The organism is Mycolicibacterium peregrinum, from assembly GCF_001665625.1.
GTDB lineage: Bacteria > Actinomycetota > Actinomycetes > Mycobacteriales > Mycobacteriaceae > Mycobacterium > Mycobacterium peregrinum_B.
Window position 1 is genome coordinate 1 of sequence record NZ_LZSY01000205.1, and the last position, 55,667, is coordinate 55,667.

General features: G+C 65.6%; 61 protein-coding genes and 3 pseudogenes (1 of these 64 running past the window's edge). 27 read left to right on the plus strand and 37 right to left on the minus strand.

The window, feature by feature from the left end; all coding sequences use genetic code 11:
• Together A5779_RS32265 and A5779_RS32270 are read left to right on the plus strand one after the other, a co-directional pair.
• Positions 1 to 460 (plus strand): annotated as a pseudogene (locus A5779_RS32265) (acyl-CoA thioesterase domain-containing protein); the annotation flags it as partial.
• 40 nt (positions 461 to 500) lie between these two features.
• Complete coding sequence (locus A5779_RS32270) at positions 501 to 1,163, plus strand: hypothetical protein (protein ID WP_064888122.1); 663 nt, start codon at positions 501 to 503, stop codon at positions 1,161 to 1,163.
• 3 nt (positions 1,164 to 1,166) lie between these two features.
• Here A5779_RS32270 and A5779_RS34205 read toward each other — a convergent pair whose 3' ends face one another.
• Genes A5779_RS34205 through A5779_RS32280 form a run of 3 tightly spaced genes read right to left on the minus strand, consistent with a single transcriptional unit; the run spans position 1,167 to position 2,514 of the window.
• Entirely contained in the window at positions 1,167 to 1,313 is a 147-nt protein-coding gene (locus A5779_RS34205) for a hypothetical protein (RefSeq protein ID WP_165609857.1), read from the minus strand.
• A gap of 45 nt (positions 1,314 to 1,358) precedes the next feature.
• A complete protein-coding gene (locus A5779_RS32275) occupies positions 1,359 to 1,823 on the minus strand; it encodes a GatB/YqeY domain-containing protein (protein WP_064888124.1) in 465 nt (154 codons plus the stop codon).
• Positions 1,824 to 1,842: 19 nt separating this feature from the next.
• Positions 1,843 to 2,514 carry an SIMPL domain-containing protein gene (locus tag A5779_RS32280; RefSeq protein WP_064888126.1) on the minus strand — a complete coding sequence of 224 codons (672 nt, stop codon included), beginning with the start codon at positions 2,512 to 2,514 and terminating at the stop codon, positions 1,843 to 1,845.
• Between the two features lie 39 nt (positions 2,515 to 2,553).
• Here A5779_RS32280 and A5779_RS32285 point away from each other — a divergent pair, with 39 nt between their 5' ends.
• Genes A5779_RS32285 through A5779_RS32305 form a run of 5 tightly spaced genes read left to right on the plus strand, consistent with a single transcriptional unit; the run spans position 2,554 to position 7,531 of the window.
• On the plus strand, positions 2,554 to 3,525 hold the full coding sequence (locus A5779_RS32285) for a DUF7847 domain-containing protein (protein WP_082941951.1): 972 nt from the start codon (positions 2,554 to 2,556) through the stop codon (positions 3,523 to 3,525).
• Position 3,526: 1 nt separating this feature from the next.
• Positions 3,527 to 4,114 (plus strand): DUF4129 domain-containing protein, encoded by a 588-nt coding sequence (locus A5779_RS32290; protein ID WP_064888130.1) that lies wholly within the window; start codon positions 3,527 to 3,529, stop codon positions 4,112 to 4,114.
• On the plus strand, positions 4,111 to 5,238 hold the full coding sequence (locus A5779_RS32295) for a DUF4350 domain-containing protein (RefSeq protein ID WP_064888132.1): 1,128 nt from the start codon (positions 4,111 to 4,113) through the stop codon (positions 5,236 to 5,238). Before A5779_RS32290 ends, A5779_RS32295 begins: the two co-directional genes overlap by 4 nt.
• Complete coding sequence (locus A5779_RS32300; RefSeq protein WP_064888134.1) at positions 5,235 to 6,209, plus strand: AAA family ATPase; 975 nt, start codon at positions 5,235 to 5,237, stop codon at positions 6,207 to 6,209. The genes A5779_RS32295 and A5779_RS32300 overlap by 4 nt, the downstream gene beginning before the upstream one ends.
• Entirely contained in the window at positions 6,209 to 7,531 is a 1,323-nt protein-coding gene (locus A5779_RS32305) for a DUF58 domain-containing protein (protein WP_064888136.1), read from the plus strand. Before A5779_RS32300 ends, A5779_RS32305 begins: the two co-directional genes overlap by 1 nt.
• A gap of 29 nt (positions 7,532 to 7,560) precedes the next feature.
• Here the strand turns inward: A5779_RS32305 and A5779_RS32310 are convergent, their stop codons facing one another.
• Entirely contained in the window at positions 7,561 to 8,553 is a 993-nt protein-coding gene (locus A5779_RS32310) for a stage II sporulation protein M (protein ID WP_064888138.1), read from the minus strand.
• A 32-nt stretch (positions 8,554 to 8,585) separates the two neighbouring features.
• On the opposite strand from A5779_RS32310, the gene A5779_RS32315 reads away from it, so the two are divergent.
• Genes A5779_RS32315 through lfrA form a run of 3 tightly spaced genes read left to right on the plus strand, consistent with a single transcriptional unit; the run spans position 8,586 to position 11,694 of the window.
• Complete coding sequence (locus A5779_RS32315) at positions 8,586 to 9,431, plus strand: RDD family protein (RefSeq protein WP_064888139.1); 846 nt, start codon at positions 8,586 to 8,588, stop codon at positions 9,429 to 9,431.
• Between the two features lie 52 nt (positions 9,432 to 9,483).
• A complete protein-coding gene (locus A5779_RS32320) occupies positions 9,484 to 10,059 on the plus strand; it encodes a TetR/AcrR family transcriptional regulator (RefSeq protein WP_064888141.1) in 576 nt (191 codons plus the stop codon).
• A gap of 33 nt (positions 10,060 to 10,092) precedes the next feature.
• Entirely contained in the window at positions 10,093 to 11,694 is a 1,602-nt protein-coding gene (gene lfrA, locus A5779_RS32325) for an efflux MFS transporter LfrA (RefSeq protein WP_269085860.1), read from the plus strand.
• A gap of 75 nt (positions 11,695 to 11,769) precedes the next feature.
• On the opposite strand, the gene A5779_RS32330 is transcribed toward lfrA, so the two are convergent.
• Positions 11,770 to 12,249, minus strand: a complete 480-nt coding sequence (locus tag A5779_RS32330) for an anthrone oxygenase family protein (RefSeq protein ID WP_064888231.1) — start codon at positions 12,247 to 12,249, stop codon at positions 11,770 to 11,772.
• Between the two features lie 98 nt (positions 12,250 to 12,347).
• On the opposite strand from A5779_RS32330, the gene A5779_RS32335 reads away from it, so the two are divergent.
• Both A5779_RS32335 and A5779_RS32340 read left to right on the plus strand, forming a co-directional pair.
• Complete coding sequence (locus A5779_RS32335; RefSeq protein ID WP_064888235.1) at positions 12,348 to 13,106, plus strand: class I SAM-dependent methyltransferase; 759 nt, start codon at positions 12,348 to 12,350, stop codon at positions 13,104 to 13,106.
• Between the two features lie 16 nt (positions 13,107 to 13,122).
• Positions 13,123 to 14,055, plus strand: coding sequence for an AraC family transcriptional regulator (locus A5779_RS32340; protein WP_064888145.1), 933 nt, complete (start codon positions 13,123 to 13,125; stop codon positions 14,053 to 14,055).
• On the opposite strand, the gene A5779_RS32345 is transcribed toward A5779_RS32340, so the two are convergent.
• The 14 genes from A5779_RS32345 to A5779_RS34725 all read right to left on the minus strand — a co-directional run bounded on the left by A5779_RS32345 (position 14,021) and on the right by A5779_RS34725 (position 26,046).
• The gene (locus A5779_RS32345; RefSeq protein ID WP_064888233.1) at positions 14,021 to 15,181 is read right to left on the minus strand and encodes a cation:proton antiporter; all 1,161 of its coding nucleotides are present in this window, start codon (positions 15,179 to 15,181) and stop codon (positions 14,021 to 14,023) included. The two genes, A5779_RS32340 and A5779_RS32345, sit on opposite strands and share 35 nt — an antisense overlap.
• A gap of 194 nt (positions 15,182 to 15,375) precedes the next feature.
• A complete protein-coding gene (locus A5779_RS32350; RefSeq protein WP_064888147.1) occupies positions 15,376 to 15,762 on the minus strand; it encodes a hypothetical protein in 387 nt (128 codons plus the stop codon).
• Between the two features lie 273 nt (positions 15,763 to 16,035).
• Positions 16,036 to 16,359, minus strand: a complete 324-nt coding sequence (locus A5779_RS32355) for a hypothetical protein (RefSeq protein WP_131811735.1) — start codon at positions 16,357 to 16,359, stop codon at positions 16,036 to 16,038.
• A gap of 149 nt (positions 16,360 to 16,508) precedes the next feature.
• Positions 16,509 to 16,937, minus strand: coding sequence for an HNH endonuclease (locus A5779_RS32360; protein WP_064888152.1), 429 nt, complete (start codon positions 16,935 to 16,937; stop codon positions 16,509 to 16,511).
• On the minus strand, positions 16,934 to 17,215 hold the full coding sequence (locus A5779_RS32365) for a hypothetical protein (protein WP_131811736.1): 282 nt from the start codon (positions 17,213 to 17,215) through the stop codon (positions 16,934 to 16,936). Before A5779_RS32365 ends, A5779_RS32360 begins: the two co-directional genes overlap by 4 nt.
• Positions 17,216 to 17,226: 11 nt before the next feature.
• On the minus strand, positions 17,227 to 20,139 hold the full coding sequence (locus A5779_RS34335; protein WP_064888156.1) for a tape measure protein: 2,913 nt from the start codon (positions 20,137 to 20,139) through the stop codon (positions 17,227 to 17,229).
• A gap of 123 nt (positions 20,140 to 20,262) precedes the next feature.
• Complete coding sequence (locus tag A5779_RS32375) at positions 20,263 to 21,117, minus strand: hypothetical protein (protein ID WP_064888159.1); 855 nt, start codon at positions 21,115 to 21,117, stop codon at positions 20,263 to 20,265.
• Between the two features lie 26 nt (positions 21,118 to 21,143).
• Positions 21,144 to 21,317 (minus strand): hypothetical protein, encoded by a 174-nt coding sequence (locus A5779_RS34210; RefSeq protein WP_165609858.1) that lies wholly within the window; start codon positions 21,315 to 21,317, stop codon positions 21,144 to 21,146.
• 318 nt (positions 21,318 to 21,635) lie between these two features.
• On the minus strand, positions 21,636 to 22,331 hold the full coding sequence (locus A5779_RS32380) for a DUF2637 domain-containing protein (protein ID WP_064888161.1): 696 nt from the start codon (positions 22,329 to 22,331) through the stop codon (positions 21,636 to 21,638).
• Entirely contained in the window at positions 22,328 to 24,103 is a 1,776-nt protein-coding gene (locus A5779_RS32385; RefSeq protein ID WP_064888163.1) for a hypothetical protein, read from the minus strand. Before A5779_RS32385 ends, A5779_RS32380 begins: the two co-directional genes overlap by 4 nt.
• Entirely contained in the window at positions 24,100 to 24,588 is a 489-nt protein-coding gene (locus A5779_RS34340; RefSeq protein WP_207549153.1) for a DUF2742 domain-containing protein, read from the minus strand. Before A5779_RS34340 ends, A5779_RS32385 begins: the two co-directional genes overlap by 4 nt.
• Entirely contained in the window at positions 24,585 to 25,349 is a 765-nt protein-coding gene (locus A5779_RS32395) for a hypothetical protein (protein WP_064888165.1), read from the minus strand. Before A5779_RS32395 ends, A5779_RS34340 begins: the two co-directional genes overlap by 4 nt.
• Positions 25,346 to 25,678 carry a hypothetical protein gene (locus A5779_RS32400; RefSeq protein WP_236734957.1) on the minus strand — a complete coding sequence of 111 codons (333 nt, stop codon included), beginning with the start codon at positions 25,676 to 25,678 and terminating at the stop codon, positions 25,346 to 25,348. Before A5779_RS32400 ends, A5779_RS32395 begins: the two co-directional genes overlap by 4 nt.
• 158 nt (positions 25,679 to 25,836) lie before the next feature.
• Positions 25,837 to 26,046 carry a helix-turn-helix transcriptional regulator gene (locus A5779_RS34725; protein WP_236734958.1) on the minus strand — a complete coding sequence of 70 codons (210 nt, stop codon included), beginning with the start codon at positions 26,044 to 26,046 and terminating at the stop codon, positions 25,837 to 25,839.
• Between the two features lie 88 nt (positions 26,047 to 26,134).
• Between A5779_RS34725 and A5779_RS32410 the strand changes: the two genes are divergently transcribed.
• Positions 26,135 to 26,698: a helix-turn-helix domain-containing protein gene (locus tag A5779_RS32410; RefSeq protein WP_064888167.1), complete on the plus strand. Its 564-nt coding sequence runs from the start codon at positions 26,135 to 26,137 to the stop codon at positions 26,696 to 26,698.
• Positions 26,682 to 27,935, plus strand: coding sequence for a tyrosine-type recombinase/integrase (locus A5779_RS32415; RefSeq protein ID WP_207549154.1), 1,254 nt, complete (start codon positions 26,682 to 26,684; stop codon positions 27,933 to 27,935). The genes A5779_RS32410 and A5779_RS32415 overlap by 17 nt, the downstream gene beginning before the upstream one ends.
• Here A5779_RS32415 and A5779_RS32420 read toward each other — a convergent pair.
• Complete coding sequence (locus tag A5779_RS32420; protein ID WP_064888169.1) at positions 27,932 to 29,254, minus strand: carotenoid oxygenase family protein; 1,323 nt, start codon at positions 29,252 to 29,254, stop codon at positions 27,932 to 27,934. The genes A5779_RS32415 and A5779_RS32420 overlap by 4 nt on opposite strands.
• 58 nt (positions 29,255 to 29,312) lie before the next feature.
• Here A5779_RS32420 and A5779_RS32425 point away from each other — a divergent pair, with 58 nt between their 5' ends.
• The 3 genes from A5779_RS32425 to A5779_RS32435 all read left to right on the plus strand — a co-directional run bounded on the left by A5779_RS32425 (position 29,313) and on the right by A5779_RS32435 (position 31,328).
• Positions 29,313 to 29,831 carry a PadR family transcriptional regulator gene (locus A5779_RS32425; protein ID WP_064888171.1) on the plus strand — a complete coding sequence of 173 codons (519 nt, stop codon included), beginning with the start codon at positions 29,313 to 29,315 and terminating at the stop codon, positions 29,829 to 29,831.
• Between the two features lie 68 nt (positions 29,832 to 29,899).
• Positions 29,900 to 30,631, plus strand: a complete 732-nt coding sequence (locus tag A5779_RS32430) for a PadR family transcriptional regulator (RefSeq protein WP_064888173.1) — start codon at positions 29,900 to 29,902, stop codon at positions 30,629 to 30,631.
• 19 nt (positions 30,632 to 30,650) lie between these two features.
• A complete protein-coding gene (locus A5779_RS32435; RefSeq protein ID WP_064888175.1) occupies positions 30,651 to 31,328 on the plus strand; it encodes a hypothetical protein in 678 nt (225 codons plus the stop codon).
• Between the two features lie 4 nt (positions 31,329 to 31,332).
• Here A5779_RS32435 and glpK read toward each other — a convergent pair whose 3' ends face one another.
• Complete coding sequence (gene glpK / locus A5779_RS32440; RefSeq protein WP_064888177.1) at positions 31,333 to 32,853, minus strand: glycerol kinase GlpK; 1,521 nt, start codon at positions 32,851 to 32,853, stop codon at positions 31,333 to 31,335.
• 9 nt (positions 32,854 to 32,862) lie between these two features.
• Here glpK and A5779_RS32445 point away from each other — a divergent pair, with 9 nt between their 5' ends.
• Complete coding sequence (locus A5779_RS32445; RefSeq protein ID WP_064888244.1) at positions 32,863 to 33,627, plus strand: class I SAM-dependent methyltransferase; 765 nt, start codon at positions 32,863 to 32,865, stop codon at positions 33,625 to 33,627.
• Position 33,628: 1 nt separating this feature from the next.
• Here the strand turns inward: A5779_RS32445 and A5779_RS32450 are convergent, their stop codons facing one another.
• On the minus strand, positions 33,629 to 34,762 hold the full coding sequence (locus A5779_RS32450; RefSeq protein ID WP_064888179.1) for an acyltransferase family protein: 1,134 nt from the start codon (positions 34,760 to 34,762) through the stop codon (positions 33,629 to 33,631).
• Between the two features lie 71 nt (positions 34,763 to 34,833).
• On the opposite strand from A5779_RS32450, the gene A5779_RS32455 reads away from it, so the two are divergent.
• From A5779_RS32455 to A5779_RS32475, 5 genes are all read left to right on the plus strand, one after another.
• Entirely contained in the window at positions 34,834 to 36,303 is a 1,470-nt protein-coding gene (locus A5779_RS32455; protein WP_064888246.1) for a glutamate-cysteine ligase family protein, read from the plus strand.
• Between the two features lie 18 nt (positions 36,304 to 36,321).
• Entirely contained in the window at positions 36,322 to 37,005 is a 684-nt protein-coding gene (locus tag A5779_RS32460) for a class I SAM-dependent methyltransferase (RefSeq protein WP_064888181.1), read from the plus strand.
• Positions 37,006 to 37,312: 307 nt separating this feature from the next.
• On the plus strand, positions 37,313 to 37,483 hold the full coding sequence (locus A5779_RS34215) for a hypothetical protein (protein ID WP_165609860.1): 171 nt from the start codon (positions 37,313 to 37,315) through the stop codon (positions 37,481 to 37,483).
• A complete protein-coding gene (locus tag A5779_RS32470) occupies positions 37,471 to 37,686 on the plus strand; it encodes a hypothetical protein (RefSeq protein ID WP_064888183.1) in 216 nt (71 codons plus the stop codon). Before A5779_RS34215 ends, A5779_RS32470 begins: the two co-directional genes overlap by 13 nt.
• A 45-nt stretch (positions 37,687 to 37,731) precedes the next feature.
• Positions 37,732 to 38,046: a hypothetical protein gene (locus tag A5779_RS32475; RefSeq protein WP_064888185.1), complete on the plus strand. Its 315-nt coding sequence runs from the start codon at positions 37,732 to 37,734 to the stop codon at positions 38,044 to 38,046.
• A 362-nt stretch (positions 38,047 to 38,408) separates the two neighbouring features.
• Here A5779_RS32475 and A5779_RS32480 read toward each other — a convergent pair.
• From A5779_RS32480 to A5779_RS32515, 9 genes and pseudogenes are all read right to left on the minus strand, one after another.
• Positions 38,409 to 39,559: pseudogene (locus tag A5779_RS32480) on the minus strand (IS3 family transposase).
• A 65-nt stretch (positions 39,560 to 39,624) separates the two neighbouring features.
• Positions 39,625 to 39,843 (minus strand): hypothetical protein, encoded by a 219-nt coding sequence (locus A5779_RS32485; RefSeq protein ID WP_064888187.1) that lies wholly within the window; start codon positions 39,841 to 39,843, stop codon positions 39,625 to 39,627.
• A 171-nt stretch (positions 39,844 to 40,014) separates the two neighbouring features.
• On the minus strand, positions 40,015 to 40,740 hold the full coding sequence (locus tag A5779_RS32490; RefSeq protein WP_064888189.1) for a hypothetical protein: 726 nt from the start codon (positions 40,738 to 40,740) through the stop codon (positions 40,015 to 40,017).
• Positions 40,737 to 40,925 carry a hypothetical protein gene (locus tag A5779_RS33320; RefSeq protein ID WP_082941954.1) on the minus strand — a complete coding sequence of 63 codons (189 nt, stop codon included), beginning with the start codon at positions 40,923 to 40,925 and terminating at the stop codon, positions 40,737 to 40,739. The genes A5779_RS32490 and A5779_RS33320 overlap by 4 nt, the downstream gene beginning before the upstream one ends.
• Positions 40,926 to 41,052: 127 nt before the next feature.
• Entirely contained in the window at positions 41,053 to 41,748 is a 696-nt protein-coding gene (locus A5779_RS32495; RefSeq protein WP_131811737.1) for a hypothetical protein, read from the minus strand.
• A 152-nt stretch (positions 41,749 to 41,900) separates the two neighbouring features.
• Positions 41,901 to 42,782 carry a hypothetical protein gene (locus A5779_RS33925; protein ID WP_131811738.1) on the minus strand — a complete coding sequence of 294 codons (882 nt, stop codon included), beginning with the start codon at positions 42,780 to 42,782 and terminating at the stop codon, positions 41,901 to 41,903.
• Positions 42,783 to 43,010: 228 nt separating this feature from the next.
• On the minus strand, positions 43,011 to 43,385 hold the full coding sequence (locus A5779_RS32505; protein WP_064888195.1) for a DUF4189 domain-containing protein: 375 nt from the start codon (positions 43,383 to 43,385) through the stop codon (positions 43,011 to 43,013).
• A gap of 29 nt (positions 43,386 to 43,414) precedes the next feature.
• A complete protein-coding gene (locus A5779_RS32510) occupies positions 43,415 to 44,152 on the minus strand; it encodes an LppX_LprAFG lipoprotein (RefSeq protein WP_064888197.1) in 738 nt (245 codons plus the stop codon).
• A 138-nt stretch (positions 44,153 to 44,290) separates the two neighbouring features.
• A complete protein-coding gene (locus A5779_RS32515) occupies positions 44,291 to 46,966 on the minus strand; it encodes an ATP-binding cassette domain-containing protein (protein ID WP_236734961.1) in 2,676 nt (891 codons plus the stop codon).
• Between the two features lie 92 nt (positions 46,967 to 47,058).
• Here A5779_RS32515 and A5779_RS34730 point away from each other — a divergent pair, with 92 nt between their 5' ends.
• The gene (locus A5779_RS34730) at positions 47,059 to 47,289 is read left to right on the plus strand and encodes a hypothetical protein (protein WP_236734963.1); all 231 of its coding nucleotides are present in this window, start codon (positions 47,059 to 47,061) and stop codon (positions 47,287 to 47,289) included.
• A gap of 109 nt (positions 47,290 to 47,398) precedes the next feature.
• On the opposite strand, the pseudogene A5779_RS34735 reads toward A5779_RS34730, so the two are convergent.
• Both A5779_RS34735 and A5779_RS32525 read right to left on the minus strand, forming a co-directional pair.
• Positions 47,399 to 47,611: pseudogene (locus A5779_RS34735) on the minus strand (FHA domain-containing protein); the annotation flags it as partial.
• A 250-nt stretch (positions 47,612 to 47,861) separates the two neighbouring features.
• Entirely contained in the window at positions 47,862 to 48,743 is an 882-nt protein-coding gene (locus A5779_RS32525) for an FHA domain-containing protein (RefSeq protein ID WP_165609861.1), read from the minus strand.
• Positions 48,744 to 49,084: 341 nt separating this feature from the next.
• Between A5779_RS32525 and A5779_RS32530 the strand changes: the two genes are divergently transcribed.
• Together A5779_RS32530 and A5779_RS32535 are read left to right on the plus strand one after the other, a co-directional pair.
• On the plus strand, positions 49,085 to 49,870 hold the full coding sequence (locus tag A5779_RS32530) for a sensor domain-containing protein (protein WP_064888205.1): 786 nt from the start codon (positions 49,085 to 49,087) through the stop codon (positions 49,868 to 49,870).
• A gap of 477 nt (positions 49,871 to 50,347) precedes the next feature.
• Complete coding sequence (locus A5779_RS32535) at positions 50,348 to 51,106, plus strand: sensor domain-containing protein (protein ID WP_064888207.1); 759 nt, start codon at positions 50,348 to 50,350, stop codon at positions 51,104 to 51,106.
• 286 nt (positions 51,107 to 51,392) lie between these two features.
• Here A5779_RS32535 and A5779_RS34220 read toward each other — a convergent pair whose 3' ends face one another.
• Positions 51,393 to 51,731: a hypothetical protein gene (locus A5779_RS34220; RefSeq protein ID WP_165609862.1), complete on the minus strand. Its 339-nt coding sequence runs from the start codon at positions 51,729 to 51,731 to the stop codon at positions 51,393 to 51,395.
• Between A5779_RS34220 and A5779_RS34225 the strand changes: the two genes are divergently transcribed.
• Positions 51,724 to 52,281 (plus strand): sensor domain-containing protein, encoded by a 558-nt coding sequence (locus A5779_RS34225; protein WP_165609863.1) that lies wholly within the window; start codon positions 51,724 to 51,726, stop codon positions 52,279 to 52,281. The genes A5779_RS34220 and A5779_RS34225 overlap by 8 nt on opposite strands.
• 119 nt (positions 52,282 to 52,400) lie before the next feature.
• On the opposite strand, the gene A5779_RS32545 is transcribed toward A5779_RS34225, so the two are convergent.
• The 3 genes from A5779_RS32545 to A5779_RS34915 all read right to left on the minus strand — a co-directional run.
• A complete protein-coding gene (locus tag A5779_RS32545; RefSeq protein ID WP_064888210.1) occupies positions 52,401 to 54,203 on the minus strand; it encodes an HlyD family secretion protein in 1,803 nt (600 codons plus the stop codon).
• 193 nt (positions 54,204 to 54,396) lie between these two features.
• Complete coding sequence (locus A5779_RS32550) at positions 54,397 to 55,335, minus strand: hypothetical protein (protein WP_131811739.1); 939 nt, start codon at positions 55,333 to 55,335, stop codon at positions 54,397 to 54,399.
• A 226-nt stretch (positions 55,336 to 55,561) separates the two neighbouring features.
• Positions 55,562 to 55,667, minus strand: partial view of a serine/threonine-protein kinase gene (locus A5779_RS34915; RefSeq protein ID WP_064888214.1) — the 3' end only. 1,997 nt of this gene lie beyond the right edge of the window; only the last 106 of its 2,103 coding nucleotides appear in the window; the start codon falls outside the window, past its right edge — the gene reads right to left on this strand; the stop codon is at positions 55,562 to 55,564.

Sequence of the window (55,667 nt, forward strand, 5' to 3'; positions counted from 1 at the left end):
GACCCAGGCCGGACGCCCGACCGCCACGCCCACCCTCGAGTTCGACGCGGCCGCCCCAAAGCACGACGTCATGGACTTCGGCGACAAGTTCGACCTACGCACCATGCCCAGCGACACCTCAGAATTCGCGGTGTCGCCGTTCTGGATCCGCAGCCAGGTCGAGATCGAGGACGATCCGCTGATCCGGGCCTGCACACTGACCTTCATGTCCGATCTCGGTCCGGTCCCCTCGGCGCTCCCGCCGACGGTCCCGCTGCGGTCCGATCTCGGCTTCGCCGCCAGCCTGGACCACTCGATCTGGTTCCATCGCCCGTTCCTGCCCTGCGGCTGGCACCGATATGAATTGCAGTCGGCGAACCACAACGATTCGCGTGGCCTGGCCCGCGGCTCGCTGTACGACGCGGCCGGCGCACTGATCGCCAGCATCAGCCAGGAAGCGCTCTGGCGGATTCCGGTCTAGCTCGACGTTTGTCACCGCCGCATGGCGGGCAACCGGTGGCATGAAGATCTCCGATGTCGCGTCCTGGCCGGTCGAGATCGGTGCCGCGATGCGGCACCGGCGGCTGTTCCACCCGAACGGAGTGCTGGCGCGAGGCCATCTGGAGCGCACCGCGCCCGCAGGCCGGGGCCTGCCGCTCTACTCGTGCGATGTGGTGGGCAGGTTGTCGAAAGGGATCGGGACCCCGGATTCGGTGCCGGACATCGCCGGCCTGGCGTGGCGGATGCCACCGCAGCTGTCGGGCACACCGTGGGATGTGCTGTTGGCCTCCACACTGGCCGGCAATCGTTTTGTCTTGTGGCCGGCCAATTCCTGGGCAGGGATCACGTTCTCGAGTGTGATGCCGTTGAGATTCGAGGGCGCGCTGTGGTGGCTGCGAGCCCGCCTCACCACCGACTTCGATGGCGCCGGGCTTTCGCTCGGCAGCGTGGACCAGCAATTGGAACGCGGTGGGGTCGAGTTCGACATCGAGCAGTCCCCCGCCGCCGGCGAATTCGAGCCCGTCGCCCGACTGTCACTGTGCGAGAAGCTGCCCCACGGCCGTGACGTGTCGTTCGATCCTGCTTTGCACGAGGCCGACGGGGTTCGCCTGGTGCCCACGTGGCTGGCCGACATCCGCCGCAGCGCATATCACAGCAGTCGCGTCGGGCGCGATGCCGAGTAGCGTTCAGTCGGGCGGTTCGTGCGTCGTGCTCTCACTGGTGTCGACATCCGGAGTGTCCTCCGGAACGTCCTTTGCCCGAGCGTGCTTGTCGCCCGCAGCACCGTTCTTCTCGCGGTGCTCTTCGTCGTAGATCCCTTTACCGGTTGGCATGCGCTTGAGATACCCGCCACCGTGGGTTTCAACGCACGCCGAGCGCTACAGCCGCGCCTTGACCGCCGCCGACAACCGCGCACCGTCGGCCTTGCCCGCGGCAATTGCCGTCGCGGCCTTCATCACCTGACCCATCTGGCGCATGCCGGGCCGTTCCCCGGTCTGCTCGGCGACCTGTGCGATGGCGGTGTCGGCGACGTCGGCCAGTTCGGCGTCGGTCAACGGGGTGGGCAGGTACTCATCGATCACCCGGGCCTCGGCATGCTCGTTGGCTGCCAACTCGCCCCGGCCGTTCTGGGTGTAGATCTCGGCGGCCTCGCCGCGCTTCTTCGATTCGCGGGCCAGCACCGCGATCACCTCGGCGTCGGACAGTTCCCGGGCCTGCTTACCCGAGACCTCTTCGCTCTGGATCGCCGCCAGCATCATGCGCAGGGTGGCGGTGCGCAGCTTGTCCTGCGACTTCATCGCGCCGGTCAGATCCGCGCGCAGCTTGTCCTTGAGCTCGGCCATAGCGTCAACCTAGCCGCGATCAGTCGTCGCCCGCCACGAATTTCGCGTCGACCGCGACCGAGACCTCGATATCGGCGGGTGCGAACTCGATTTCAGGCGCCGCGCCGCTGCGCACTGCCATGGCACGCATCATCGGCGGGGACGACGAATCGTCGGGCGGCCGGCACACCATCCCGGCGTCGCCGATCGCCACCGGCCGGACCGGACCGAGGGCCAGCGCATCGGAGTAGCGCTGGGCCTTGGTGATGGCGTCCTGCACGGCCCGGGTGTGGACCTGGGTGACGAGCTCCTCGCGATGTTCGGCTGTCAGTGCCCATTCGATCCGCGACAACGAAAAGCCGCCGGTGTCGGTGACATGACCGCCGACCCATCGCGACAGCGCGGTGAAATCGCTGAACTTGACCTGGATGTCGACACTTGCGTGGTGCACGAGGGGCAGTTGCTTGCCCTCGTTGTTCCAGGGGCGGTTGGCCCAGGTGCGCACCTGGCCGGTGGACCACCAGGTGACCGGGCCGGTGTCGGGCTTGTACAGCGGGGTGATCGAGGATTTCACCGTGTCCAGGTCGCGCACCACGCGCTCGTACGCCGGTTCGATTGCCGGGCCCTCGTAACCGAGCGTGGCATGGACCGTCGCACGTTCCGGCTGCCGAAATGCGGAAAAAGACCCACGCACGATGATCTCGGTCGGCATGGGTCCACCGTAGTTGCTGACGGGAACTACGGTGAGAGGATGACGAGCGGTCGGCCATATGCGGGGAGTGTCATCCCGCTTCGCCCGTTGAGCCTGACCGACATTTTCAACGGCTCCCTCGCCTACGTCCGCACCAATCCGAAGGCGACGCTGGGTCTGGCCACCGTGGTCGTTCTCGCGTCGCAGATCGTCACGCTCGCGCTGCAGATCGGGCCGCTGTCCGCCCTCGGCGAATTCGACCCCACACTGCAGGGTGAGACCCCGTCGTCCGGGACCATCGCGGTGTTCGCGATCGGGGCGTTCGTCGGCATCGTCGTCACGACGCTGGCCTCGCTTCTGCTCAGCGGCATGCTCACGGTGGTGATCGGCCGCGCGGTGTTCGGCGGCCGTATCACCATCGGCGAGGCCTGGCGGCGGCTGCGCGGACGATTACCGGCGCTGATCGGGTTGACGGTGCTGCAGGCGGTGGCCCTGGTCGTGATCGTCGGGATCGTCGCGGTCGTGATCGTCGGAGCCGATGCGCTGGGCGGCGGACTGGCCGCGTTCGCCATCGGTATGCCGCTCGTCCTGCTCACGTTGCTCGGTGTGCTCTACGTATCGACGGTGCTGCTGTTCGCCCCCGCGGTGATCGTGCTGGAGCACCTTGGCATCGTCGATGCGGTCAAGCGGTCATTCACGTTGGTGAACAAGGACTTCTGGCGGGTGTTCGGCATCTGGGTGCTGGCCACCATCGTGGCCGCGGTGATGGCCTGGGGGGTGGGTGCGCCGTTCAACGTGGCGGGACAGATCATGACGATGGTCGCCGAGGGCCCGACGGTGCCTGCGCTGATCCTCACTGCGGTCGGTGGAGCGATCGGGCAGATCGTCACCGCACCGTTCAGCGCGGGCGTGGTGGTGCTGCTCTACGCCGACCGGCGGTTCCGGGCCGAGGCGTTCGACCTGATGCTGCAGACGGGCGCGGGTGCACCGGTGGAAACTACCGATCAACTATGGCTGCCGCGGTACGTCTGAGGTGACGAGCATCGACATCGACCGTGACGCCGCGCACGACGCCGCGCAGAACGAGCTGACCAAGCCGATCTATCCGAGGGCTTCACCGACCGAGCAGATCGGTGACTGGATCAACGATCTGCTGTACCGGATCACCGCGGCGGGCTCGACGATCCCCGGTGGCTGGTTCACCATCTCGGTGCTGGCCATCCTGCTCGTGGCGGCCGTCGTCGTGGCGGTGCGGATCGCACGGCGCACCATGCGTACTGCGCGCAACGGTGACAACGCCCTGTTCGGCAGTCAGGAGCTCAGTGCCGCACAGCACCGTTCCATCGCCGAACAATATGCCACACAGGGTGATTGGTCGGCCGCGATTCGTCACCGGGTCCGCGCGCTGGCCCGCCACCTTGAGGAATCCGGAGTGCTCGACGCGGTCCCAGGCCGTACCGCGACCGAACTCGCCCGCGACGCCGCAGCGGCACTGCCGGCCAAGTCGACCGGACTGTTCAGCGCGGCAAGCACATTCAACGACGTCACCTACGGCGAGCACCCGGGTACCGAGGCGGCCTACCGGGAGATCGCGGCGCTCGACGAGGCCGGGGTGCCGTGAGCGCCGATTCGATCAGACACCGTTTCCAGACGGCACGCTGGGTACTGCTGGCACTCGCCGTGATCGTCGCGGTTTCCGTCGTGACGGTGTACCTGACCGCACCGCGCCCGGGTGGCGCGCTGGATCCCGAGTCGACGTCGCCCGAGGGAACGCACGCGTTGGTCAGTCTGCTGCGGGACCACGGTGTCGAGGTGATCACCGCGACCGATGTCGGCCAGGTGCAGCAGGCCGCCCGGCCCGGCACCCTGCTGGTGGTGGCACAGACGATGTATCTGTCCGGCGACAAGACCGTCGACCGGCTCGCCGATACCCCCGGCGACCTTCTGTTGGTCGCGCCGTCCGGACTCGTTCGGGAGAAGCTGGCACCTCAGGTCCGGCTCGGCAAACCGACGGAGTTCGGCGGCCGCGAGCCGGATTGTGAACTGCCCGAGGCGAACCGAGCCGGTGCCGTCCAGCTGGGCACCACCGACACCTACGTCGCCGCCGACAGTTCGCCGCTGACGTCGTGCTACGACGGCGCGCTGGTCCGCTACCACGACGGGACGCGCACCGTCACGGTCGTCGGCGCCGGCTCCTTCATGACCAACGCGCGCCTGCTCAAGGAGGGCAACGCGGCACTGGCGATGAATCTGGCCGGTGCCGCACCGCGGGTGATCTGGTATGCACCACAGCATTTCGAGGCCGAGTCGACTGGTGACGGCACGCTGTCGGATCTGATGCCGCCGCAGATCCGGTGGATCGTCCTGCAGCTGTGCCTGGTGGTGGCCCTGCTCGCGGTGGCGCAGGGACGGCGCCTCGGTCCGCTGGTCGCCGAAATCCTGCCCGTGGTGGTCCGCGCGTCGGAGACCGTCGAGGGGCGTGGCCGGTTGTACCGCTCCCGCCGGGCTCGCGACCGGGCCGCCGACGCCTTGCGCGCGGCCGCACTGGGCCGGATGTTGCCCAGGCTCGGCCTGAACTCGTCGGCGGCACCACAGGCGGTGGCCGCCGCTGTCGCCGCGCGGTGCGGCACCGCCTCGAACTCGGTCGGACACATCCTGTTCGGCCCACCGCCTGCGACCGACGCCGAACTCGTCCACCTCGCACACCAACTCGACGACATCGAAAGGCAGGTCGCGCAGTCGTGACTCAGCCCCATCCAGAGAATGCCGGCTCCGATTCGGCCCGTGACGCCCTGCTGGCCCTGCGCAACGAGATCGCCAAGGTGGTGGTCGGGCAGGATGCGGTGATCAGCGGGCTGGTGGTAGCGCTGCTGTGTCGCGGGCACGTGCTGCTCGAAGGCGTGCCGGGGGTGGCCAAGACCCTGCTGGTGCGCACCCTGGCGGCGGCCCTGCAGTTGGAGTTCAAGCGCGTGCAGTTCACGCCGGACCTGATGCCCGGCGACGTCACCGGCTCGCTGGTGTACGACGCGCGCACCGCCGAGTTCGAGTTCCGCGCCGGTCCCGTGTTCACCAACCTGCTGCTGGCCGATGAGATCAACCGGACGCCACCGAAAACCCAGGCGGCCCTTCTGGAAGCCATGGAGGAGCGTCAGGTCAGCGTCGACGGCATGCCTCGACCGCTGCCCGACCCGTTCATCGTGGCAGCCACCCAGAACCCGATCGAGTACGAGGGCACGTATCAGCTGCCCGAGGCTCAGTTGGACCGCTTCCTGCTCAAACTCACCGTGCCGCTGCCGCCGCGGGATCAGGAGATCGCGATCCTGAGCCGGCATGCGCAGGGCTTCGACCCGCGTGACCTGTCAGCCGTGCAGCCGGTGGCCGGCGCGGCCGAGCTTGCCGCCGGGCGCGACGCGGTGCGTCGGGTCCTGGCCGGCGACGAGGTGCTCGGTTACATCGTCGACATCGTCGGGGCCACCCGGCATTCCCCGTCCCTGCAGCTCGGTGTGTCACCGCGCGGCGCGACCGCGCTGCTGGCCACGTCGCGATCCTGGGCCTGGCTGTCGGGCCGCAACTACGTGACTCCCGACGACGTCAAGGCGATGGCCCGTTCGACGCTTCGCCACCGGGTGGCGCTGCGTCCCGAGGCCGAGTTGGAAGGCGCCACCTCTGACGGAGTACTGGACGGCATCCTGGCCGCCGTCCCGGTGCCGCGCTGATGGTTCTCACCGGCCGCGCCGGTCTGGTGGCACTGGTATGCGTGCTGCCGATCGCGTTGGCCCCTTGGCCGGCAACGGCTTTCGCTACACTGGCGGCGTTGCTGGCGGCAGCGGTGGTCGCAGATGTCGCACTGGCCGGTCGCATCGGCAGCCTGCAGGTCACCCGCAGCGGCGAGTCCACCGCACGGCTGGGCCAGAGCGTCGAGGCCGGGCTCACCGTGCACAACACCGGACGGCGGACGGTCCGCGGCGCCGTCCGCGATGCCTGGCCGCCCAGCGCGTCGGCACAACCGCGCACCCACCAGGTGAATATCGGTGCGGGACAAGCGGTTTCCCTGACCACTCGATTGCACCCGGTGCGCCGCGGCGACCAGCGCTGCGAGCTGCTCACGGTGCGGTCGGTCGGGCCACTGGGACTCGCCGGACGCCAACGCTCGCAACGGCTACCCGGACAGGTACGGGTCCTGCCGCCGTTCCTGTCACGCAAGCATCTTCCGTCCCGGCTGGCCAGGCTGCGGCAGTTGGACGGTGCGATCCCCGTGCTGATCCGCGGTCAGGGCACCGAATTCGACTCGCTGCGTGAGTATGTGGTCGGCGACGACGTCCGCTCGATCGACTGGCGCGCCACTGCCCGGCGCGCCGACGTCGTGGTGCGTACATGGCGTCCGGAGCGCGACCGGCGCGTGGTGATCGTGCTCGACACCGGCCGTACCTCGGCGGGCCGGGTCGGGGTGGACCCGACCGCGCTGGATCCGGGCGGGTGGCCGCGACTGGACTGGTCGATGGACGCCGCACTGCTGCTGGCGGCGCTGGCTGCCCGCGCCGGAGATCACGTCGACTTCCTGGCCATCGACCGGGTGACACGTGCCGGGGTGTGGGGCGCCTCGCGCACCGAACTATTGGCCGCGCTGGTCGCGGCGATGGCGCCCCTGCAGCCCGCACTGGTGGAATCCGATGCGACGGCGATGGTTTCGGCGGTGTCGCGGCGGGTGCGGGGCCGGGCCCTGGTGGTGCTGCTGACCGATCTCAACGCCTCGGCGCTCGACGAGGGGTTGATGACGGTGCTGCCGCTACTGTCGTCGCGACATCAGGTCCTGCTGGCTGCGGTGTCCGATCCGCGGGTGGACCAGTTGGCGGCGGGTCGGTCCGACGCCGCGCAGGTCTATGACGCGGCGGCCGCCGAACGGGCCCGAAACGACCGCCGGGCCATCGCGTCGCGGCTGCGCGGCCACGGGGTCGACGTGGTCGATGCCCGGCCCGAGGACCTGGCGCCGGCCCTGGCCGACCACTATCTGGCGATGAAGGCTGCGGGCAAGCTCTAGCCCCCTGCGCGTCTGCTCGCCGGAAAAGTTCAGCCCGTGGGCAGCACGTCGGGCGCGTCCTCGAGGTCTCCACTCTCGCCCGCCCGGGCGGCCTTGCGGCCGAAATGGAACACGTAGCCGAGGAAGGCGAGTTCGGCGGCCACACCGATGCCGATCCGCATCCAGGTGGGCAACGGCGACGGTGTCACCAATGCCTCGATCAGACCGGATATCAACAGCACGACGGCCAGCCCGACCGCGGCCGCAACAACAGCCCGGCCCTGTTCGGCCAGCACCTGTGCGCGGGGTCGGTCGCCGGGAGCGATCACCGTCCAACCCAGCCGCATCCCCACCGCGGCGGCCAGGAATACCGCGGTCAACTCGAGCAGTCCGTGCGGGGTGATCAGGCCGAGGAAGAGATCTCCCTTGTCTGCGCTGAACATCAGTCCGGCGATCACACCGAGGTTCGCCGCGTTCTGGAACAGCACATACGGGATGGGCAGGCCGAGCAGGATCGCGAAGGCGATGCACTGCGCCGCCACCCAGGAGTTGTTCACCCACACCTGCAGGGCAAAGGACGCGGCGGGATGCTCGCTGTAATACGACGCGAAGTCGTGGTTCACCAATTCGTCGATCTCGCTGGGGGTTCCGATGGCTGCGTGCACATCCGGGTTGCCCGACACCCACAGCGCCAGGGCGACGGTCACGATGAAGAACGCCACTGCCGATCCCAGCCACCAGCGCCAGGCTCGGTAGGCCACCACGGGGAAGGACACGGTCCAGAACCGGACGAACTCGCGCCAGAGCGGAGCGTGCGCACCTGTCACCGCGGCGCGTGCCCGGGCCACCAGCCCAGACAACCGGCCGACCAGAACGGAATCCTGCGAGGCCGAACGCACCATCGACAGGTGCGTCGAGACCCGCTGATAGAGGTCGACGAGCTCGTCCACCTCCGCACCGGTCAACCGTCGGCGTCGTTTTACCAACTGCTCCAACCGGTCCCAGGTGGGGCGATGGGCCACGACGAACGCATCGACATCCACGTGGCAAAGCGTAGTCGGTAGCGTGTGTCGGTATGGTTTGGCAGCCCGCGCCGGTGGTGACCGGGGACGCCGTCGTCCTCGACGTGGCGATCGCCCAGTTGCCGGTGCGCACGCTGGCCGCGTTGATCGACATTCTGGTGATCGCCGTCGGCTATGTGGCCGGTCTGGTGTTGTGGTCGATCACGTTGAGCCAGCTCGACGATGCACTGACGGCGGCCATTCTGATCATCTTCACGGTGCTGACCCTGGTGGGTTATCCGGTGGTGATGGAGACCGCGACCCGCGGCCGGTCGCTGGGCAAGATGGCGTTGGGTCTCCGGGTGGTGGCCGAGGACGGCGGCCCGGAACGCTTCCGGCAGGCCTTGTTCCGCGGGCTCGCGGGCTTCATCGAGATCTGGATGCTCACCGGCGGGCCTGCGGTGATCTGCAGCCTGGTGTCGGCGAAGGGCAAGCGCCTCGGTGACATCTTCGCCGGGACCGTGGTGATCAGTGAGCGCGGGCCCAAGTTGAACCCGCCACCGGTCATGCCGCCGGCGTTGGCCTGGTGGGCCGGCTCGCTGGAACTGTCCGGGCTGGGCCCCGAGCAGGCCGAGCTCGCCAGGCAGTTCGTGTCGCGCTCGGCCCAACTCGACCCGCGGATACGCCAGGAGATGGGCGGGAGGATCTTCGGCGAGGTGACCTCCCGCATCTCACCCCCGCCGCCGCCGGGCGCGCCGGTCGAGTATGTGCTGGCCGCGGTGCTGGCCGAACGGCACCGTCGCGCGTTGGCCAGGCTCATGCCGCAGGCCCCGGCTCCGGCGTTCCCAGCGCGTTATCCCCCGCCGTATCCGAACTACCCTCCACCGCCTCCGACCAGCGGGTTCACGTTGCCCACCTGAAGTGTGGGACATCACTGTCCCATTTTGGCCCGGTCGTGCTACATTTTGATGCATGACCAGTTCGGCGTCGTCGCACAGCGGGCCGCGGGAGCGCACCCGCAAGGCGATTCTCGATGCCGCCATGACGGTCCTGGCCGACAATCCGTCGGCCTCACTGACCGATATCGCCGCTGCCGCCGACGTCGGCCGCAGCACCGTGCACCGGTACTACCCGGAACGCACCGATCTCCTGCGGGCCCTCGCCCGCCACGTCCACGAGCTCAGCAACGCCGAAATCGACCGCGCGGATCCCACCCACGGTCCGGCAGATGCGGCGCTGCGCCGCGTGGTGGAAAGTCAACTCGACCTGGGCCCCATCGTGATCTTCGTGTACAGCGAGCCGACGATCCTGGCCGATCCCGAGCTGGCCGCCTACCTCGACACCGGGGACGAGGCGATCGTCGAGGTGCTCAACCGCGCCGCTGTCGACAGGCCCGAATATCCCCCAGGATGGGCCCGGCGAGTGTTCTGGGCCCTGCTTGACGCCGGCTACGAAGCCGCCAAGCAGGACGGCACACCCCGCCACCAAATCGTCGACGCCATCATGACCAGCCTGACCGCGGGCACCATTGATCTCCCGCGCGGCTGAGCCCCTCTTCTTGAGTCCTTGGAGCCAAGCCCCATGTCCACCCGCCTCGACGGCTCGCCGTCAAACCCTCGCGACGGCTCGCCGTCAGACCCTCGCGACGGCTCGCCGTCAAACTCTCGCGACGGCTCGCCGTCGATGACACCGACGCCCAAACGCGCCTGGCTCGCACTCGCCGTGCTGGCCCTTCCGGTCATCCTGATCGCGGTCGACAACACCGTGCTGGCGTTCGCCCTCCCGGCGATCGCCGAGGATTTCCGGCCCGCCGCATCCACCCAGCTCTGGATCGTCGACGTCTACTCGCTGGTGCTGGCCGCACTTCTGGTCGCCATGGGCAGCCTCGGCGACCGGTTGGGCCGGCGTCGAATGCTGCTCATCGGCGCCACCGGTTTCGCGGTGGTGTCGGTCGCGGCCGCCTTCGCACCGAGCGCGCAGTACCTGGTGCTGGCCCGCGCCGTGCTGGGCGTGTTCGGTGCCATGCTGATGCCCTCGACGCTGTCGTTGATCCGCAACATCTTCACCGAGGCCTCCGCGCGCCGGCTGGCCATCGCGATCTGGGCCTCGTGCTTCACCGCGGGATCGACCCTCGGGCCGATCGTCGGCGGCGCGCTGTTGCAGCATTTCCATTGGGGGTCGGTCTTTTTGGTGGCCGTCCCGATCCTGCTGCCGCTGCTCGTTCTGGGTCCCAAGCTGATACCGGAATCCCGTGACCCGAATCCGGGCCCGCTGGATCTGACCAGCGTGGCGCTGTCCTTCACCGCCATGTTGCCCATCGTGTGGGCGATCAAAACCGCTGCCCACGACGGGCTGTCGTTGCTGGTCGGGCTGGCCTTCGTGGTGGGCATCGCCTCGGGCGTGCTGTTCGTCCTTCGACAGAAGCGCAGCGCCACCCCGATGCTCGACATCGGGCTGTTCTCCTACGCACCGTTCAGCTCGTCGATCCTGGCGAACTTCCTGTCCATCGTGGGCTTGATCGGCTTCATCTTCTTCATCTCGCAGCACCTGCAGCTGGTGCTCGGCCTGCCTCCGCTGGCGGCCGGCCTGGTGACCCTGCCGGGCGCGGTGGTGTCGATGGTCGCCGGGATCAGCGTGGTCAAGCTGGCGAAACGCTTTGCGCCGCAGACCCTGATGGTCGCCGGGCTGGTGCTGGTCGCGGCCGGGTTCATCATGATCCTGCTGTTCCGCCACGACCTGTCGGTGGTCGCGGTAATCGTGTCGTTCATCGTGCTCGAGCTCGGCGTCGGCGTCTCCCAGACGGTGTCGAACGACACCATCGTCGCCTCGGTACCGGCCGCCAAAGCCGGTGCGGCGTCGGCTGTCTCGGAGACCGCCTACGAGCTGGGCGCAGTGATCGGCACCGCCACACTCGGCACGATCTTCACGGCGTTCTACCGCAACAACATTGCCCTGCCGGCCGGCTTGAGCCCGACACAGGCGGCCGACGCCGGTGAGAGCATCGGCGGCGCCACCTCCGTGGCCGCCGACCTGCCGGCGAACACGGCGGCGCAACTGCTCGACTCCGCCCGCACCGCGTTCGATTCCGGGATCGCACCGACAGCGGTCATCGCGGCGATACTCGCGCTGGCCGCGGCCGGGATCGTCGCCTACGCGTTCCGCAAGCCGGCTCAGCCGATTTGACGCCCAGTGGCCAGTTATGACACGTGATCCGCGAAAACGCGTGTGTCAACTGGCCACTCGGCCGCACACCGGGCCTCAGCGGTAACGCAGCCCGATCACCAGCAGGACCGCGCTGATGAACCCGGAGGCGGCGCGCACGTGGTTCCACGCGGTCCAGGTGGTCAGGTAGGCCTGCCATTCGGCCGCTGCATCGGTGAGATCGACCTGATCGAGGTGGTTGTTGAGCGGCACGTTGAACAGCACCGTGACGAGGAACCCGAGGACTCCGACGATCGCGCCGGCCAGCAGGAACCAACTGCCCGGCCGTCCGATCTGCGTCAGTGCGACCACGCCGAGGGCCACCGAGAGCAGCGCAGAGCCGAGCAGGAACAGCAGGAACGGCGCGTTGGTGTTGGCCGCTGAGTTCATCCCGCGCATCGCGGTGATCGCGGCGACGGGACCGGTCCGGTCGAGGCCACGCATCACGAATGTCGAGAAGGCGTAGAAGATTCCACCGCTCGCGGCACTGCCTAGGGCGGCGGCTGCGGTGAGGACGGCGACGGGGCTGATGGTCATGGCTTCAGTCAACGGCGCCGACCCGAGACGTTCCATGGTCGAGACTCCCGATTCCATACGTGATCGTCTCGCCGGTCGGCACTGCGACGATGGAGACCATGACCCGCGAATTCGACGAGCTGATCACCGAGGCCGACGCGGCATCGGTGGACGGCTGGGACTTCTCATGGCTGGACGGACGGGCCACCGAAGCCCGACCGTCTTGGGGGTTTCAACGACTGATGAGCGAACGGCTGGCCGCGGCATCGTCAGCGCTCGACATCCAGACCGGCGGTGGCGAAGTGCTCGCCGGGGCGACGGTGTTCCCGCCGACCATGGCAGCCACCGAGTCCTGGCCGCCCAACCTCGACCGGGCGACCCGGCTGCTGGGACCCCGTGGGGTTGTCGTGGTCGCCGATCCCGATGAGCCGCCGTTGCCGTTCGCCGACGCGGCGTTCGACCTGGTCCTCAGCCGACACCCGGCCACCGTATGGTGGGACGAGATCGCGCGCGTGCTGTGCCCCGGCGGCACCTACTTCGCTCAACATGTCGGACCGGCAAGCGTTTTCGAGCTCACCGAGTTCTTCCTCGGTCCGCAGCCACAGGCCCGGCGGGCCCGTGATCCCGACATCGAGTGTGCCGCGGCGCGAGACGCCGGCCTCGACATCGTCGACCTGCGTGCCGAGCGGCTGCGGATGGAGTTCTTCGACATCGGCGCGGTGGTGTATTTCCTGCGCAAGGTCATCTGGATCGTGCCCGGCTTCACCGTCGCGGCCTATCGCGACGAACTCGCCGCACTGCACCGGAAGATCGCGAACGACGGATCCTTCGTCGCGCACTCCTCGCGGCATCTGATCGAAGCGCGCAAGCCGGGATGAGCGTTACCCTACCGAGGTGGACGCCCTGGTCGGACTGCTCGACGGCGTGCGCGCACGAGGCGCATTCGTATTGCGGCTCCGGATGGATCCACCCTGGTCACTCGCCATCCGCGACGAAGCGCCGCTGGCCCTGATCTGCCAGACGCGCGGCGAGGCCGTCATCGTCGGCGAGCACAGCGGCATCTTCCGGCTCGGGCCGGGCGACGTGGCGGTGACCCGCGGCACCGAGAACTATGTCTTCGCCGACGATCCGGCTACGCCGCCGAGCGTCATCATCAACCCCGGACAGCAGTGCACCACGCTGTCGGGCGAGGATCTGCATTTCGAGATGTCGCTCGGGCTTCGCAGTTGGGGCAACAGCGCCGACGGGGCCGCGGAGTCGATCGTCTGCGCCTACGAGGGCCGCAGCGAGGTCAGTGCCCGCCTGCTCGACGCGCTGCCTGCAGTGCTGGTGCTGCGCGCCGAAGAGTGGGACAGCCCGCTGATCGATCTGCTGTCGGTCGAGGCCGGCCGCGACGGGTCCGGGCAGGAGGCCTATCTGGATCGGTTGCTCGACCTGCTGCTGATCGCGGTGCTACGTACCTGGTTCGACCGGGACGGCAATGCGCCCGCGTGGTGGCAGGCCGAACGGGATCCGGTCGTCGGGCCTGCGCTCAAGCTGATCTACAACAATCCGGCCCACCCCTGGACGGTCTCCAATCTCGCTACGGCAGTGGGGTGTTCACGTGCGGTCTTCGCGCGCCGGTTCACCGATCAGGTCGGTGAGCCACCGATCGCGTTCCTCACCGGCTGGCGCCTGGCGCTGGCGGCCGACTTGCTGCGCGGCAGCGAGGCCACGATCGCTGCCGTCGCCCGGCAGGTCGGCTACTCCACACCGTTCGCGTTGAGCAGCGCGTTCAAACGGTCCTACGGGGTCAGCCCGAATGAACATCGGGTGCAGGCTGGTTGACCCGTGCCGCGAGCATCCCGGCGACCGAGGTGGTCGCGATGGTGACCAGCGCGCCGAGCATCAGCGCGGCGGGCTCACCTGGCGCCAGCAGGTGCTGCTCGGTGCCCAGCGTCGCGGCGGCGACCGGCACGCCGAGCTGGGCGGCGGAGAGCACCGCCAGCGTCATCGGCTGGCCCAGCAACCGCCCTGCACTGTGGGCGAGCACCGCGCCGAGCCCCAAAGCCACTCCGAGCACGATGAACTCGGGCTTGTCGGCAAGTTCGCGAACCTGCAGCGAGGCGCCGAGCCAGATGAAGAACAACGGGCCGAAGAACCCGTCGGTGATCCCGAACAACTGCCTGGCCAGCCGCCTCGGCTCACCGATCGCCGACACCACAAGACCGAGGGCGAACCCGGCGAGCATGATCGAGACGTGGGTGGCGACGGCCAGCGCTGACAGTCCGAACAGCATCACCAGGCTCAGGCGCAGCTCAAGCGCGAACTTGTGATCCTCGGAGTACCGGTGCAGGCGTTTGCGGAGCCCGCGGGTATTCGCGGCACGTAACACGACGAACAACACCGCCGCGCAACCGGCTATGGCCAGCGCACCGAGAGCCGCTCGGGGCGCGTGCTGGATGTCGATCACCAAGGGCAACAACACGATCGATGCCGCATCGGCAATGGCGATCTGGGCGGTCACCGACAGCACGTTCGGCCCCTGTAGGCGGAGGCCGTCGATCACCGGCAGGGCGAGTGCGGCCGAGGAGGACGCCATCACCACGGCGTAGAGCGCGGCGTGCCCGGTCCCGAACAGGTGCGCGATCACCACTCCGAGCACAGCGGCCACCGCCCCCACCAACACCGCCCGCGCCAGTGCCCTGGGAAGCGCGGCGCGCAACGAGGTGTCGCGCACCGGCACGTGGGTGCCGACGACGAACATCACCAACGCGAAGCCGATGTTGGCCAGCAGGGTGAAGGTGGGATCGGTGTGGTCGACGATGCCGAATCCGCTTCGGCCCAGGATGATCCCGACGATCAGCTCACCGATGACCACCGGGATGCGTAACCGCGGAACGGCAGCCAGGGCCGGTCCCGTCAGGCCGATGACCGCGACCAGTGCCAGCGTGTCGAACCCGAACCCGGCCATCCGCACACATTAGGCGCTGATCCAGTTCCCGTGGAAGCCAATCCAGCAGGTTTGGCAACGTTGGTCGCAGTTGATCACGTTGGCAATCGCTGGTCAGAGCGGTTGGCTGTGTTGGTGGCAAACGGCGGTTTGTGAAGCTCTTGCGGACGCACTGCGGACTGACCTTGCCAAAACGGCAAAGGGAGTTGCCAGGATTAGACCTTCTGCTGGGTAACTACAACCCCTGTGCCATCCTCAACGATCACCCAGTTGATCGGACCGACCGCGTACGGGCCACCCGTCCTAATCAGGTTCACAACCCCGCGCTGAATCTTCTCGGCAGTCGCTTTGTCAGACGCATCAATCTGGGCACTAACGTGCAGATTCCCATCCTTGAAGCTAAAGCCTGTGACAGCCATCCCCCAGTTCGTCTCACCAAAGTTGGTACGGAAATCGCCCTCAATGTCGGCAGTTGACGCAGCTGTCGTCGTCGCTTGCGGCCGTTCGGCCGATTCAGACGAACGGGCCGGCGCCGCGTTAGGCGACGCACCACAAGCCGAGAGCACCAATGCCGCCAACAGGGTGAACACCATCTTGATCATGGCCGAGAATGTACAGACGGTCGGGGTAACGCATGACCAGATGACGCTTACTAGTACCGATTTCGGTACTAACTGAGGTTCCTCAAGGCTCAGTGGACCCTGGTGGGTGCCCCCGTCGAGCCAGCCGTCCACCTCTGGGCATAGGGAATCTTTCTCCCCCCGAAGATTTTTTTCCACACCGGAGAGAGATGGTCCCTATGCCATTGAGGTGGACAGGTCGGTCCAGATGGGTCACCCCCCACCCCAAGGTCGTGGCCCGTGGTGACCCTGCAGTTACGCGGCGTGAGCTACGCGGTGCCGCAACACGACGTCTTCAGGATGGTTGTCGCTGGAGTCAACCAGGCTGACATCCCATCCCGAGTTCTCCACCAGGATGTCGTACACACGGTTGGCAAGCACACCATCAGGAGATCTGACCTCGGCGTACACCTGGCCAACGTCCCAAAGCGATTCCGCGGCAACAATCGTTCCGGCGTCGGTGCGGATGGACGGATTTCCGTACTGGTCGACGCCCACCTCACCCTGCAGATGAGTGGAGATTGCGTCAACGAGAGCATCCGGAGTTGCTCCGCGCAGGACACGTACGTCGAGAATCACGACTACGCCTCCTCACCGCTCGATTCGCCGTTCATCGAGTGTCGCACGACGGGCGATCCTGCGAAAAAAGAAATGTGCTCTCTCTCTAAATCCCTATGCCCAGAGGTGGAACGGTGTGCGGTCGAGGGTCACCCACCACCCGGTGGTCTTCACCACCAGCGGCGCTTGCTGACGTAGTACACGCCTGGGTGGGTGCAGTTGTGTTCTGGGCAGTGCTGGCCGTCTGGGGTGCCGGCGTTGCAGATCCAATGTCTTGACGCTGGAGTGTGGCCGTGGCGGGCGGCTTTGGTGGGGTTGAGCGGGATGCCGAGGTGTTCGGCGGCGGCGATGGCGATGGCGTCGATTTTGTCGGAGCGTGCGCGGTTGCAGGCGCGGTGGGATGGGCCGACGTTGGCTTCGATGTTGGGTCCGCCGTTGGCGATTTGTAGGAGGTGGTCCATTTGGAAGGACCAGGGCTCGGTGTGGTGGGCGGTGTAGTCGATGGGTTGGCCGCAGATGTGGCAGTCGTCGCCACGGTTACGGATCCGGGTGCGGAGCCGTTTGGTTGTGGCGTCGTTCTCGCGCGGTGGAGACTTCATTGTCCATCGAGGGCGGCTGCGAGCTGCTTTTCCAGTTGAGCCTCCACGAGTTCCTTGTCATCGTTGGCTTGGGAGAGGCCCATGCCGATGACTGCGCCGGCGAGGACGCGGGAGATTCCGCGCCAGCAGTGCGGGCAGTCTCCGATCTCGTCGTAGAGAATTTCGACCGCGCTGTCGTCTTCTCGGATGTCGGCCAGTGCCAGCCGGAGTGCGCGGGGTAGGTCGTAGCGGTTGGCGCGGCGGTCGTAGTCGGGTTCGGCGCAGCGGTTGTCGGTCATGGGTGTCTCCTTCATGGACGGCCTTGGTATTGGAGTGCGTTGTAGCGCTGGACTTTGAGGAGTTGGTTACCGATCTCTTCGGGTCCGTAGCCGGTGATGCTGCCGACGGTAATGCCGCCGCCACCTTCTGCGGGGTGCAAATCCTCGGGATTGGGTGGGGCGAGGTTGGCCTGCGGAGCGGCTGGGGCCTGCGGGGTGACCGGTTCGACTGGCTGCTGCCCGGCGGCCTGCGGTTGGTCGCCGCCCTGCTGCGCCTGCTCCAGGCTCGTTGTAGCTGCCGACGTCAACCCTTGCGGCATGAACGCCGTGGGATCTGTCGACAACCAACGCGGCGCCCCGAACGGGGTCAACTGCTCAACCAGTGCGTCTGTGCCGATACCGAGCATCTGAGCCCCGTACGAGACACCGCGCTTAGCGGCGTTGGCGCCCATGCCAATTGCTAGGGCTGCGCCTTGACCAGATCCGGGGGCTCCGAACGCGCCTATGCTGGCTGCGGTTGAGGCTGCGGATGCGGCCTGGTCGATCAATCCGTTGATGGCCTCGGCGCCCATGTTGTAGATGCCCGACATGAATGATGTGCCGGCGACGCTGGTGTTGCCTGCGCCGGCAGGAATATAGCCCTCGGTGCGGCCGGAATCGGTTGGTGTGGCGCCTGTTCCTGGGGTCACGGGTTGCCCGTCGGCACCGACTGGGCCTGGGGCGGCGCCGGCGGTCATGCCGTGAGCTGCACCGTTGGCTTGCAGGTCGCCCATGTCCCCGGAGTTGGGGGGTTCGTAGTACCACTGCTGGGTGAAGTCGTTGGCGCCCTTGGCCCCTGCGCCGTACATCGATCCGGCGCCGCCGGAGTTTTCGACATTGACACCGTTGGGCAGGGTGCCTGCCATATGCCCGTTGGACCCTGAGCCGCCGTTGGTGCCGATGTTCAACGCGCCGGGCTTGTAGCCCTTCTTGAACCCGAGAGCGGCGAAATCGGAGTCGGTGGTGAAGTAGCGTCCGGGAGGGAGTCCGGCCATGCGGGCGTAGATCTGCGACATGTACATCGAGCAGTCGAACGGCCCGAACTGATAGGCCTTTCCGGCGTTGTCGTAGGCGTAGTCGATGGCGCCGACGGGGCCGCCGTCCTTGAATCCAGGGATGGCGCCGGCGCGGGCCATGGCGCGCAGTTGGTACATCGCGCCCTGACCGCCGACTGCATCGACTTCCTCGGCGGTCCACATGTGCTCACCCGGGGCGCCGAACATCAGCACCGAGTCTTTGCCTTTGGGGCCAGCTCCGCGGATAGGTCCACCGATGGCGCGGTGTGGAATCTTCTTGGTCGGGTCGTAGGGTACGTATCCGGGAATCAGGCTGACCGGGTCCCGGGGATCGCTCGGTGCCGCCGTAGCGCCAGGCGTCAGCATTCCGTGACTTGGATCAAGCGGCGGCAAGCCGCGGTGTTCACGACTTTGCGCCGGCGTCGGCGCCGGGACCTCGAATCCGGGGATCTTCGAGGCACTTCCACCATTCTGCGACTCTCGGCCTGGAATGATGCGGCCCTTGTCATCACGCCGCTGAACCTCGGGGTGATTGTCCGACCACTCGTTGAATGCGTTCGAAGCCAACACACTGCCACCGCCCAGCAGGGCGATCAGCCAGGCTGGGGCGGTAATGGCCGCGAGGCTGGCTGACGTGGCCGTTGCGCCGGCGGCCGCCGAAGCCGGGATTTCGACCTTCAGTAGGGTGCTGATTGTCTTGAGGCTGGTGATGAGTCCGGCGACACCCTCAATGGTCTTCCACGCCACGAACGCACCCGCCACCGCTTTGATGAGGCCGGGATGTTCCTTCAAGAATCCCGAGACTTCCAGGATTGCGCCACCCAGGTCTTTGGCGACACCGATACCGACGTCGAAGTACTGCTTGATGTCGTTTTGGTGGGCGAGGACCCAGGCGCCCATCTCGTTGAGTTCGTCGGTGATGCGCTGCACCGCGGCAGCGGCGTCGGAGCCGTCTTTGGCTGGGTCCATGCCGAGGATGGGGGCCAGGAAGTTGGCGCCCAAGCGGGCAATGGAGGCCTTCATGTTCTCGATGGAGCCTTCGAGACTCTGACCCATGTTCTTTGCAGCGCCACCGATGTGGGTTTCGATCGCCGTCTGGAACGTTTGAGCGTCAACTTTGCCGTCCTGCACCATCTTCGACAAGGCCTCACCGCTGACGCCGTACGCCTCTTGTAGCCACGTAAAGATCGGCAGGCCACGGTCTGCGAGCTGCTGCAGATCGTCGGTGTAGGCCTTGCCGTTGGTCTGCACCTTGTTGAAGATGGAGCCCATGTCGTCGAGCGAGGTGCCGGCGACCGCAGCGGCATCCGCCGCGGTGGACAGGTATTTGGTGAGGTCCTTGCCGGGTTTGATGCCGGCCGCCACTGCGGAGGCCGCGGTGTTGGCGGCCTTGTCGAGGGAGAACGCGGTGCCCTTCACTGAGTCGGTGGCCGACTGCATGATGGTGTTGACGTCTTCGGCTGAGTTGCCGAGGGCTTTCAGTTTGAAGCGGGCGTTGTCGATGCTCTTGAGTCGTTCGAAACCTGATGTGAGGGCATAGGTTAAAGCGCCCACGGCTGCGGTGGCACCCGCGGCGGCGACGCCGATACCGGCTTTCATTCCCATGCCGATGCCCTTGCCGATGGGAGTGCCGATAGCGCGCCCGATCTGCTCCCCGCGGATAGATGACTTCAGTGCCCGTTCGTATTCGGCTGCGGCGTCCGCGCCGGCCCTGGCTGCGGAGTTCTTCGTTCCGGACAGGCCCGCATCGAGGTTTTTGGAGATTGTCTTCGCGGTGCGTCCAGATGCCTTGTCAGCCTCGGCGAACACCGAATTGATGCTTTTGGAGAGCTTCGCCGTGTCGCCAACGAGGCTGACGTAGGCGGTGGCGAGTTCGATTCCGTTTGCCATTCGAGGTTCACCTTCTAGGCGTTAAGTTGGCTGGGCCTGAAGGAATTTGGGGGTCCCAGGGCCGGCGGGTCGAAGCACCACCTACGCTCACCGGCCCTGGGAGGCTCATGCGTTCGCCGGTACCTAGACCGGCTCGTTGATGCGGAACGGGTTGACCCTGGTGTCTTCGACGAGTTCACCGTTGATCGTGCTGTAGGTCTTGGAGCGGACGGCGTCGAGGCCGGCCCACGCCTCTTCAGCCCACGCCCGGACCCGCTCGCGGGCCTCGTCGAGGGTGTGCAGCTTCGGGGTCACCCGCAGCCACGGGCTGGTCCGCACATCGCCTACCGGGTGGGGGTTCGCGAAGATCGCCGTACCGGCATGTATGTCGTTGGCCGCGCACATAACGGCCCGATCATCGAGCGGCCGAGTGTTGCCCTTCAACGTGATGTCCCGATCCCGCGGGTTGTCGATCAAGGGGAACGTGCCGCTGTTGATGCCGAACGAAGCGGCGATAGCGGCCACCTGATTGAGCCTGTGCAGCAGATCCGGCAGTGAGCGCCACGCGTTCAGTTCCTTGGTACTGGCACTGGTCACAAGCGCTTCGTCGGTGGCGCTGGTGTCGACCACGTCGAGGGCCTGGCGAAGCTTGTCGGCGGCCCCGTCGAAGAGCGGTCGCAAGCCGTCCAGGATAACGTCCCCTTCACCCTCGGTGAGTGCGTCGTGGAATCGCTTGAGGAAGAGGCGTTCGGACTTGCGTGCCAGGGTGGAGCGGTATTCGGCCACCGAGGTTTGCGCGGCCGCGGCGGTGCACAACTCGTCAATCTTGCCCTCTGTGAGCTCACCGGCGATTGCGGCGTCCACGATGGTGCGGGCCGGATCCTGCGACCCGGCAGGCTGGGTAAGGATCTCGTAGTTCTTGCACAGGTTGGACAGTTGTTGCGGAACAGCGACGTTGAGTCCCTCGACTGCCCAGATGAGGCTTTGTGCGTCGCGCATTCTTGTGTTCTGGGGAAGTGTCGGCATTAGCGTTCTCCTCGGTCGGTGGCGTAGCCCCAGGTGGCGGGGTAGGAGGATGACTCGCCGCCGGCCTCCCGTACCTCCTCCATGAGGGCACTGCGATCGTTGGCGGGCAGGTCGGTCAGGTACCGCTTGATCGCATCACGCAGAACCGGGTCCGGCTGGTCTGGCTGGCTCACGATGCCCTCCTAGATTGGGCGTATTCCGTTACGGCAGTGCGGCTGTAGGTCCACCGGCCGGCCACCTTGTGACCGTCAAGATCGGCGGACAGGCGGCGGGCGGTCCGTGGACTGCAACCCAGGATCACCGCGGCCCGCTCGGTACTGATCAGATCGTCGGGATCCTGTACTGATTGTGTTGGGACAGCGACACTTTGATGTCCGCTACAGGACACGTACCGCAGGAGGTCCCGCACCCGCTCAGGTATTGGTGCGCCGAGACGCTGCCGGTTCAGCATCACCTCAGCCACCACATCACGAATCAAACGAGCTTGGCTATCACTGATTTCCATCGCCACAGCCGATCTCCTGGTGTTCGAGGATGCGGGTAACGGTGCTGTAGCCGACCTTGAGACGGCGGGCGATCATGCTGGGCGCGGCGCCGGCCGATTGTTCGGCGAGTACTTCAGCAACACGTTCGGGTGAGATACGGACGATGCCTTGCGCAACGATGCGAGCGGCGGCCAGGTGGTGTGCATCAGGTGCGGTGTCAGTGTGCACGGTGTTGTGCACCTCAACATGCACGGCGCCCGGAAGCTGGTCGTTTGGTGGCGCAACATGCTGTGCATGCAGGTACTGACCCCGTTCGGCGTTGGTGAGCGCCAGTATCGCCACGAGACTGCCCGTCATCCCGAGGTCGACGATGAGCGGCACGATCCACGCGATGACGTTCGGGATCGCCGCCCAGGTGACGACGAGGTCGCGCAGTTGCACGAAGTTCACCACGAACGCCAGCGCGGCCAGTGTGACGGCGATGCACAGAGCCGCGCGATATGCGCCGCCGACCAGACCGGCTTGCGCCAGGGCGTGCACACCGTAGGTTGCGGCGAGTTGGATAGCGACGGTGAAGAACGCGACTGCCGAGGCGATCACAGGCGATGGTGCAGCACCGAGAACGGCGTGCGTGACGGTGCCGAGTGTGGACACCGCTGCGGATCCGGCAAGCCAGCACCAGAAGAAACGGGCGGCACTCATGCTGTCTCCACAGTCGGACTGAGCGTCCAGATCCGCTTGACGGCACTGTCACCTTCGGCCGGGATGGATGAGACGCGGTCGTGATTGAGGGCAGCGTGGCGGGCCGCCGTCCACGTGTAACCGGCTGCTTGGGCTGCAGTGCGGAACTCCTCGCGGTCGATACTCTCTACGCCCTCCGGGAGGCTGTCGATGTAGTCGTCAACCCAGGCTTTGGCCGGGCGGTAGGCGGACTGTGCAGTGCCAGTGATGGACCAGGTGGAGGAACGGGGCGACCGGGCGATCACTGTTACTGACGAGCACCTGCTAGCAGCTGTTCGCAGGGCTTCGATTGGGTATCCCGCGGCTTGCCCAGCCTCGAATACAGCAAACGATTCGGCGGTCTCGTAACCCCTCGTCCGCAACTCTTCAATGTGGTTGATGAGCCATTCGCGAGCCGAGAGCTTCGGCCGCTCGGAATCGTTCGACCTGCGGGAATCCAGTTCGGTAACCGTTGCCTCTGGTTCACCCTGAACTTTCGGTTCACCCATGTTGAACTGCGGATATTGACCCTGAACCGGGGGTTCACCCTGAACTTCTGTCAGTCGGTACCGGACCCCGCGGTCAACGGCGATAGTGACCACCCGGCCCTCATGTTCCAGCAAAGACACGGCTTGGTCGAACAGGTCCCGTCGTTCCCGTTTTCCCATGCGGCTGCGGAGGGCATTGCCGGCCTGTTCGCCGTCGCGCTCAAGGGTGCGGATGATGCTGGTCTTCACACCGTCGAGTAGACGGTTGTCGATGACGTCGTTGAACTCTGCCTGCCGCAGTGCACGCGCCCTGGCCTTCTCCCGATCGGCGCGCTTAGCCTCGGACAGGATCCAGTCGCGGGTGCGATCGGACACGGCCATGACGGCCTCCGATAGCTGCCAGTCGAGCTCGCTGACGACCGAGCGGTGGTGCATGACGGCCAGGACCGCAGCGACCTTGCAGCGGGTCAGAAGAGCGTGGCCGTCGAGGGCTTCGGAGTCGCCACGCTGGCGGGCAATGTGGGCGGCGATGACCGCCTGGGCGATCTCCTCGGGCCCGTACTCGATCTCTACCGGCTCGGTGCTCAGGCGCGCCCACGGGGGCAACGCGGTGTTGAGCGGGTCTGGATCGGGTGCCGGCGTGGCTGGCATGTCCGGGTCAGTGGTGGGGAACCACAAGAACCGCTGCGGGGTACCGCCGGAGGTGTCGGAGAAGATCACTCCGCAGTGACCGGGCTGGGCGCCGACCGAGAGGCAACACCGGTAGGAGTGGGCCTGGACGATCCGGGTGGTGGCATCGCTGGCGTTGGACTGTCCGAGCAGCTCTCCCATCGCCATGGACTTGAGCTGAGCGAGCAGGATGGAGCCCTGTCGGCCCGCGATGCCAGCCAGGGTGTCGATCTCAGGGACGCTGAAGATCGCCCGCGTGATCGGCTCCTGGCCTTCTTTTTTCGGCGGCACGAACGTTGCCGCGATGCCCTCACCGGATCCGATGGGGCGTTCGATGATCGGGGCAGGCCAGACCTCGCGAGCGACCTTGTCGGAGATTCCCTTGCCGCCGCCGGATGGGGAGACGAACGCGGCCAGCAGGTTCAGGCTCGCGCGACCGCCGATGATGCCGGGCAACTGGACCTCGGGCCCCGTGGTGGCTGAGACTCGCAGTAGGACCGCGCCGAACACGGCCCATGGTGCTGCGTAGCGGGCACGGGCCCACTGGTAGATGGCTTTGAGTTCTGGTGTGGCGTTGAAGAATTCGGAGTCGGTCAAGATGCTCTCCTGGGAATGTAGGCGCCGCTGGTCACCGCGCGGGCGTGACGGAGTTGGGCGCGGGCTATTGCGGTCCAGTCGGCGGCGGTGCAGATCTTTTTGCTGGCGTCGGCAAGATGTTCTTGGCGGGTGTCGTTGGCGAGTGCTTCACGGACTCCGCCGAGGACCAGGGCCAGCAGCTTGCGGGCATCGTCGTCGGCCATCCCGCACCAGGCCGGCGTACCCGGCAGGGGCAGGTGGTTGAGGTCGGCATCGTGGCTGGCGGCAAGACGTTCGGCGTATCGATAGACCTCGAACCAGCTCACCTGACGGGAGACGGTGTTCTTCTGAAGAACACCGTGTTCTGGAACTCGCCGTGGAAGGTTGAGGTCGAGATGGTCGACTGTCGACTTTCTCGATTCCGCGACCAAGGTGTTGTCTACAACGTGCTGCGGAGAGCCCGCCCCGGTGAGGGGGCGGGACTCCACGTTGCGCTGGTTGGTCACCGGGTGGCGTCCTTGGCCTTCACTGCGCTGCGACCCGCGTAGGCGTTCTCCAGCGCTTCGATCAGACCGTTCACAATGGGTAGCTCGAACCGCTTAGGGTAGCCGCCGTTCTTGTCTTCGATCAGGTCCACCAGAAACTGTGTCAGCTTGGGCAACAGCACCTCTCGGCGCTGCCGCAGCAGCTCCAGGTGCCACACCCGCAGGCAGTCGACACACTCCATCCACTGCCATGACAAGCCCGTTTCCGGGTCTTCGTACTCCTGGTCGCGGACCTCTTGGGGGGCGATCTGAGAGTCATCGGATTCGTCAGCTCGGGACGGACCGTACGATGACGGATCGCGGTGAAGCTTCACCTTTCGCCCACACAGCGACGTTGTCTCGCGCCGGCCGGCGTCCCAGTCCTCCTGCGCATCGGAGCCGTACCACAGGTGGCAGAGCTTGGGGTTTCGCAGCTGGCCCTGGTTGTACTTCCGGCGCACTTCGACAAGCTGCTCCGCGTTGAAGTGACCGTGCCCGTTCCCGGTAGCAACCCGCTGCATCATCTCGGCGTGATCACGGAAGCGGTCGCCCTCGGGGAGGATGATCGCGTGGGTGGTGACCCGGCCGCACTCCTGGCACTTGAGGTCACCAGTCTCCCGGTGCCAGTCCCGATTGATCGGGCCTGCCAGCCAGTAGTTCTCCGAGCGGTGGTTGCGTGGGCGGCGGCACGTCCGGACCGATCCGCAGGTGCAGCAAAGCGCCTTGAGCTTCTGATCGCTCACCGTGCCACCTCCGCGGCAGCGGCTTCGAGCTGGTCGGTCGCACGGTCAAGCGCGACGGCTGCGCGCTTCAGGTGACCGAGGGCAGTTACGAGGTCGACACAAGCCATCAGCGGGGCGCCGGCGGGTAGACCCTGCAGCTCCTCGTTGAGGTCGTGCCGTAGCAGATCCACCTTGTTCACCGCGATGTCGAGCCGCTGCGAGATGGTGGCCGGCGGGCTGTATGTCGCGCAGAACGCGCAGGTGTCCCCGGAATCGATGGGAATCGTGCAGTGCTTGCACTCGGTGGCGGGGGGTACCGGCACCGGGGCCATTTGATCTACTCTGGTCATCAGAACTTCTCCTTACTTAGCGGTTGGGTTGTTCGGATCGGTCCCCGCCTGGTGCGCCAACACCGGGGTTTCGGGGGCCGATTTGCGTAAATCCTCGGTGTGATCCGAGTCGGGCACGATGCCCAGATCAGCGTGCAATTCCTGCGGCAGAGACCGCATTACGCGACCTCCGGGCTGCCGCCGCGCCTGGTGGTCTGTTCCTGTTCTGCAATCCACCGCTCCACCTCGCTGCGCCGGTAGACCACGCGGCGACCGAGAGTGAAGGAGGCTGGTCCTTGGTTGGTGCTGCGGAAGTACCGCAATGTCCCGGCTGGCAATCCGGTAATCCGTGACACCGTGCCGGTGTCGATGAACTCGTTCTCAGTCACAATGGTGCTCCAATCGCATAACGGTGTTGAAACTGCACCGTCAGATTGCCACTGTTGGCGGTGCTGGTCAAGCACTACGATGCGATTTATGCATGAGGAAGATGCGGAGCCCGGTTTCGACAGGCGCGTGGGCGCGAACATCCGAGACCTTCGCAACAAGAAGGGGTGGAGTCAGCGACAGCTAGCGGAGGCGCTTCAGGGCGACCTTCGGCTTGATCCATCCGCTGTTACGAGAATTGAGCGCGGCGAACGCGGCATAAAGCTGAGGGAAGCATCCGCGATAGCCGCTGCGCTCGATGTCGCCCTATATCAACTCGTCACGCATTTCGACAACCCGCACGATGAAGAATTGCGCCAGCTTACAAGTTCTGCGCACTGGGAGATCAAACTCGCACAGGAAGCCCTTCACCGGATGGCAACCGCGTATCTGCTTGCAGCATCGACCATTTCAAAACACGGAGACGTCATGACTGACTTCAGTGACTCGCGGCAATATCTAGATGAAGAAGCTAGGCGCGCTGCAGAGCGAACTCCTGCGGCCCGGTTAATAGCCCACACAGACGATGCGCATGTTGCTCAGATTGAAGAGATAATCAGGGCAGCCACCGGCAATTTAATCGTCACCCGTGATTCCGATGTCTCAGACGCGTAACCGGCGGGCCGGCGTCGAAGACCGTTGGGCGGACCTGAAGAAACCACGTCAGGACCGCGACAAAGACGGCAACCCGATGTTCGACGCAGACGGTGAGCCGGTGATGACGTTCAAGCCCGTCAACTTCGGCAAGGGAATGCGTTGGCGGGCAAGGTATGTCGATGCCGAAGGACGCGAGCACTCCAAAGCATTCCGTGTCAAGGCAGACGCTCAGACGTGGCTCGATGAGATCGTGGCCGGCCAGATCACCGGCTCCTACATCGATCCACAACTAGGCAAGGTGACATTCGCCAGCTTCTACCGCGACTGGTCAACCCGACAGATATGGGTGTCCGGGACCCGCCACAACATGGACCAAGCCGTCAACTCAGCCACCTTCGGAAACATCGGACTGGCCGACCTGCGACCGTCACACCTCGAATCTTGGATCAAAGCTCTGCAGGAGAGCGGCCTTCAGCCGTCTACGATCAAGACGCGATTTGCGAACGTACGAACGGTAATTCGTGCTGCGCTCCGCGACCGTCACCTGGCACGTGATCCCAGCGAGAATGTAAAGCTCCCCCGGCGCCGTAAAGCATCCGCCGCGATGGTCATCCCTACCGCGGCCGACGTTGGTTCAGCGCTCCGCACGTCAACCGACTGGGTGACCGCCTTCGTAGCGGTGTGCGCGTTCTCCGGTCTGCGGCGCGGTGAAGCTTCAGCCCTGCAAGTGGGCGATATCGACTTCCTGCGCAAGGAATTACATGTTGAGCGGCAGGTTCAGTGGCCCGACGACGGCACGATGGAGATCCGCCCTCCGAAGTACAGTTCCGAACGTACGGTCTACGCCCCAGACGAACTGCTGAAGATCGTGGCGGAGCACATCCGGTTGCACTGTCCCGGAGACGATCCCGCGCGGTGGCTGTTCCCGGGAACCATGAACCGCGAACGTCCAATTCATGCTGCGACAGTAGGCCGGAAGTGGAGGGAGTTACGCGCGGCGGTGAACGTGGACTACCGACTTCACCACCTTCGGCACTTCTTCGCATCCGGTCTGATCGCTGCCGGCTGCGACGTCGTCACCGTGCAACGGGCGCTCGGTCACGCCTCCGCTGTGGAGACTCTGGGCACGTACGGACACCTGTGGCCCGACGCTTCGGACCGGACCCGCAAGGCGGCTGGCGAGCTACTGGCAGCGGCACTCAACCCGCCTGCGGACCCGCTGCGGACTAGGGCCTCAAAAACCGCCTCTGACTAGGCACCTATCCAGTTCCCGTGGAAGCCGTAGGGAACCCGCTGCGGCAGTGCGATGGTCGCGACGGGGCCTGCGGTGAAGTCGGCCGCATCCAGGATCACGAGGTCGCTGCCGTCCCGCTCCGGGTTGTAGACGTAGCCCAGGTACCAACCGTTGCTCTCGTCGACTGGACCAGCGCCGGGGACGAACACGGCTTCCCCCGGTCCGCCGGATCCGAGTTCATGGCGCGCTCCGGCGCCGGTGGACAGGTCGTAGCGGATCCAGGCGTTACCCCCGACCGACACCGAGTACCGGGCGGGCAGACCCGCCAACCGATCGTCGATGCGGGGGAACTCCACCCCGAGGTCATCGAGTTGACGCTCGTGGACAGTCCCGGACGCCAAGTCGATCCGCCACTCCCACAACACACCCTCGACGTCGAAACCACCGTTGCTGCGCCACAGTTCGGGGTAGCGAATCGCCTGCAACACAATCGAATTACCGTAGGAGGACATTGCCTCATATGCATTCACTACGTGGAACACGTAGCACGGGTCGATGTCGAACCACCGGATCGGCGCGTCGGGATCATCCCGGCGCAGCACACCGAATCGGGCACCGTAGTCATCGCTCCAGCGGTAGGGCATGTCACCTTCGCCCTTGATCGCGATGTCGAGGTCGAACACCACGGGCAGGTCCATGAAGATCACATGGCCTGCGGTCATGGCGAAGTCGTGCATCATGGTGTGCGCCTTGACATCCACCGGCCGGTTGACGGTCAGTTCACCGTTGGCGTCTGCGCGGTGATAGGTGACGTAGGGCTCGAAGATGCTGCCGTATCCGAAGAAGTGCAGCTCGCCGGTCGTCGGGCAGATCTTGGGGTGCGCGGTCATCGAGTCGACCAGTTTCCCGCCGAAGTCGTAGGCGCCCACGGTTTCCAGGTCGTTGGTGATCTCGTAGGGCAGCGAGGATTCCACCAGCGCCAGGGTCCTGCCCGCGTGGTTGACGATGTGGGTGTTGGCGACGGCGGAGCGCAGGTTGCGCGTGCCGTCGGCGTTGTACAGCGGGAAGTCCTTGACGAAGCTGTCGGTACGGACCCAGCGGTTGCGGTACCACTTGGCTGCACCACCCTCGATGCGGACGCCGTGGATCATCCCGTCACCGGTGAACCAGTGCTCGGTCGCCTGGCGCGGATTCGGGCCGTTGCGCAGGTACCAGCCGTCGAGTTCGGCGGGGATGGCGCCATCGACGGGCAGGTCGTACTCGGTGAGTTCGTCGGCGACGGGTGCGTAGTTGCCGCGCCGGAAGAAGTCGGTTTCGCCGATGGGCAGGGCTGAGGTCATGCACTCAACGGTGACATTCCACAAGTGACATGTCAATAGTGGACGGTAGACTGCCGGCATGAGTCTGCGCATGGCGGCACTTGGCTTGTTGGCACAACACCCCGGCAGCGGGTACGACCTGCTCAAACGGTTCGAGAAATCGATGGCGAACGTCTGGCCCGCCACCCAGAGCCAGCTCTACGGCGAGCTCAACAAGCTGGCCGGGACCGGCCTGATCGAGGTGTCGGCGATCGGCCCCCGCGGCCGCAAGGAGTACCGCATCACGCCCGCCGGCCGCACCGAACTGGCGCACTGGATCACCGATCCCGCCGCCGATCCACCCGAGCGCAGCGCGGGACTACTCCGCGTGTTCCTACTGGGCGAATTACCCCGCGACCAGGCACTCGAGCACCTCACCGCGCTGGCCGCCCACTCCGAGTCCGAGGTGGCGCGACTCAAGGAACTGGAGGCATCCATCCCCTGGGCCGACACCGACGAGGACCGGTACGGGCACGCAGCCCTGGAATACGGTCTGCGCTTCAACGCCATGCAGGCCGAGTGGGCGCATTGGCTCAAAAAGACTATCGACAACCGATAGATCCCGATATATCGTTGACGCATCGGAAGCGCCAGCGGCGCTCCTCCACGACAACGAAGGATTCACCAATGACCAACCCGTTCAATTCACCAAACGGCGGCTTCGGCTTCGTACCCCTTGGCCGCGAAGAGGCTCGCCACATGTTCCACCAGGCCCGCGCCGCACGCCGGGACATGCGCGAGCAGATGCGCGCCCAGGCGCACGCGGCTCGCGAGCAAGCCGCCGACGCCACCTGCCAGACCGGATTCGGTGGCCCCGGCTTCGGACCCGGTTTCGATCCGCGCGGCGGTCTCGGCTTCGGATTCGGCAACCTCGGCGGACCGTTCGGCGGCCCCAGGGGCCGGGGCGGGCGCGGCGGACGACGCGGACGACGCGGCGATGTCCGCGCCGCCATCCTGACCCTGCTGACCGAACGGCCCATGCACGGCTACGAGATGACGCAGGAGATCGCCGCCCGCAGCCATAACCTGTGGAAGCCCAGTCCGGGCTCGGTGTACCCCACCCTGCAACTGCTGGTCGACGAGGGCCTGATCACCCCGGCCGAAACCGAGGGCAGCAAGAAGACTTTCGAGCTGACCGAGGAAGGTCGCCAGGCGGCGGCCGCGATCGAGACCGCACCCTGGGACCAGATCACCGAAGATGCCGACCCCGCTGCGATGAACCTGCGCGGCGCCCTCGGCCAGCTGATGGCCGCCGTCGGGCAGTCGAGCTTCACCGCCACCGAGGACCAGCAACAACGCATCCTCGACATCGTCAACAACGCCCGCCGCGAGGTCTACCAGGTCCTCGGTGAGGAGTAGCGGCCCGTAGGCTGCGGTTGTGAGCAGCCTCTTCACGATCATCGCGCCGGCCGTCGTCGCAGTCCTGACCGCGGCCGGCGCGGTCATCGGACTCCAATTCCGTGACGTCGACGCCTACGAGCGCCGGCGCGGCATCTGGCAGTGGCTTCTGGTCGTGCTCGCTGCCGCCGCGACCATGGGGGCCGTCGGCTCGGCATCCGGTGTCGAAAGCGGGGACCTGCGGGAAGCCATCATCATGGCGGTGGTCGGCGTGGCTGCCGTCGTCGTCGCGCATGTGATGTGGCGGCGACGCGTCCCCGATGCCGAGCCCCGCAACATCGCGATCGCGACGGCCGCCGCCACGTGCGCGGTCCTGGTGATCGTGGGCGCGACCGCACTGACCTACACCGGGAACAAGGGTTGCCGGCAGGCCCAGCTCTTGGTGGACTACACGAACGCGAGCTTGGGCGCGCTCACACCCCCACCCCCCGGCAAGCCAGGTCCGGCAGTGGGCGACTACGAGAATTGGTCGAAACTCATCCGCGAGGCCGCCGATCAGGTGACCGACGGCGAGGTCGGGCCGCACGCCCACAAGATGGCCGAGTTGGCCGGACAGATCACCGACGCCGTCCGCAACAAGGCGAGTGCCGACCACGCAGTTCTCGGCGTGCAGTATTCCGACGAGTTCAAGGCGATCGTCGCCAAGTGCCGGCGGTAGCCGGTCAGTCGATCTCGACCCAGTCCAGCGTGCGCGAAACAGCTTTGCGCCAACCGGCGTAACCCCCGTGTCGCTGCTCGTCGTCCCATTGTGAGCTCCAGCGCTGACCTTCCTGCCAGTTGGCCCGCAGGTCGTCGGGGCTCGCCCAGAACCCCACCGCGAGCCCGGCCGCATACGCCGCGCCCAACGCAGTGGTCTCGGCCACCACGGGCTTGACCACGTCGACACCCAGCACATCGGCCTGGATCTGCATGCACAGCGCATTGGCGGTGATACCGCCGTCGACCTTCAGAACCTCAAGGTGCACACCGGAATCCGCTTCCATGGCCTCCACGACGTCGCGGCTCTGGTAGCAGATTGCCTCCAGGGTGGCCCGCGCCAGGTGAGCGTTGGTATTGAAGCGGGACAGTCCGACGATGACGCCCCGGGCGTCCGAGCGCCAATAGGGTGCGAACAGCCCGGAGAACGCCGGCACGAAGTAGACGCCGCCGTTGTCGGTCACCTGCCGGGCCAGTGCCTCGCTCTGTGCCGCACCGCTGATGATGCCCAACTGATCGCGCAGCCATTGCACCGCCGATCCGGTCACGGCGATCGAACCTTCGAGGGCGTAAACAGGTTTCGAGTCACCGAACTGATAGCACACCGTGGTGAGCAGTCCGTTGTCCGAACGCACGATCTTCTCGCCCGTGTTGAGCAACAGGAAATTGCCTGTGCCGTAAGTGTTCTTCGCCTCACCCGGCTCCAGGCACACCTGCCCCACCATGGCGGCCTGCTGATCGCCGAGGATGCCGGTCACCGGAACCTGCCCGGCCAGCGGACCGTTGTCTCGGGTGCTCCCGAAGGAGGCCGGATTGGATGACGGCTTGATCTCGGGCAGCATCTGCCGCGGAATCGAGAAGAACGACAACAACTCGTCGTCCCAGTCCAGGGTTTCCAGGTTCATCAGCATGGTGCGGCTGGCGTTGGTGACGTCGGTGACGTGCTCACCGCCGCGATAGCCACCGGTGAGGTTCCAGGTCACCCAACTGTCCGGTGTACCGAAGATCGCGTCACCGTTCTCGGCGTCGCGCCGGACACCATCGACGTTGTCCAGGATCCACTGGATCTTGCCGCCCGAGAAGTAGGTCGCGGGCGGCAGCCCGGCCTTGCGCCGGATCACATCGCCGCGGCCATCGCGGTCCAACGCGGCGGCGATGCGGTCCGTGCGGGTGTCCTGCCAGACGATGGCGTTGTGGTACGGCCTGCCGGTGTGACGATTCCAGACCAACGTGGTCTCCCGCTGGTTGGTAATGCCCAGCGCAGCAAGGTCCCCGGCTACCAGGTTGGTCTTGTTCAGTGCGGTCATGATCGCCGCGGAGGTGCGTTCCCAGATCTCCACCGGATTGTGTTCCACCCATCCGGCCTTGGGCAGAATCTGCTGGTGTTCCAGCTGATGGCGGCCCACCTCGGCGCCGGCATGATCGAAGATCATGCATCGGGTGCTGGTCGTGCCCTGGTCGATTGCAGCTACGAAGTCCGCGGACATTCGTACATGATGGCCTACATGGCTCCCGACCCCTCAGATATCGACCGGATGCCCAGAGGCGGATTCCGCGCGTCGTGCCTGGATCGGTTACTGGAAACGGACCGGCAGGAGTACCTGGACCGTGACGATGTGGACGAATCGACCAAGAACCAGGTGATCGGCGCCCTGGACTGGACCGGCCGGTTCTTCAGGAATCATCAGCGCTTCGCCGCGATCGCGCTCGACCTGGTCGCCGACGTAGCCGATCCGCGAATCCTGGAACTGGGCGCCGGGCACGGCGGCGTGTCGCGGCAGCTGCTGGCCGACCATCCGTCCGCACAGGTCACCGTCACCGACCTCGATCCGGATTCGGTCGCCCGCATCGCCGCGAGTGACCTCGGCAGCCATCCCCGCGCCGAGGTCCGCCAGATGGACGCCACCGAAATCGATGCCGCCGAGGGCAGTTACGACCTGGTCCTGTTCGCCTTGTCGTTTCACCATCTGCGCCCCGCGCAGGCCGCGCGGGTGTTCGCCGAGGGCACCCGGGTTGCCGAAACACTGCTGATCATCGATCTGCCGCGACCGCCCGCCCCGCTGCACCTGTTGCGCCTGGCGACGATGCTGCCCATGGCCGCAGTGCTGCCGTTCGTGCACGACGGGGTCATCAGCTCGCTGCGTAGCTACAGCCCCTCGGCATTGCGCAGCCTGGCCCGCCACGCCGACCCGTCGATCGAGCTCACGCTGCGCGGCGGGCTGAACCTGCCGCAGATCGTGATCGCCAGACGGACAACGTGATTCAGCGCGGCCGGGTCAACCGATGTAGCAGCCAGGCGAAAGGCACCGTGACCACCAACGTCACGAGGAACAACACGGTCGCCGAACCGGTATACACGTGCCAGCCCAGCACGAACTCCATGACCAGGTCCATGGCGACCACGTGCAGCAGGAAGATCTCGTAGGAGATCTCGCCGAGAGCGACCATCGGTCGGCTGCCCATCACCCGCGCGTACACTCCGTTGTCTCCCAACGCCAACGGAGCCACCACGAGCGTCGCGATGAGCACGTAGAACATCGTCTTCGTCACGTCCTCACCCACGCCGAGGGTGAGCGCGGTGGTGGTACCCGCGATCGGGGTCGAGACCACCAGGTAGCAGGCCAGCGCCAGGGGCAACGTCGCCATCGCGTAGCAGCGCACACCCATCCTCGCCAGTACCGCCAGCATCATCCCTCCGACGAACCAGACCAGATAGTGCGGCAGCCAGGCCCCGCCGCCCACCGGCAGCCAGTCGGTGTTGTGCAGCAGGACCAGCCAGAGCGGGCTGATCGCAGCCAGGCCGGTCAACCCGACGAGCAGCAGCACCGGCCGAAACTTCCTGCGACACAACACCACCAGCAGCAGGTAGGCCAGCAGCGGCAGCACGGCATAGAACGCGACCTCGACCGCCAGGCTCCACATCTGGCTCAGCCCCTGGTGCAGATACTCCGTGAAGTAGTTGTCGCTGTAGATCTGGGTCAGCGTCAGATTGCGTACCAGGCCGGCCCAGGTGTGGCCGGGATTCGGCTGCACGGGCCGCAGCTCGTAGATGCCGTAGACGAGCAGGACGGTGACGACGTAGGCGGGCATGATGCGGCGGAACCGGTTTCGCGCGTAGCGGCGGACGCTCGGCGCAGCGGAGTCGGCGGCGGCCGCCCGTACCCACGGACCGAACAACAGCAACCCCGAGAGCACGAAGAAGATCGCCACCCCGACCTCGAGGCGCGCGCTCATCAATCCCACGTACCCCTGCGAGAGCAGCCCGGTGCCGTACGCAGCGTGGGTTCCCATGACCGTCAGCGCGGCGACCGCGCGCACCCCGGTGAGCGACGCGACACGATCCGCATGCGAGACCTGCTCGAGCCCGCCCTGATCGTCCTCCACCTCTGAGGTCATTGGTCGGCCCGCTCCGTCGTCATTTGGCCATTCTGCTGCGCGCACGGCCATTCGCGTTGTTGCATCGCGGTGTGGGTGAAGAGGTCAGGAACACCGAGTTCAGCCGCGCGCACCGGCAGGAGTACCGGCGCAAGGTACAGCTGTGCCTGGACGTCTTCGAGACCATGCTGGCCCAGTCGAGTTTCGAGTTCGAGCGTCCGCTCACCGGCATGGAGATCGAGTGCAACCTCGTCGACAACGAATATCAGCCCGCGATGACCAACCAGGAGGTGCTCGCCTCCATCGCCGATCCGGCCTACCAGACCGAATTGGGCGCTTACAACATCGAATTCAACGTTCCACCACGTCCGCTGCCCGGCCGGGCCGCGCTTGAACTGGAGAACGAGGTGCGGCTCAGCCTCAATGCCGCGGAGACCAAGGCCAACGAGGACGGCGCGCACATCGTGATGGTGGGCATCCTGCCGACGCTGATGCCCGAACATCTGTCGGGCCCGTGGATGAGCGAGTCCACGCGGTATCAGGCGCTCAACGACTCGATCTTCACCGCCCGCGGCGAGGACATGCCGATCGACATCTCCGGACCGGAACGACTCAGCCTGCAATCGGCTTCGATCGCGCCGGAGTCCGCGTGCACGAGCATGCAGTTGCACCTGCAGGTGTCCCCCGCCGACTTCGCCCGCAACTGGAATGCAGCCCAGGTGCTGGCCGGGCCGCAGCTCGCGGTCGGTGCCAACTCGCCCTATTTCTTCGGCCATCAGCTGTGGGCCGAGACCCGCATCGAGTTGTTCACCCAGTCCACAGACACCCGGCCCGACGAGCTCAAAGCTCAGGGCGTCCGGCCCCGGGTCTGGTTCGGCGAACGGTGGATCACCTCGATCTTCGACCTGTTCGAAGAGAACGTGCGGTACTTCCCGTCCCTGTTACCCGAGCTGTCCGACGAGGACCCGGTGGCCGAACTCGCGGCGGGCCGGGCACCGCAGCTGGCCGAGCTGCGGCTGCACAACGGGACCATCTACCGGTGGAACCGCCCCGTCTACGACGTCGTGGACGGGGTCCCCCATCTGCGCGTCGAGAACCGCGTGCTGCCCGCCGGCCCGAGCGTCGTCGACATGCTGGCCAACGCGGCGTTCTACTACGGCCTGCTGAGGACACTGTCCGAGGAGGACCGGCCGCTGTGGACCAAGATGAGCTTCGCCGCGGCCCACCACAACTTCGTCGAGGGTGCTCAGCACGGGCTCGACGCCCGGTTGTACTGGCCCGGTCTGGGCGAGGTGACGCCCGACGAGTTGGTGCTGCGCAGGCTGCTGCCGATGGCGCACGACGGGCTGCGCCGCTGGGGCGTGGCAGCGGAGGTGTGCGACCGCTATCTGGGGGTCATCGAAGGCCGTGCCAAGACCGGCCGCACCGGGTCGACCTGGCAGGTCGCAACGGTCCAGGCCCTCCAGGCACAGGGGCTGACCAGACCCCAGGCGTTGGCCGAGATGCTACGACGCTATGTGCAGCGGATGCACAGCAACGAGCCCGTCCATACCTGGGATTGAGACGCGTACGTTGGAAGAATGACATCTGGACAGGTCTTGGACTGGGATGGCGCGTACAAGGGGGAAGCAGGTTTCGAGGGTCAGCCGCCGTGGAACATCGGTGAGCCACAACCCGAGCTTGCAGCGCTGCACCGGGCCGGGAAGTTCGAGAGCGACGTGCTCGATGCGGGCTGCGGGCATGCCGAGCTGTCGCTGACTCTGGCGTCCGACGGCTACACCGTCGTGGGGCTGGATCTGAGCCCAACGGCGATCGCCGCGGCCAACAACGCCGCGCAGGTGCGCGGTCTGTCGACGGCCAGTTTCGCCCAGGCCGACATCACCTCGTTCACGGGCTACGACGGCCGGTTCAACACCGTGATCGACTCGACCTTGTTCCACTCCCTGCCGATCGAAGGTCGCGACGGGTACCTGCGCTCCATCCACCGAGCCTCGGCGCCAGGTGCGCACTACTACGTGCTGGTGTTCGCCAAGGGCGCGTTCCCCGCCGAGTTGGAGACCAAGCCCAACGAGGTGTCCGAGGACGAGTTGCGCGCCGCGGTGTCGAAGCACTGGGAGGTCGACGACATCCGGCCGGCCTTCATCCATGCCAACGCCATGGCAGTGCCCGCGGACGTTCCCTTCGAAATGCCGCCACATGACCGTGACGAGAAGGGGCGCATCAAGTTCCCGGCGTTCTTGCTGACTGCGCACAAGGCGGGCTGAATTCGGGCGCAGGCGAGCATGGTCGTGACCAGATAAGATCACTTCAGCTAGTTGTTTGCTGGGGGGTGATTCGTGTTTCCGTTCGACGTTGAACGCTCGGCGTTCTTTGGTGGCTTCGGGGACGCATCTACGCTGCTCACCGGACTTCGCGCTGCAGCATTGGTGCTCCCGCTCGATGTCAATGGCTCGGTGTTCACCTGGGTCTGGGGCGGACTGCCGTGGCTTACCGCATTCACCACGGTCGATCGGTGCGTACGGTTCGCCGAGAAAACAGGCCGGGATACCCGCGGCCATCGAGGTGGTCACCGTGCGTGGCGCCGCGGTGCTCGACGGCCTGGACCGCGCGCCCGAGCCGACGGGCTTGGTGGTGGATCCGGCGAGTTCGGATGTCATGGTCTTCCCGCCGGTCAAGGCGATAACCCCGCACTGCTATATCGATGAGGAAACAGGGAAGGCGGTCCGCACATGGGCGGCGTGAAGGTTCTCGGTGTCGACCCGGCCACTCTCCAGCAGGCCGCCAAGGGCATCAACGGTGTGATCAGCGGGATCTCCGGTGGTGCATTCGGCAGCTATCAGGGGCAACTGGGCCGCGGTTTCGAAGAGCTGGCGATCACGGGCCTGGAGGCCAGCCATCCCGACGCGAAGTCCGGTTTCGACAATTTCACTCACCGTTGGGAGTGAGGGACCAGAGCACTCATCATCGCCGCCAACGACATCGGTGAGGCCTTGGACCTGGGTGCGGGTCGGTACGAACTGCAGGAGAAGTACTACAGCGATGCCGCCAAGGACATGGTCAACGACCTGGCGGGTGACCCTTCGCTGCAGAAGGAATCCGTCAAGGATGAACACGGCAACATCGTCATCCGCGGCACCGACGATATGGGCTGGGGCGAGATGGTCGATTACAACGTGAATCGACTGACCTACCCGGGCTGGTCGGCGGAATCCTTCGAAGCGGGTCAAGCCGCAGATCCAGGAGAACTGGAACTCGATCCAGGACAACGCGGCACAGGCCGGCAAGAATGCGGTGATCCCCGGTGAAATAACGCGCGTCACGGTCGACGGCTTCATGAACGGTGACGAGCAACCAGCCTCTGCGGCTCCGGCTCCTCAACCTGTGCCCGATCCTGCGGTATGACAATACTTTTCGGATAGCGACTCATGGGATTCTGGGACGACGTCGTCGATTGGGGCGCTGACCTCGTCGAGGATGGCAAGCATGCCCCTCAGTGAGTTCGTCGACGGCGGTTCTGAGGCTGTCGCCGATGTTTTCGACGCGGTCGGGGGCGACGGGGTGGCCGACAACGTGAGCGTGTCGAGATTCTTGTGTGCCTGTGACCTCGGCATCGGCCAACAACGCATCCTGATGTGCCCCGAGTTCGGCGGTGTCGCCATACTTGGTTTCAGGCCACGGGTTGGGTGGATTGGTGTAGCAGCTCGAACTCTATCGGAGTACGCATGCCCAGGGCCGAGTGTCGCCGTTGCCTGTTGTGGAAGATCTCTAGGTAGTCGAAAATCGCGTTGGCCAACTCGATGCGAGTCTTCCACCGTTTTCGATTAAGGAGTTCGGTTTGCATTCGGCCCCAGAATGATTCGATCATGGCGTCGTCGTAGCAGTCGCCGATCGAGCCCATCGACGGGGCCAGTCCGGAGCGCTTGGCGCGGTCGGTGAAGGCCCAGGAGGTGAATTGCACGCCGTGGTCGGAGTGGATGATCCCGCCGGCCTGCGGGTCGCGGTTGGCGATGGCCATGCCCAGGGCGTTGGTGACCAGGGCTGCGGTCTGGCTGGAATCGATCGACCATCCGACGACCCGTCGGGAAAAGGTGTCGAGCACGACCGCGCAGTACACCTTGCCTTCGTAGGTGCGATGCTCGGTGATATCAGTGACCCACAACCGATTTGGTACATCCCTAGTGAACATCCGCTCGACCAGATCGGTCACCGTCGGCGTCTCATGACGGGACCGGGGTCGTCGGTTGCCCGGCAGTCCTTTGATCGCCGCGCGAGCCATCAGCACCTCGACCTGGTTGTGACCGACCTGCAGGCCCAGACCGAGTGTCAACTCGGCGTGAACCCGGCGAGCGCCGTAGGTGCCCCGTGATGCAGTGTGAACGGCGCGGATCTGCTCGGTCAGCCAGGCATGCCTGACTGCCCCGCGCCGACGGCGACCGGCATCGCCACTCGTAGTAGCCCGACTCGGCCACCGACAGCAGTCGGCACGCTTTCTGCACGGGCAGTCCTTCTGCGGCCATAGTGGCTATGGCCGCGTACCGCCTTTTGGGTCGTGCGGCTCCCGTAGCAGCTCACGCGCCCTTTTCAAGATCGCCACCTCGGTCTCTAATTCGCGGATGCGCTTGTTGGCTGCCGACAACTCGGCCTGCTCGGCACGGTTGAGACCCGGCAACTGCCCGGTGTCGATCAGCTCCTGCTTGCGCCAGCCGTAGATGGTCTGTCGCTGACGCCCAGATCGGCAGCGATCTGCGCGATGGGGCGGCCAGCAGCCACCAGGTCGAGCACCTTGCGGCGGAATTCCTCGGGGTAACGCTTGGGCACGGACACGGCTCCTTCAGCACGTCGTGACCAATCAAGCAAACCGACTCCGCGCAACCCGGGGCACATCATCGCCCCCAGATCTGACCAATGTGACCCAACTCAAGTGGGAAGAACTTGTGCTGCATGATCCATGGCCTGCCATAGACGTTGATCTCGATGTCGATGCCCTGGTCGCCGCCCTTGCCATTGACCGCGCGGACATCAGCCCCGAACCGGTCGCGCACAAGGAGCTCGATGACCCGATCAAATTCGGGCTGCTCCAGCCGTTCCCATTCGATGATCATAAGCAACTCAGAGTACGGGGCAGGGGTGCAGCAACTCGCTGATCCGCCCAGCATCGCCCGGCCCGCAGGGTTGCGCGCACTGCCCTTACTGGGCGCGCAGTCCCCTCACCGCCACCGCCGGCCAGTGCGCGCCGGCACAGGACGGGTCACGTGAGCTGCCATGCGCACGGCTCACGGGGTGGCGACGTCGCTGGTCTGCGGCGGTGGTCGAAACACTGGCCGAGTCGGCTCATTGTGGTCGTTGTGGTCGACCACGACCTCCATCAATGCGCTGAACAATGCATAGCGGGCCCGCGTGGACTCGGCGCTGCGGGCCTGGCGAAACTCAGCGACCCGAGTGAACAGTTCCCGCGCATCGAGCCGCCGGCCCGAATACCTGGTGAGCTGGTGGAAGAACACGACCTCGACCCGGGTATTGCCCCGGGGAAAAATGGGCAGCGAACTCAAGGCACACCAATACGCAGCGAGCCGCGACGTGAAACGCTGGTCCGTCAAACCCAGCAAACAACCTTCGGCCTGAAGGTACCCAAAAACGTACTCGGCGCTGTCACGCACGCTCCGCCCCACCAGACGGCGGTAGTCAATGCTCGGCGAACTCAAGTCCTCACCCAGGACTTTGACGACGTCGCGTTCCGGAGCCGTCAGTGCCCCATCTGCCGCCGGTGGCGTCCCTGCCCAGTCGAAAGTATCGCCCAGCAGTCGGTTGTGCAGGCCGCAGTAGTGCCCGAAATCAAAATTCCCGGACAGTGGTTCGTTGGCAATCTCTGCGATCCGCAGAGCAGACATCTGCGCTTCTACTGCTTCCACAGTGCGCTGATCGGTGAGGGTGAATTTGTTGCGCAGCGTCTTCAGCTTGGCTGGGTCGCGGTGATCCTGCCAGCCATCATCGGTAATCACCGCGCCCCAGGGGCGGTGTAATGCGACAAGATCTGCTCGACAGCCTTCCCGATTGGCAGCTCGCCCCGGCCGACTTCAACGATCAGCTGCCTGGTGAGCGGATGCAGCTCATTGCCGGCCAGCGCAAGTGCCGCTTCTGCCAAAGCCACAGCCTCCTGGACAGGCGACGGCGCGGAAGAATTCACGCGTTGAATATAGTTGAGGCTCTCTGCCGCAGCCGAACTCCCGTTCAGCTACAGAGCTTGGTAGCCGCAGAAATAGCAAGTGGCGGGCAGATGGTGATCGCAGAGATCAGGCACAATTCGTGGTCGATCATGGGTCCAATGCGCGGAGGCGGTCCAGCGCGCGTCCGTCGGTGAGCTCAGTTCGCTGCTCGGGGTGGCGCCAGTAGAACCGCACCAACTCGATGAGAGCGGTTCCCTTCGGCGTGTAGCTGCCGGGCGAATCCATCACCAGCCGAGAACCGTCCTTCATGGTGATCACCACGGGAGTCCAGAACCGCCCCTCGGTCGGGAGCTCGTCGGTCACCGACGCAATATCGTCCCACCTTCCTGAGTTCAAAGAACCGAGATTGGGGAACTCGAACTCCTCCAGAGTGAGTAGCAGATAGCTAGTCCCGCCTTGGCGCTTGAAGACAAACGAAAACCATCCCGCAACGAGGCCAGCGGCGCCCAACGCGATCGGAAAGACATCGCCCATTCCCTCGGGCAATGGCATGTAGAGCCAGCCGGTCAGCCACGCAATGAACATCGACACTCCCGACACCGCGAGGGCGAGGTTCGTTCTCCGCTGCATCGACTCTAACCGACTGTCCGGCCGCAATAACATCCCAGATTCATCGAACGCAGCTTGGACCACAGCATTTTTCGATGCCGCCAACTGGATGGCAACCAACAGGCAGGTGGTGATCAGCCCAACCGCGATCACCGCGGTAATGAAAGCCAAGTGCTTGATCGCGTTAAACGCCCAGATTCCACATATCAACGCAAGAATCAGGTTGAGCGTCATGCCAAACCGTCTGCTGAAATTCTCCATCTCTCCCTTTGCTGTTCTTCGCCGCGATCCGCTGCCGAATCATGGTTTTCCGGCCCAGCGGTGGTAGCGGCCTCGGGCTTTGGGTTCGCCTTTGGTGACGCCCCGGCGGAACAGGCTGAATGGAGTCACGGCGTTTCTGTCGTCGTTGGTTTGCACCCGATATTCGACGAGGGCGGGGTCTCCGGGCTCCCTCGTGTAGTCGACGTAGGCCCAGCGGGAGGGTCGGCTGCGGCGCAGCATTTCGCCGAGGTACCAGCAGGCGCCTGCGAGTAGGTCGGTGTTGGCGGGGTCGTTGATGGCTTCGACGGTGGGGGTGTGGTGGTGGATGAGGTCGGTGAGGCGGTCGATGGATTCGGGGGTGAAGTCCCAGTTTCCGGGGTAGCGGGTGGCCCATTGTGGGAAGTCGCGTTGGCGGGCGGCCAGCCAGTCGTCGAGGACGGGTGAGGGTTCTGGGCTGGGTAGTAGGTCGATGCCGACGACGCCGGGCGGGGGTGGGGCGGTGACCTTTTCGCTCCAGGCGGTGAAGGTCTGGACCCCAGTGGTCCTGCGTTGGTGGGCCGGTCGATGACGGTGGCGAAGAGAAGGTGCAGAGGTGAGACGGGTTGGAGTTCGAGTCCGTCGGCGGGTACGGCGATGGGGATGCCGGCGGGGTTGTCGTCCCAGCCCCAGTAGGTAGTGGTGATGCGGTCGCGTAGTGCGGTGTCGGTGAGGGTGGGTTGTGCGTGTCCGGCGAAGCCGGGTTGGTTGTCCCAGTCCCAGTGTCCGGTGGTGAGGTGGGTCAGGGTGAGTCCGACATAGGCGATCAGTGCGCGGACGACAGGGCGGTCGTCGTCGGTGAAGAGGTCGTCGGGTTCGTGGAACAGGGTGGTGATGACGTGTTCGAGTGCGCGCAGTGATTGGGCCGAGTAGTCCAGGGCGACTCCGTAGGGTTCGGCCAGCCCGGCCAGTCCTGCCACCGCGGGCGAGATCCCGTCGTCCCACTCATCAGCCAACTTCTGACGATCCACCTGACCACCTTCTACAGCAATTCTTACAGCGGCCGCACAAACTCAGCCGGGTCAAGACTCTCCGGGCCGGTTGAATGGGCTCACGAGATTGGCTATCCCCGGCTGACCCGGGATAAGCGACACCTCCCTGATTCGTCCCGAATCAGGGAGGTGTCGTGGTGATGGGTGGTGACCGCCCCGGCGTCGCATCCGCCGCCGCCGTCACACCGACCTGCAGTCAGCCAGGAACTAGTTGCAAGCCCAAATATCGATGTAGCCTCCACCGCCCGGAATAGCGTTGAGAGCCGCACGGGTCGCCGCACCCAAGGTGGGGCCGTGGGCCGTCTGGACGTGGGTGTCGTTTCGGACAGCCACACCGCAGTCGGTGAAGGTGTTCATCGGTTCACAACTGGTGTAACCGCAGTACTGAACGGCTGCCGCCGACGCTTCCTTGGCCGAGGGATAGTGCCACACCGCCGCGCCGGCGCCATTCTCCGAGTACGCGATCGCCCCGTACGAGAGCGCGGCATGTGCACCGGTCGGGGCGACCAACTGAGTGGCGCCGACCGTCACAGCGCCTATGCCGGCAACCGCCGCCCGACGCGCAAAACTTTTGATTTCCATGCTGTTTCGGTGTCCTTTCAGTCTGTCGCTCAGTTGGGCGGGGTGATCGCGGGCTTTTCGGCGGTAACGGTCTTGCCGAAGTCCGACAGGGTCATCGTGACCTTGGCGTCGGCGGGATCGGTGACGTTGATCTGAGCCTGAACAAGATTGTGGGGCTCGCTCTCGGCGATCCACACCGTCACCGGCCAATCCTGTGCGTTCTCAGGAGCTTTACGTGAGCCCGCGAGCTCTGCGACATCGTTGGTCGAGGCCTTGGCCGTGATCTTGGTGGTCTGGACTCCATTGATGGTTTCCGACCCAGCGGACTTGGGATCCTTGAGGTGCGCCAAGGCATTTGCCAGACCCTGGCTCGGATCGAAGATCACCGACAGGTTGTAGATCGAGCTGCCGGCGCCGTAGTCGAAGAACTGGCCTGGCTCAGCGATGTCGGAGTACAGATGGTCATCGACGTAGATGAGCTTGGCGGTCTGGGTGTCCTGGCCCATTTGCACCGTGGCCTCACCGGTGGCTACCACCGCAGGCTTGGACGCGACGTCAGCCTCGAGCTTGGTGACCTTGAGGTTGGGCACGTTGCCGTCGGCGGTCATCGTCACGTGGGCGCTGGTGACGTTCTTCATCGCTTCCGCAGACTTGGCGACCAGACTGCTCGCGACGTCATCCGATCCCGAGGAGCTGGCCTCGGGACCCGACTTCTCGGTGCCACAGGCTGTCAGGGCGAGTGCGGCCGCCGCCGCGGCGGCGATCGCGATTTTGAACCGTACCTTCATGGGTCTCTCTTTCTGTCAGTGAAAAGTGCTCTACCGATACGAAATGCCCCCGGCAAAAACCCTCGCGGGTCACTCTAAGCGTGTTTCAGGGAGCGTCATTGCAGCAATTTCAGACGATTTCCTCCCCGACCTTCGCGCTCACTTGATCTTCTCGGCAATCTTGCTGACGAGTTCATCGGCATGGTTAGTCTCCGAGGGGCCACACACCTGCACGTCGATAGCGACGTTGGAGGACACCTCCAGCACGTGCTGGCAGCTTCGGCCAGGCATGGTCAAGATGGCGGTGGGCCGGCCGTTGGTCAGCGACACCTTGCCCACGTTGATCGTTGTCGCCGGCTGTCCTGGCGGGGTCAGCGTGACCGTGGTGTTCGCACATGGCTGCCAGAAGTTGATGTGGTCTGACTGTGCTAGCGCTGCCTTTTCGGCGTCCGGATACAGCAACAAATACTGGGTGACAGTCGTATTCGGATCGCTGGATACCAGTTCACTGCCCGCTACGGAACTAGGTGCACTTGCACCCCATGCCTGGGTGTTCGCCGGGCTCACCACACCGGTGCAGTTGGGTGGCGCGGCGGTCGCTGCACTCAGTTCAGTCAGCGGCACCGGCCCGTTGGGCGTCAGCGAACTGGCGCCGACGATCGTGGCGGCGCCGCTCGCGTCGACGAGCAGACCCGCCAGATCTCCTGAGGCGACCGGCTTTTTCGGCGGTGCATTGCCCTGAGTGGGGACACTGGGCATGCCGGTGGGGGCCGGGCGGTCCGACGTGCCGTCACGGGTGAGGTACGACATCCCGGCAAGGAACGCTGCGGCCAAGATGAGCGATACGACAGCGCTCGCGACCCGGCCGCCGGCGCCGCGGTCGGCCGCCGGTAAGCGCAGCCGACGTAAGACGACCACAATCGCCACAAGCCCCATGAGCACCAGGACACCGACATCCAGCAGCCACCACGACAATTGGTGGCGCCACAGCGGATCGTTGATGTAGTTGGCGGCGTCGGCCTCCATGAGGTCGATGCTCGACGCGCTGGCGGCGAATCCCCACCGGACTGGAAGTAGGTAGGAGATTTGGTTGAGGCCCAGGCGCCCGGTGACCGGAATCAGCCCACCGGAGAAGACGATCGCGCTCATCAGGATGACGACGAGCATCGGCATGATCCAGTCGCTGGTTCGAGCCAACGACGACAGCCACAACCCGACGAGCGCAGAAACGATGGCGGTCAAAGCCAACCCGATGTAGAGGTCCCACACGGGGTTGCCCAACACCAGCGACCCCTGGTTGGGCGCGCCTTTCACCAACACCACGATTGCGGTGAGCACCGCGATCTGAGCAGCGGCGGCCACGCTGTAGACCGCGATCTTGGCCGTCAGATAGGCGCCAGCAGACAAGCCCACCGATTGTTCGCGGCGGAAAATGCTGCGCTCGCCGACCAGATCACGGATGGTCAGAGCCGTGCCCATGAACACGGTGCCGATCACCATCAGACTCAACAGCTGATTGGGCTCGTCCGGCGCGCCGCCGTCCAGGCTGGCCTTGCCCAACCCGACAGATCCCTGCACTACCAGGGTCAGAGCGCCAAGAACAAACGGCAGCACCAGCAGGAACGCGGTGTAGCCGCGGTCGGCGAAGATCAGCCGAATCTGCCGAGCAGCGAGTGTGGCGACCTGGCGGGAGGTGCTGGTACGCGCCGGATCCCCCAGCGGGCCTGGCGGACTGGCAGGCGCGGCCGCAGGCGCGGCAGCCGCGGGATTCTTCTGGAGAAACACCGCGTGCGCGGCATCAGGATTCGCAGCGACCCACGCGAAAATGTCAGCCCAATCGCTGGTGCCGATCGCGGTAGCCACTTGAGCAGGTGGGCCGGCATAGGCGGTCTTGCCTCCCGGCGCCAGCAGCAGTACCTGGTCGCACATGCTCATATACGTCAGTGAGTGGGTGACCACGATGACTGTGCGGCCGGCATCGGCCAGCCGGCGCAGCATCGCCATGACTTCGCGATCCAGCGCTGGATCCAATCCAGAGGTCGGCTCGTCGAGGATGAGCAGGGATGGGCCGGTCAGCAGCTCCATGGCCACCGACGCGCGTTTGCGTTGCCCGCCCGACAGCTTGTCTACCCGTGTGTCACGGTGGTTGGTCAGCTGCAACTCGTCGATCACTCGATCCACCACCGCGCGACGGTCGGCCTTGCTTGTATCGGCGGGAAGGCGCAGTCGCGCAGCGTAATTGAGCGCTTGGCTGACCGTGAGTTGGCGGTGGACCACATCGTCTTGAGGCACAACGCCGATGCGTGAACGCAGCGACGCATATTCTGCGTGCACGTCGTGGCCGTCGAATCGCACCTGCCCCGAAGTGGGCTGCGTCACGCCGCCGACCATTTTGATCAGGGTGGACTTTCCGGCGCCGGACGGCCCGATCACCGCCGTCAGGGTTCCGGGTCGCGCGGTGAACGATACCGAGGACAGGAGTTGGCGACCGTCGATAGTCAGTCCCAGCTGGTGTGCCTCGATCCCGCCGGTAGAGGGAGTGCGGGGCTGCGCGCGTAGCGTGGTCCCGTCAAAGGTGAGATCGGTGTTACCGATCGTGACGACATCGCCTGGGCGCAGGGTCGCGGCCGGCATCCGCACGCCGTTGACGAAAATTCCGTTGTTGCTGGCGTTGTCGTGGATCTGGGTGCCCGATGGTGAGACCAACAGGTAGGCGTGCACCCGCGAGGCCAGCGGATCGTCTACCTGGATCGCCGAGGTTGAGTGACGGCCGATGGTGATGGCGCCGTCCGGCAGGACCGGCGCTGCGCGTTGCGGCAGAACCTTTTTCACCACGCCCGTCATCCGCGCCAACACGTCGTCGTCGCCGGACTGGGCTGGGACCGGCCGGTCGCGGACAGGAAGTGGCGGGGGCGAGGCAGGACGCGATGGGGCTGGCGTCCCAGGCGGCGGCATGGACGGCGGCGGTGTCTGGCGGGCCGGCGGCTGTTGGGCAGGCGGCAGAGGCCGCCCGGGTGCCCTGGTCTGCGGAGGCGGCTGTTGGCCGGCTGGACCTGGCCGTGGTGCTGGCGGCCGAGGCGCCGGCGGCTGGGGTGCAGGACGGCCATACCCGGCGGGGGGACGCGGTGGCGGCACCTGCGAGGGCGTGCCAGTGGTAGGCGGCGGCACCGAAGGCGGCGCCGGCGGCATGAAGTTTCTGGCGACAGGAACGGCCTGGGTGGTGATCCGGAATGTCAGGCGCGGGCCGGTCGGCGCACCCAGTGTGATCGCCACATCATCATCAATGGGAACGCTGCTCTGACGCGCCCCTCCGACGTAGATCCCGTTGCGGCTCTTATCCTCGGCGACCCAGCGACCGTCGCGCGCTGCGACGATCATGTGCTGGCGCGAGATAGCCTGCTTCGCATCGAGATCGATCCGAACGTCTGCGTGGACACCACGGCCGACGACAACAGTCTGTCCAGGCCGGAATGTGAACATCTTTTCGCCGAGCCAAACAACCAGTGGCGGAGCCGCCCCTGCGGTCACTATTCACTCCTTCTCGGTAGCCGTCCCTGCATGCTCACGCACCCCACTCACAGCTACCTGGCAGCGAGGTTCATTCGCCAGAACTGTAGCGGTGCTACCGCTACTTGGTGTGGCAGCTGCCGGAAATGCTGCGGTTAGTCCGTCGACCCGCGCGTGTTTGCGCACGTCACCGACGCAGCAAGATGATGTCGATCGCCCGCCGCTACGGTTCATGTCGACCTGATCGTAGCGGCGCTCCAGTTGCCAGGGGCGCAGCAATTTGGTGGCCATCGACCTGCGGTTGCGCATCACGGGGCGTGAGGTGGCGGCGGTAGATGTCTGCGATGTCGGCCAAGATCTGAGCGTAGTCGGAGCCGGCTGCTGCTGGATCTCCGGACACGCTGGCCTTCAGGTCATTGAGCTGCTGCAGTAGCGATGACACTCGCTGTCTGTCGCCAATGCAGGCGGGCAGCTGGGGCAGCGCCGCGGCGATCGACTCCAGCTTGAGTGCGGCTGACTCGATCAGAAGGTCATGCCGCAGCGTCTGGCTTAGGACATCGGTGATCTCCTCTGGGGGTTCGCCCGCGGCGATGGCTGCCAGTGACCCCGCCGGCCACGACAACACGCCCGCGATCGCGTCGCAGGCCGCGGTACCCGGCCAACAGCGCCCAGCGAAAACCGTGTCAGCAGTTGTCCTGTTGATACCGGCTTGCGCCCGCAGCGCTCGTTTCGATACGCCCAAGTCTGCACAGCGGCGTGAGACCGCCCGGCCAATCCTGCGCATCCTGTCGCGGTCATCAACGGCGTAGCGGAAATCAACGGCCAACCCCTCGGGCGCACCGAACCGGACTGTCATCCCGTCGACCAGGCACCCTTCGTACACCCGATGACCGTCGATATAGATGCCATTTCGGCTTTCGTAGTCGAAGATCTGCCACCGAGGCCCGGGCGTGAGGCGTACATGGACCCGTGACACAGCAGGGTGATCGAGCTGGAGACCAACCCCGGCTGCGTCACGGCCGACAATCACATCACCGTCGGCGGCGCAAAACAGCATCCGCTGCCCGCCAACCGTCACGATCAGATCAGGCGCCGGTGCGGTCAACGACGATGCCGTACCCATATCCCCCCTCGGTCTCGCGCCGACACCACCCCACGTAGAGCGCAAACTGTAGCGCCGCTGCGTTTCGCGATGGGCCGCACTAGCAGCGTAGCGGATCGACGACCTGCTCGGATCGCAGCTACTGCTCGCCGGGCCGTTGGGCCAGATCGGATGCCGACGCAGACCATCTGCCCTGGATACGGTGCTTTAGCGGATGGCGCGGAGTGGGCAGGGCCGCGGGCGAGCGGTTCGAACGTCGCGGCGCTACGGTTTGGGCTTGCGCTACAGTTTGGGCTACGGTTATAGTCATCGCACCGCTACGGTTTCAGAGGAAAGGTTTCGCCATGAAGGTCACCGCCACCACCCCCCGCACCCTCGGGCGTCGCCTCGCGCTGCGCCCCGCCGCTGGCCGCAATGCGGCCCCCGTGACACGCCTGGCCACCGCCAGCGTTCTGGCAGCACTCGCCGTGGCAGGCAGCGCAGGAACCGCTGCGGCAGTGCCGACTACCCCGATGCCCCAGTTCTCCTGGTCGGGCACCGCGAGTGACCAGCTCATGGGGGGACTGGACGGGCTACTACTCAGTGCCCGCGAGGTCTCGGGCATCGCCGGCTCGGACAGCACCCTCAAAGAGAGCAAGGTCGCGCAGACACTCGGCAACACCTACTCGGTGACCCCTGCCCGTTGCCTTTCGGCCTATGCGCCCGGTCAAACTGCCGCCTACCTGGATTCAGCCCCAGGAAAGGTCGCATTCAAAGCTGTGGGAACCCCCCGCGACAGCGACAGCGGCGACCGACTCACGGTGCACGAGGGCGTCGTCCAGTTCGCCAGTAAGAAGGACGCACTGGCGTTCATGACCAGCACTGCTTCGGCGTGGAAGGCCTGCGCAGGCGAGACGGTCACCGAAGCCGAGGGGGGCAGCTGGGAGATGGACAGCCCGCGTGTCAATGACGAGCGCACCGTCGTGACCCTCGGGCAGCGCGCCTCGACCGGTTCGTCGACCTGCGAACGCGGAATTGCCGCCTACGACAGCCTGCTGATCGACACAATGTACTGCTCACCGGATCATTCGGCGACCGGCAAGGCTGCCGCCGTCGTGGAGGCGATCGCACAAAAAGCCGCCGCCCGCTAACTACGCACTTTTACCCCCGGCGTGCCCTCGCGGTCGACCCCAAGTCCCGCGAGGGCACCCAAACCTCAGCCTCGATCGGCGGCCCTTGCCTCGGGCAATTCCTTCGCGGATACCTAGGGGTGGCACGTCGGCGCCACCGCCCGTGATTCGATACACACTGTGCAACACCGCCAGCGCAGAACCCGCCGACATTGCATGATGCTCACGTCGGCACCGCGCGCGGCACAGACTTTCAGTCCAGACCGGCAAAGACGAAGGTAACCCGTGACCCACAACAGCGACGGCGAGGAAACCCGGCCATACACCGGCGGGGCTCCGACGCCCGCTCCCAGCACGCCGCCCACCGGGCCTACGGGGCCCTGGACTCCCCCGTTCCCGTCGAGTTGGCAACCCCCATTTGTTGCCCACACCCAAGCACCCAGCCCGGCGCCAGGTTCGGGCCACGGCCGCGGGATCGCGCTGCTCGCTGTCGTCGCCGTGATCGCCCTCGCTGGCGCCGGAATCTGGATATATCGTTCCAAAACGCCTGATACCCAACAGCCTTCGGAATCCGCTGCGGAGACGGCCCAGGCCCCAACTGCCGGCGGCCCATCTTCCACAGCGTCGCCCACGACGACACCCACGTCCGAGGCGGCGGCCGTCCCATCGGCGGCCTCACCCCCCCGCGCGGGCGAGCTTGCCGGCTACCTGCCAGACGCCGAGGCGCTGCAAAAGCTCCTGCTCACTGAGACCCTCACCAGGACTGCAGACGCCGAAACCACGTACACCTCAGTGACTACAGACCGCCCCGACTGCGGCGGTGCACCCAACGTCGCGCTGCCCGGAGCATACGAGCGGTCGGGCTACACCGGCATCCACACGCAGGAATATTTCAGTCAGCCCGCCCCACGCGGCCAAGATAGCGTCACCCAAGCGGTAGTCGCCTTCCCCAGCGAACAGCAGGCGAAAGACTTCGTGTCCAGGGAAGCCAGCCGGTGGGGCAACTGCAAGTACGACCTAGTGACCATCAGCAACAACGGGGAAGATGCCTTTGTTCGTAGAATCTCAAACCCAGCCACCAAGAACGGTGTGCTGACTGTGTCGACGCAGTCGCAGGTTTACCAAGGGCTGGGTTGCCAACGTGGCCTTGGCTCTCGCCACAACATCGTCATCGACGTCCAGGTCTGCAGTCCCGGCGGAAGCGCCCAAGCAGCCGACCTCGTCTCCACTATTGCCAACCGAATTCCCAACAACTAAGGCAGGCTGAGCATCTAATGAGCACATACGACCCCAACCGCGATGCCGACATGACCACTGACTGGCCCGCGAACCGCCCCGTCCCCCCGCCAGTAGACGATGAGGGTGCCACCGCCGTGGTACCCCGCCACACGCCGACCCCCCCGCCGCCCCCCACCAGCCCAGTTCCGCCCCAAACGGGGTACGGCCAACCCGCTACGCCCGGGTGGGCCCCACAGGCAACCCCGCCAGCCGCCGGCGGAGGGTGGCAACCCCCACAACCCCCCGGGCAATACCCGATGCCGGGCTATCCCGCAGGCCCGGGCACCCCGCCGGGCAAGAAGAAGCCCTGGGGCCTCATCGCCGGCGCGGTGGCCGTGGTGGCGATCATTGGCGCCGGCGCAGTGTTCCTCGTGGGCGGGGGCAGCGTCAACTTCGGATCCGACGACAACAAATCCGACACCGCGGCCAGCGAATCCACCAGCTCCGCGGCGCCCTCCACCACCGCAAGCGAGGACTCCGAGGGCTCATCATCGAGCGACTCTTCCTCCAAGGGCTCGTCAGGCTCGGGATCGTCGTCGCCCACGACCTCGTCGGGGCCGGTGGCCGGCGGCTCAGGTTCGGTTGAGCCCAACAGCTTGCCCACCCTGCTCGCTTCAGTCTCCGAGCTCAATGAACGGTTTGAAGCCAGTCTCACCCCCGCCGCAGCCGTGACCAACTCGCCGTTCAGCGGCATGACCGTCATGCCTTCCAACTGTGCCGGAGCCTTGCTGCCTGGAATTGATTACGTCTACAGCACCGCCAACTACACCGGATTTGCCGGCCAGATCCTCACCGACGACGCCTCCGGAACCAAGATCATGCAAGCGGTGATCTCGTTCAACTCCGAAACCGAGGCGACCCGCTTCTACAACGACCAATTCACCGCCTGGAAAGGCTGCAACCGCACCGAAATCACCGCCTCCGGCGGCGGTCAACATCAGACCATCAAGGCCGGGCTCGCCACAGACAGCGAAAACACCGGGACCATGCTGATGTGGCCCGACCTATCCGACAGCGGACGTGGCTGCGAGCGAGGTATGACACCCCGCAACAACGTCATCGTCGACGTGCGCGTCTGCCGCCAGTCCAAGCTCGGCTCCTCGGGCTGGACCCTGGCACGAGACATCGGCAAGAAGATCAACGGCAAGCGCTGATTCCAGCTGCCAAACGGGCCAGCTCAACCGGGGGGTTGAGCTGGCCCGTTCGCATTCAGGCCACGGTGGTTCCACATCCGGACATCGAAGCTACCAAGCCGCCCCGCTGGCTCCCGACATCATGAAAGCACACCAGCACCGCGCAGCATCAACAAAGTGGTCGACGCATCAACCTCATACTGCTCACCGCACCCCTCGCATGTCACCAGCGACGAGGCGAACCGGCCGTCGCCGGGATTCTGATAGCCGCACGCAGCATGAATGCGCGCTATCCCCTTGGGCGACACCGCCTCACATCGCAGGCCGGCACGCCGGGCGGCTGCCTCCACCGCCTCTCTAAAGCGACCAGGTGCCGCCCGATGCCGACGCTCCGCACTGCGCTGCAACGCCACCGGTTCCCCGGGATCAGAATTCGCGACCCGTGCCAGCTCGGACAAATCCATGTCATCGACGACCACCATCCGGGCCTGCCCGATGATGGCCGCCGAGACTTGACGGTAGAGATCGTCGCGGTGGCCCAGCGCACGGCGGCGACCATGCTCCTGTCGGTCCCACAACCGCACATCGACTTTCCGCCATGCTTCCAGCGTGGCACCGATGCCGTCAGGCGCTTCACTATCTCGCCAGGCTTTGGCCACGGCGGCAAACTGTGCCGGAGAACGCCACTGGCGCACCACATCGGCTGTGAGAGCGCGCCCTTGGCTCTGCACCGGGCCATGGGCGTGCAGCCAGGCGGCCAATGCATCCCGCACATGCGGCAGTGATTCTGCGCGCATCGACCCGAGTTGGTCGGTTCGGTCAAGCCGGGCCGTGATCGCCGGCGGCACCACGATATGGCCTGTCGTCGCCCCGGGGTCGGCGATCATCACGGATTCCAATGCCGGCGGAATCTGCAGAGGCGCTGTTGAACGCCACGACGCCACTTGAATGCCCGATTCCGTTTGACGCCAACCTAAATGCACCGCCACAGCCGCCCGATCAGAGGCCAGGGCGTGCTGCTGATCGGTGCGAGCGGTGACCAATACCTGCGCTGTCCGGCGCGCGGCGATGCGCTTGACGCTCAATCTCACGTGCGTGATGTCGGCTTGGGCCGGCAGCCACCGGTGAGCCTGCACAGGAATGTCGACCCACTGTGGTTGCCCTTCGCCGGTGCTGCCCACCCGCATCCTTACACTTACCCGGCCCGCTGCCCGCCGTTCGGCGGGAGCCATCGCCTCCCAGCGTTGCGGCGCAATCCATGGCAGCACTGCGAAATACGAATACCGGCCCTGCGTATTCGCCAATGTCGCTGGCGTGCGGATCGGTGCAGCGTCACGGCGCTGGATCTGCACTGTCAAGGTGCCGGTTCCGTCAAACCGTCTGTGCCGCAATTGAGCTGGGCGGCCCTCGCGCCGCTGCTTGTTGATTCGCTGCACCAGGGCTTTATGCTGGGCGGCGATGTCGTTTACCGTCGCCCAATAGAGCCCTTGACCGGTGTATTTGGTGTACAACGCTTTCTGATCAGCGCGCAGTTGCTTCAAACGGTCGCGCCGACGCTGGGCCGATACGTCGCGCACCGCCGTGATCGCGTCACGACGTGCCTGACGGGCCTCGCTGAGACGATTCTTAGCCGCCCTGAGCTGGGCCTGTATTTCGGGAACCGTTCGGCGGCTGGACCGTTGCACCCGCAGGGCTTTGGCCTGTTCGGTGACGGCGGCGCAGTCCGTCTCGGCCTGCTCGAGTTCGGTCTCAGCGCTGGCCACACCGGGATAGGACGACCACAGGGCCTTCACATCGGCGTCATAGGCCAGGTGCAACGCCACAAACTCTTCGCGGGCCTCGTGAGCGAGTCGCAGTTGGGTCTCAATGATCGGGGGCAACTCCCAGCGGTAGTGCACGCCAAAGGTGTGCACAGTCACCGCACCCGTAGGGATGGAGGTCATGCACACATCCAATCGGTTGCGGCACACCACATCGGAACTACGACGCCGCTCCGCTGGCGAATTCGACGAGCATAGCAGCGCCGGACGCCGCGGCGGCTGGTAGGCATCACAGTTCTGGCGGCGTACGAACCGCTGGCCGCTGCATGCGATGGGGCCAGATGAGCCGGCAATACCCTGGCGCGTTGTCGGTTCATTACCGCCAGCTCCGGCTGTACATGTAGTGACTGAACCCGACAGCCAGCAGCAGATCCGGCACGGGGAACGGCTGCGGCTCAAGGCAGTGCAGGATGAAATCGAATGTCGGTCTTCGGGCGCCCGGGTCGCGCATTACCGGCTCAACCACCGCGATTGTCTGCCCCGTGACGTCATGCACAGGATCCTCGTTGGCGCGTGACCAAAGCCGTTGCCGGACTTGGGTCGAACCCAACAAATGGCCGTGTGACCACATCTCAAGGGGAATCCGCTGTGTTCCGGCGACTCGCCAAAGGGAACTCGATTGTTGGAGCTCGCCCACCACCGTCCCAGACAGGTCGCGGACTTCGATCCGCTGCGTGAGTCCCCCGCGGCGGGTCAAGTACATCACCGGCGTGCCGTCAGGACGACGAACTTCAAAGTGGGCGTCGACCGTTGTATCCCGCCATGCCCCCGGCTCAGGACCACGCGGTGTGATGAAGACCAGTTGCCCGTGCCAGGTCGACTGCACCGAGCACACAATGTCATCGGCGCCGGCAATGCCCCGAAAGTGCAGCAGGGGCTGCCCCAAGGGGTACTCGTGAGGGCGCGGAGGCGGCCGGCCGCCGTGGTCCGGGACCGCAGTGCTCGCAGGTTCCCTCAGTGGCACCCCCGTCTCCCCAAATACCGGCGGCAGGGCCGTCAACCATCGCTGGACCGCAGAGATCTGGGCGTCGATATGCCGTATCTGGTTGGGATCGGCGGCGGTGCGGTGATGAACCAGCAGAGCAAGAACCCGATTGATGCGAGCATGCTCAACCGTGACCTCTCGATAAGGTGCCGAGGCCACCAGCGGCCCGGGCCACCGGGCGGCGAATGCCGCCGATTCCCCCATCAACTCATTGATCTTGCGTTCGCGGCGCTCCCAATCAGTGCGAACCGCGCGGTTCTTGGCGATCATCTGAATCACCCACAACACCACACCGACTACCAGGATGAATACGAAATCGCCTGGGCTGTCCGGCGCAGGCGCCGCGAGCACATCCGCGCGCATTACTCCTCCGGGGGCCTTTCGCCAGGTTAGTGGTCAATGGTGCAGCAGCGCATCCGGGCGTATGCTGGTTTGCTGGCGGTACCGTCGGTTAACCCGAACAAACGACGCCGGCCGGGGCCGCCGACGAACGACATCACGCGGGCAACTGGTCCACCAGTTGGCCTACAAACGATTTATCTAAAAACTGAGTGGCCAGGACTCCCCCCGGATTCTCCAGTGCGGCAATGGTATCCGGGTCA

Bases quoted from the DNA above. Each gene is read 5' to 3' on its own strand.
- A5779_RS32270 (WP_064888122.1), top strand. From the start codon at position 501: ATGAAGATCTCCGATGTCGCGTCCTGGCCGGTCGAGATCGGTGCCGCG.
- A5779_RS34205 (WP_165609857.1), bottom strand. From the start codon at position 1,313: ATGCCAACCGGTAAAGGGATCTACGACGAAGAGCACCGCGAGAAGAAC.
- A5779_RS32275 (WP_064888124.1), bottom strand. From the start codon at position 1,823: ATGGCCGAGCTCAAGGACAAGCTGCGCGCGGATCTGACCGGCGCGATG.
- A5779_RS32280 (WP_064888126.1), bottom strand. From the start codon at position 2,514: ATGCCGACCGAGATCATCGTGCGTGGGTCTTTTTCCGCATTTCGGCAG.
- A5779_RS32285 (WP_082941951.1), top strand. From the start codon at position 2,554: ATGACGAGCGGTCGGCCATATGCGGGGAGTGTCATCCCGCTTCGCCCG.
- A5779_RS32305 (WP_064888136.1), top strand. From the start codon at position 6,209: ATGGTTCTCACCGGCCGCGCCGGTCTGGTGGCACTGGTATGCGTGCTG.
- A5779_RS32315 (WP_064888139.1), top strand. From the start codon at position 8,586: ATGGTTTGGCAGCCCGCGCCGGTGGTGACCGGGGACGCCGTCGTCCTC.
- A5779_RS32320 (WP_064888141.1), top strand. From the start codon at position 9,484: ATGACCAGTTCGGCGTCGTCGCACAGCGGGCCGCGGGAGCGCACCCGC.
- lfrA (WP_269085860.1), top strand. From the start codon at position 10,093: ATGTCCACCCGCCTCGACGGCTCGCCGTCAAACCCTCGCGACGGCTCG.
- A5779_RS32330 (WP_064888231.1), bottom strand. From the start codon at position 12,249: ATGACCATCAGCCCCGTCGCCGTCCTCACCGCAGCCGCCGCCCTAGGC.
- A5779_RS32335 (WP_064888235.1), top strand. From the start codon at position 12,348: ATGACCCGCGAATTCGACGAGCTGATCACCGAGGCCGACGCGGCATCG.
- A5779_RS32345 (WP_064888233.1), bottom strand. From the start codon at position 15,181: ATGGCCGGGTTCGGGTTCGACACGCTGGCACTGGTCGCGGTCATCGGC.
- A5779_RS32350 (WP_064888147.1), bottom strand. From the start codon at position 15,762: ATGATCAAGATGGTGTTCACCCTGTTGGCGGCATTGGTGCTCTCGGCT.
- A5779_RS32360 (WP_064888152.1), bottom strand. From the start codon at position 16,937: ATGAAGTCTCCACCGCGCGAGAACGACGCCACAACCAAACGGCTCCGC.
- A5779_RS32365 (WP_131811736.1), bottom strand. From the start codon at position 17,215: ATGACCGACAACCGCTGCGCCGAACCCGACTACGACCGCCGCGCCAAC.
- A5779_RS34335 (WP_064888156.1), bottom strand. From the start codon at position 20,139: ATGGCAAACGGAATCGAACTCGCCACCGCCTACGTCAGCCTCGTTGGC.
- A5779_RS32375 (WP_064888159.1), bottom strand. From the start codon at position 21,117: ATGCGCGACGCACAAAGCCTCATCTGGGCAGTCGAGGGACTCAACGTC.
- A5779_RS32380 (WP_064888161.1), bottom strand. From the start codon at position 22,331: ATGAGTGCCGCCCGTTTCTTCTGGTGCTGGCTTGCCGGATCCGCAGCG.
- A5779_RS32400 (WP_236734957.1), bottom strand. From the start codon at position 25,678: ATGACCAGAGTAGATCAAATGGCCCCGGTGCCGGTACCCCCCGCCACC.
- A5779_RS32410 (WP_064888167.1), top strand. From the start codon at position 26,135: ATGCATGAGGAAGATGCGGAGCCCGGTTTCGACAGGCGCGTGGGCGCG.
- A5779_RS32415 (WP_207549154.1), top strand. From the start codon at position 26,682: ATGTCTCAGACGCGTAACCGGCGGGCCGGCGTCGAAGACCGTTGGGCG.
- A5779_RS32420 (WP_064888169.1), bottom strand. From the start codon at position 29,254: ATGACCTCAGCCCTGCCCATCGGCGAAACCGACTTCTTCCGGCGCGGC.
- A5779_RS32425 (WP_064888171.1), top strand. From the start codon at position 29,313: ATGAGTCTGCGCATGGCGGCACTTGGCTTGTTGGCACAACACCCCGGC.
- A5779_RS32430 (WP_064888173.1), top strand. From the start codon at position 29,900: ATGACCAACCCGTTCAATTCACCAAACGGCGGCTTCGGCTTCGTACCC.
- glpK (WP_064888177.1), bottom strand. From the start codon at position 32,853: ATGTCCGCGGACTTCGTAGCTGCAATCGACCAGGGCACGACCAGCACC.
- A5779_RS32445 (WP_064888244.1), top strand. From the start codon at position 32,863: ATGGCCTACATGGCTCCCGACCCCTCAGATATCGACCGGATGCCCAGA.
- A5779_RS32450 (WP_064888179.1), bottom strand. From the start codon at position 34,762: ATGACCTCAGAGGTGGAGGACGATCAGGGCGGGCTCGAGCAGGTCTCG.
- A5779_RS32460 (WP_064888181.1), top strand. From the start codon at position 36,322: ATGACATCTGGACAGGTCTTGGACTGGGATGGCGCGTACAAGGGGGAA.
- A5779_RS32470 (WP_064888183.1), top strand. From the start codon at position 37,471: ATGGGCGGCGTGAAGGTTCTCGGTGTCGACCCGGCCACTCTCCAGCAG.
- A5779_RS32485 (WP_064888187.1), bottom strand. From the start codon at position 39,843: ATGATCATCGAATGGGAACGGCTGGAGCAGCCCGAATTTGATCGGGTC.
- A5779_RS32495 (WP_131811737.1), bottom strand. From the start codon at position 41,748: ATGACGCTCAACCTGATTCTTGCGTTGATATGTGGAATCTGGGCGTTT.
- A5779_RS32505 (WP_064888195.1), bottom strand. From the start codon at position 43,385: ATGGAAATCAAAAGTTTTGCGCGTCGGGCGGCGGTTGCCGGCATAGGC.
- A5779_RS32510 (WP_064888197.1), bottom strand. From the start codon at position 44,152: ATGAAGGTACGGTTCAAAATCGCGATCGCCGCCGCGGCGGCGGCCGCA.
- A5779_RS34730 (WP_236734963.1), top strand. From the start codon at position 47,059: ATGGGGCTGGCGTCCCAGGCGGCGGCATGGACGGCGGCGGTGTCTGGC.
- A5779_RS32530 (WP_064888205.1), top strand. From the start codon at position 49,085: ATGAAGGTCACCGCCACCACCCCCCGCACCCTCGGGCGTCGCCTCGCG.
- A5779_RS32545 (WP_064888210.1), bottom strand. From the start codon at position 54,203: ATGACCTCCATCCCTACGGGTGCGGTGACTGTGCACACCTTTGGCGTG.
- A5779_RS32550 (WP_131811739.1), bottom strand. From the start codon at position 55,335: ATGATCGCCAAGAACCGCGCGGTTCGCACTGATTGGGAGCGCCGCGAA.